The sequence below is a fragment of the Brenneria izbisi genome (assembly GCF_025840185.1).
Lineage (GTDB): Bacteria > Pseudomonadota > Gammaproteobacteria > Enterobacterales > Enterobacteriaceae > Brenneria > Brenneria izbisi.
Genome location: NZ_JAMPJU010000009.1, coordinates 115,344 through 163,290, shown reverse-complemented (window position 1 = coordinate 163,290; position 47,947 = coordinate 115,344). Strand labels below are relative to the sequence as shown.

At 54.4% G+C, this 47,947-nt stretch carries 40 protein-coding genes, 3 pseudogenes and 1 CRISPR repeat array (1 of these 44 running past the window's edge); of the genes and pseudogenes, 17 read left to right on the top strand and 26 right to left on the bottom strand.

The features are described 5' to 3' along the window. Window positions 1-132 (top strand): annotated as a pseudogene (locus NC856_RS12915) (IS630 family transposase); the annotation flags it as partial. Between the two features lie 15 nt (window positions 133-147). Here NC856_RS12915 and NC856_RS12910 read toward each other — a convergent pair. The 3 genes and pseudogenes from NC856_RS12910 to NC856_RS12900 all read right to left on the bottom strand — a co-directional run. Further along, window positions 148-888 (bottom strand): annotated as a pseudogene (locus NC856_RS12910) (VENN motif pre-toxin domain-containing protein); the annotation flags it as partial. Between the two features lie 220 nt (window positions 889-1,108). Continuing rightward, window positions 1,109-2,122, bottom strand: coding sequence for a VENN motif pre-toxin domain-containing protein (locus tag NC856_RS12905; RefSeq protein WP_404802328.1), 1,014 nt, complete (start codon window positions 2,120-2,122; stop codon window positions 1,109-1,111). 105 nt (window positions 2,123-2,227) lie between these two features. Further along, window positions 2,228-3,377: pseudogene (locus tag NC856_RS12900) on the bottom strand (IS3 family transposase). 162 nt (window positions 3,378-3,539) lie between these two features. Between NC856_RS12900 and NC856_RS12895 the strand changes: the two are divergent. Further along, window positions 3,540-3,677: a SymE family type I addiction module toxin gene (locus NC856_RS12895; protein WP_318841733.1), complete on the top strand. Its 138-nt coding sequence runs from the start codon at window positions 3,540-3,542 to the stop codon at window positions 3,675-3,677. A 42-nt stretch (window positions 3,678-3,719) separates the two neighbouring features. On the opposite strand, the gene NC856_RS12890 is transcribed toward NC856_RS12895, so the two are convergent. Both NC856_RS12890 and NC856_RS12885 read right to left on the bottom strand, forming a co-directional pair. After that, complete coding sequence (locus NC856_RS12890; protein WP_264090834.1) at window positions 3,720-3,983, bottom strand: hypothetical protein; 264 nt, start codon at window positions 3,981-3,983, stop codon at window positions 3,720-3,722. Next, entirely contained in the window at window positions 3,967-5,277 is a 1,311-nt protein-coding gene (locus NC856_RS12885) for a VENN motif pre-toxin domain-containing protein (protein WP_264090839.1), read from the bottom strand. The genes NC856_RS12890 and NC856_RS12885 overlap by 17 nt, the downstream gene beginning before the upstream one ends. Before the next feature lie 141 nt (window positions 5,278-5,418). Between NC856_RS12885 and NC856_RS12880 the strand changes: the two genes are divergently transcribed. Next, window positions 5,419-5,568: a SymE family type I addiction module toxin gene (locus tag NC856_RS12880; RefSeq protein ID WP_264090833.1), complete on the top strand. Its 150-nt coding sequence runs from the start codon at window positions 5,419-5,421 to the stop codon at window positions 5,566-5,568. A 51-nt stretch (window positions 5,569-5,619) separates the two neighbouring features. Here the strand turns inward: NC856_RS12880 and NC856_RS12875 are convergent, their stop codons facing one another. From NC856_RS12875 to rraB, 4 genes are all read right to left on the bottom strand, one after another. Next, complete coding sequence (locus tag NC856_RS12875; RefSeq protein WP_264090832.1) at window positions 5,620-5,877, bottom strand: hypothetical protein; 258 nt, start codon at window positions 5,875-5,877, stop codon at window positions 5,620-5,622. Next, entirely contained in the window at window positions 5,864-13,021 is a 7,158-nt protein-coding gene (locus tag NC856_RS12870; RefSeq protein ID WP_264090831.1) for a hemagglutinin repeat-containing protein, read from the bottom strand. Before NC856_RS12870 ends, NC856_RS12875 begins: the two co-directional genes overlap by 14 nt. Window positions 13,022-13,062: 41 nt before the next feature. Further along, a complete protein-coding gene (locus NC856_RS12865; protein ID WP_264090830.1) occupies window positions 13,063-14,841 on the bottom strand; it encodes a ShlB/FhaC/HecB family hemolysin secretion/activation protein in 1,779 nt (592 codons plus the stop codon). A gap of 262 nt (window positions 14,842-15,103) precedes the next feature. After that, the gene (rraB, locus tag NC856_RS12860) at window positions 15,104-15,529 is read right to left on the bottom strand and encodes a ribonuclease E inhibitor RraB (protein ID WP_264090829.1); all 426 of its coding nucleotides are present in this window, start codon (window positions 15,527-15,529) and stop codon (window positions 15,104-15,106) included. A 162-nt stretch (window positions 15,530-15,691) separates the two neighbouring features. Between rraB and argF the strand changes: the two genes are divergently transcribed. After that, window positions 15,692-16,699 (top strand): ornithine carbamoyltransferase, encoded by a 1,008-nt coding sequence (gene argF, locus NC856_RS12855; RefSeq protein ID WP_264090828.1) that lies wholly within the window; start codon window positions 15,692-15,694, stop codon window positions 16,697-16,699. Window positions 16,700-17,054: 355 nt separating this feature from the next. Here argF and NC856_RS12850 read toward each other — a convergent pair whose 3' ends face one another. Further along, window positions 17,055-17,531: a YhcH/YjgK/YiaL family protein gene (locus NC856_RS12850; protein ID WP_264090827.1), complete on the bottom strand. Its 477-nt coding sequence runs from the start codon at window positions 17,529-17,531 to the stop codon at window positions 17,055-17,057. A gap of 483 nt (window positions 17,532-18,014) precedes the next feature. Here NC856_RS12850 and pyrB point away from each other — a divergent pair, with 483 nt between their 5' ends. From pyrB to NC856_RS12805, 9 genes are all read left to right on the top strand, one after another. Beyond that, window positions 18,015-18,950, top strand: coding sequence for an aspartate carbamoyltransferase (gene pyrB, locus NC856_RS12845; protein WP_264090826.1), 936 nt, complete (start codon window positions 18,015-18,017; stop codon window positions 18,948-18,950). Between the two features lie 17 nt (window positions 18,951-18,967). Then, window positions 18,968-19,432, top strand: coding sequence for an aspartate carbamoyltransferase regulatory subunit (gene pyrI, locus NC856_RS12840; protein ID WP_264090825.1), 465 nt, complete (start codon window positions 18,968-18,970; stop codon window positions 19,430-19,432). A 133-nt stretch (window positions 19,433-19,565) separates the two neighbouring features. Beyond that, window positions 19,566-19,952 (top strand): 2-iminobutanoate/2-iminopropanoate deaminase, encoded by a 387-nt coding sequence (ridA, locus tag NC856_RS12835; RefSeq protein ID WP_113865304.1) that lies wholly within the window; start codon window positions 19,566-19,568, stop codon window positions 19,950-19,952. A gap of 117 nt (window positions 19,953-20,069) precedes the next feature. Then, a complete protein-coding gene (locus tag NC856_RS12830; RefSeq protein ID WP_264090824.1) occupies window positions 20,070-20,432 on the top strand; it encodes a hypothetical protein in 363 nt (120 codons plus the stop codon). Then, window positions 20,429-20,680 (top strand): type II toxin-antitoxin system RelE/ParE family toxin, encoded by a 252-nt coding sequence (locus NC856_RS12825; RefSeq protein WP_264090823.1) that lies wholly within the window; start codon window positions 20,429-20,431, stop codon window positions 20,678-20,680. The genes NC856_RS12830 and NC856_RS12825 overlap by 4 nt, the downstream gene beginning before the upstream one ends. Before the next feature lie 310 nt (window positions 20,681-20,990). Next, entirely contained in the window at window positions 20,991-22,424 is a 1,434-nt protein-coding gene (locus NC856_RS12820) for a circularly permuted type 2 ATP-grasp protein (RefSeq protein WP_264090822.1), read from the top strand. Then, window positions 22,424-23,353, top strand: coding sequence for an alpha-E domain-containing protein (locus NC856_RS12815; RefSeq protein ID WP_264090821.1), 930 nt, complete (start codon window positions 22,424-22,426; stop codon window positions 23,351-23,353). The genes NC856_RS12820 and NC856_RS12815 overlap by 1 nt, the downstream gene beginning before the upstream one ends. After that, window positions 23,350-24,186: a transglutaminase family protein gene (locus NC856_RS12810; RefSeq protein ID WP_264090820.1), complete on the top strand. Its 837-nt coding sequence runs from the start codon at window positions 23,350-23,352 to the stop codon at window positions 24,184-24,186. The genes NC856_RS12815 and NC856_RS12810 overlap by 4 nt, the downstream gene beginning before the upstream one ends. Window positions 24,187-24,209: 23 nt before the next feature. Continuing rightward, a complete protein-coding gene (locus NC856_RS12805; RefSeq protein WP_264090819.1) occupies window positions 24,210-24,947 on the top strand; it encodes a proteasome-type protease in 738 nt (245 codons plus the stop codon). A gap of 5 nt (window positions 24,948-24,952) precedes the next feature. Here NC856_RS12805 and NC856_RS12800 read toward each other — a convergent pair whose 3' ends face one another. From NC856_RS12800 to NC856_RS12780, 5 genes are all read right to left on the bottom strand, one after another. After that, a complete protein-coding gene (locus NC856_RS12800) occupies window positions 24,953-26,539 on the bottom strand; it encodes an ABC transporter ATP-binding protein (protein WP_264090818.1) in 1,587 nt (528 codons plus the stop codon). Beyond that, window positions 26,532-27,353, bottom strand: a complete 822-nt coding sequence (locus NC856_RS12795; protein WP_264090817.1) for an ABC transporter permease — start codon at window positions 27,351-27,353, stop codon at window positions 26,532-26,534. The genes NC856_RS12800 and NC856_RS12795 overlap by 8 nt, the downstream gene beginning before the upstream one ends. An 80-nt stretch (window positions 27,354-27,433) precedes the next feature. Continuing rightward, window positions 27,434-28,420 (bottom strand): ABC transporter permease, encoded by a 987-nt coding sequence (locus NC856_RS12790; protein WP_264090816.1) that lies wholly within the window; start codon window positions 28,418-28,420, stop codon window positions 27,434-27,436. A 14-nt stretch (window positions 28,421-28,434) separates the two neighbouring features. Beyond that, on the bottom strand, window positions 28,435-29,967 hold the full coding sequence (locus NC856_RS12785) for an ABC transporter substrate-binding protein (protein ID WP_264090815.1): 1,533 nt from the start codon (window positions 29,965-29,967) through the stop codon (window positions 28,435-28,437). Between the two features lie 88 nt (window positions 29,968-30,055). Beyond that, complete coding sequence (locus NC856_RS12780) at window positions 30,056-30,964, bottom strand: homocysteine S-methyltransferase family protein (RefSeq protein WP_264090814.1); 909 nt, start codon at window positions 30,962-30,964, stop codon at window positions 30,056-30,058. Between the two features lie 361 nt (window positions 30,965-31,325). Here NC856_RS12780 and nrdD point away from each other — a divergent pair, with 361 nt between their 5' ends. Both nrdD and nrdG read left to right on the top strand, forming a co-directional pair. Then, window positions 31,326-33,464, top strand: a complete 2,139-nt coding sequence (gene nrdD, locus NC856_RS12775; RefSeq protein ID WP_264090813.1) for an anaerobic ribonucleoside-triphosphate reductase — start codon at window positions 31,326-31,328, stop codon at window positions 33,462-33,464. Between the two features lie 67 nt (window positions 33,465-33,531). After that, a complete protein-coding gene (gene nrdG / locus NC856_RS12770; protein WP_264090812.1) occupies window positions 33,532-33,996 on the top strand; it encodes an anaerobic ribonucleoside-triphosphate reductase-activating protein in 465 nt (154 codons plus the stop codon). 58 nt (window positions 33,997-34,054) lie between these two features. Here nrdG and NC856_RS12765 read toward each other — a convergent pair whose 3' ends face one another. The 10 genes from NC856_RS12765 to casA form a co-directional block, all read right to left on the bottom strand. Next, window positions 34,055-34,708, bottom strand: coding sequence for an NAD(P)H-binding protein (locus NC856_RS12765; RefSeq protein WP_264090811.1), 654 nt, complete (start codon window positions 34,706-34,708; stop codon window positions 34,055-34,057). Window positions 34,709-34,740: 32 nt separating this feature from the next. Next, on the bottom strand, window positions 34,741-35,187 hold the full coding sequence (locus tag NC856_RS12760) for a YhbP family protein (RefSeq protein ID WP_264090810.1): 447 nt from the start codon (window positions 35,185-35,187) through the stop codon (window positions 34,741-34,743). A gap of 77 nt (window positions 35,188-35,264) precedes the next feature. Then, window positions 35,265-37,496, bottom strand: coding sequence for a YgiQ family radical SAM protein (locus NC856_RS12755; protein WP_264090809.1), 2,232 nt, complete (start codon window positions 37,494-37,496; stop codon window positions 35,265-35,267). Window positions 37,497-37,687: 191 nt separating this feature from the next. Continuing rightward, a CRISPR array of direct repeats spans window positions 37,688-39,608; the repeat unit is 29 nt; unit sequence CGGTTTATCCCCGCGGACGCGGGGAACAC. 84 nt (window positions 39,609-39,692) lie between these two features. After that, window positions 39,693-39,986 carry a type I-E CRISPR-associated endoribonuclease Cas2e gene (gene cas2e / locus NC856_RS12750; RefSeq protein ID WP_264090808.1) on the bottom strand — a complete coding sequence of 98 codons (294 nt, stop codon included), beginning with the start codon at window positions 39,984-39,986 and terminating at the stop codon, window positions 39,693-39,695. After that, entirely contained in the window at window positions 39,987-40,904 is a 918-nt protein-coding gene (gene cas1e, locus NC856_RS12745) for a type I-E CRISPR-associated endonuclease Cas1e (protein ID WP_264090807.1), read from the bottom strand. Between the two features lie 27 nt (window positions 40,905-40,931). Next, window positions 40,932-41,582: a type I-E CRISPR-associated protein Cas6/Cse3/CasE gene (gene cas6e / locus NC856_RS12740; RefSeq protein ID WP_264090806.1), complete on the bottom strand. Its 651-nt coding sequence runs from the start codon at window positions 41,580-41,582 to the stop codon at window positions 40,932-40,934. Beyond that, entirely contained in the window at window positions 41,582-42,316 is a 735-nt protein-coding gene (cas5e, locus tag NC856_RS12735) for a type I-E CRISPR-associated protein Cas5/CasD (RefSeq protein WP_264090805.1), read from the bottom strand. The genes cas6e and cas5e overlap by 1 nt, the downstream gene beginning before the upstream one ends. A gap of 9 nt (window positions 42,317-42,325) precedes the next feature. After that, window positions 42,326-43,387, bottom strand: coding sequence for a type I-E CRISPR-associated protein Cas7/Cse4/CasC (gene cas7e / locus NC856_RS12730; protein ID WP_264090804.1), 1,062 nt, complete (start codon window positions 43,385-43,387; stop codon window positions 42,326-42,328). Between the two features lie 3 nt (window positions 43,388-43,390). Beyond that, the gene (gene casB, locus NC856_RS12725; RefSeq protein WP_264090803.1) at window positions 43,391-44,029 is read right to left on the bottom strand and encodes a type I-E CRISPR-associated protein Cse2/CasB; all 639 of its coding nucleotides are present in this window, start codon (window positions 44,027-44,029) and stop codon (window positions 43,391-43,393) included. Continuing rightward, window positions 44,029-45,567, bottom strand: a complete 1,539-nt coding sequence (gene casA, locus NC856_RS12720; protein ID WP_264090802.1) for a type I-E CRISPR-associated protein Cse1/CasA — start codon at window positions 45,565-45,567, stop codon at window positions 44,029-44,031. The genes casB and casA overlap by 1 nt, the downstream gene beginning before the upstream one ends. A 701-nt stretch (window positions 45,568-46,268) precedes the next feature. Here casA and NC856_RS12715 point away from each other — a divergent pair. Together NC856_RS12715 and NC856_RS12710 are read left to right on the top strand one after the other, a co-directional pair. Beyond that, window positions 46,269-46,541: an AbrB/MazE/SpoVT family DNA-binding domain-containing protein gene (locus NC856_RS12715; protein WP_264090801.1), complete on the top strand. Its 273-nt coding sequence runs from the start codon at window positions 46,269-46,271 to the stop codon at window positions 46,539-46,541. After that, entirely contained in the window at window positions 46,541-46,906 is a 366-nt protein-coding gene (locus NC856_RS12710; protein WP_264090800.1) for a type II toxin-antitoxin system PemK/MazF family toxin, read from the top strand. Before NC856_RS12715 ends, NC856_RS12710 begins: the two co-directional genes overlap by 1 nt. Window positions 46,907-47,006: 100 nt before the next feature. On the opposite strand, the gene cas3 is transcribed toward NC856_RS12710, so the two are convergent. Beyond that, window positions 47,007-47,947, bottom strand: the final stretch of a protein-coding gene (gene cas3 / locus NC856_RS12705) for a CRISPR-associated helicase Cas3' (protein WP_264090799.1). The gene runs 1,783 nt beyond the window's last position; the window shows 941 of its 2,724 coding nt (coding positions 1,784-2,724); its start codon lies off the right edge, out of view; its stop codon occupies window positions 47,007-47,009.

Sequence of the window (47,947 nt, the reverse complement as noted above, 5' to 3'; positions counted from 1 at the left end):
TTACACGAAACCATAACGCGAAATCATCAATGCCGATATATGTGGCAGTTACTGGAACAGGTAAATCAGTTTATGAATGCTGCATCGCCGTTCCCCGGCAATCAACACGGACTGGCTAAAATGGAGCGGTAATATGCGAAGCTATTTATCTGCTGTTCCTTCTTTTACAGAAGATCCCAAAGCTCCAGATATAACCTTACCTGTACCGCCACCAAGCACGGAACCTAATCCAGTTCCAATAACCGAATTGGTCGGATCTTCTCCTTTAATTCCGCTCCCGATTGCAGCTCCGTCCATATTAATTCCGGCTGATGCACCGATACCTTTTCCTGTTGTCGCCGCTGCTGTTATCCCTGCCATAATCGCATCGACATAACTGAACGGATCTTTTCCGCTGAGCTGGGCGGCAGAGTTAACTCCAACACCAATAGCCGCATTAAGCGCCATTCCTTCTTTTATCGTAGTACCAAGCACACTGCTGCCAAATATCAGGGGCGCATCGCCGATGCTGGCATTCGATTTGTGATAGCCCCAGGTGTTCATGATTGTCTGAGCCTTAGACATGGCTTCAGAGTCAGGGTTGCGTTTCGTGTAATCCTGTCCTGAGAGCAAACCTTTAACCAGTTCCTGCGAAACCGCAGAACCATACGCCTTCTCCATCTCAGACGCATAAACACGCAGATAGCCCGCCAGTTCCGCCTGCTCAGCACTACTCATTTGTGAAGGGTCTCTGGTAAATTTATCCACCAGTGCATCACTGCGTTTGTCGGCGTTTTCCAGCTTAATCAGTTCATTAGCGGTTGCTAATGACTTATCACCGTTCTTAATTTTCTCAACCGCCTTGTCGAGTTTGTCTGAAGATGTTGCACCGAGGAAGTTATTCTCAACAGCAAGGATTATTTAAGATTCTTTCTACATTTTAGGTAATATGAAAACCATATTCCTGCACCTATCCATCCCCCCCCCAATACACCGATCTTGCTATAGTGTATAACCTGTTGAAAAGTTATTGGATGTGATAGAACGAGCCATATCGTGATTACCACACCAACAGCACATAAAACTGCATAAGTGATGATTAAAAACAAAAGGAATAAGAGAGGGTGTTTCACTTATTACCTCCTTGAACTTCCTTTTGAGCAGCGTTACTAGCGGCCTCTGACATTAAAGAACCAACACTACCACCAGACATCCCAGGAATTGGGCTCATTGCCCCACCTTTCAATAAATAACCAGGGCCAAAGGAATTCTCGGTATATTTTAAAGCATTCTTGCTTGCCCCCATTCCAAAGTAGTTTTTAATGTGCTGAGTTTCTAATTTATTGGTAATGGCAGAACCGATACCATAACCTACTCCAGTACCTACCATGCTACCCATTACAGCCGCCTGACTATCTTGTCCTGTGATTTGGCTAGTCGCATAAGCACTACCCGCACCAATAAGTTGGTTTGAATAATAAGACTTACCAGTGGTTGCCGCACCAGTTAGCCCAGAAAACCCAAAGCTTACATAATCAAATTTATCTCCGGTATTTCCACTAGAGATTTGTACCAGACCATTCGCGCCATAACTTAAAGCTCCACCAACTAATTTATCACTCATCGTTGTTGACGATGTAAATAATGATCTCCCCCCCGCAATCAATCCCCAGAAATTTTCTGGCTCACCAATAAACGCCAAAGCTCGATCACCATTAGTGGTATGACTATTAATATAATTCAGGTCATAACGGTTATTGGCTGCAACATAATCCCTTACATCCCGGTTATCCAACGAACCGTATAACCAATCAGGCCTGTCAGCGGCAGACAACCCGCCTTCAACATTCCATTTAGTTTCACCACTCAGAACAACCAGTGGATCTTTCGCCAGCGCCTGTTGCAACTCTTCACGATTTTCCCTATTTAACGAGTCGTATTTACGAATAACCGCATCACAGTCGTCACCGGAAGCTTCGCAAGCCGTCATTTCCTTGTCAAAAGCGCGGGCTTCATCAAAGCTCAGAGAGTTATTCTCGGTTGCATTCTGCCCCGCCTGCGCCCCCGCTACCGCGCCCGATGTCGAGTCACCCGCCGAGCATGCCGCCAGTCCGCCCGCCAGCAGAGACAACGTACTCACCATCTGTTTCTCGCTTTCCGTCAGTTCCGCCGCCGCTTTGCCCGGATACAGACGCTCCGTAATAACCCGTGCCGCCAGTGGTCTTACCCACGTAATGTGGACACAGCACTAAACGAGGTTTTCGTTTTCAAATTGTTCCGGGCTGAGACCGCCGCAGGCACTGTGGCGACGCCAGCGATTGTAATCGCACTCTATATAATCAAATACCGCTGAGCGCATCACTTCCCTGCTGGCAAAGTGTTCGCCGTGGATACCTTCTACTTTCAGTGTGTGAAAGACGCTTTCCGCACAGGCGTTATCGTAACAGCAACCTTTGGCGCTCATACTGCCACGCAACGTATGTCGTTTCAGCAACGCCTGATAGTCCGCTGAACAATACTGCCCGCCTCTGTCTTATGAACAATAACATTCTGTGGTCGTTTACGTCTCCAGAGCGCCATCTGTAATGCATCACAGGCCTGTTGTGCCGTCATTCGTGATGACATCGACCAGCCGATAACCGCCCGTGACCACAGGTCAATCACAACAGCCAGATGGAGCCAGCCTTCGTCCGTGCGAAGATAGGTGATGTCGCCTGCCCATTGCTGGTTTGGACCGCTGGCGATGAAGTTTTGCTTCAGCAGGTTTTCCGATACCGGCAGGCCATGTTTACGGTAGCTGACCGGACTGAATTTACGGCTGGCTTTCGCCCGTAACCCCTGACGACGCAGGCTGGCAGCGATGGTTTTGATGTTGTACTCCGGCAACTCATCAGCAAGACGCGGCGCACCATAGCGCTGTTTTGCCTCAGCGAATGCGTTACGGACAGCCTCATCACAAACGAGCCGGCACTGTTGACGTGGGTTTATCTGACAACGACGTCTACGCCAGACATACCAGCCGCTGCGGGCAACCCGAAGCACCCGACACATCGCTTTAATGCTGAACTCAGCCCGATGTTCTTCAATAAAGACATACTTCATTTCAGGCATTTCGCGAAGTATGTCGCGGCCTTTTGGCGAATAGCCAATTCCTCAGCCTGTTCAGCCAACTGCCGCTTCAGACGGGCATTTTCAGCCGCGAGTTCATTTTCACGTTCTGAGGCGGTCATTTGTTGCTGTTGTTTACTGCGCCATGCATAAAGCTGTGACTCGTACAGGCTGAGTTCGCGTGCAGCGGCAGCGACACCAATACGCTCTGCCAGTTTCAGGGCTTCATCGCGGAATTCGGGCGTAGGCTGCTTACGGGGTTTCTTATTGGTTGATGCTGGTTTTGTCATGTGAGCTACCTCTGCTTGAGAGTTTACTCACTTAGTCGCGTGTCCACTAATGATGGGTAGGATCAGGCTGATGCACACCATAAGTCAGAACCCGCCGCATCCCAAGCATTACGACACCTGAAGGCCGGCTATGTCAGCCGCCGCCACGCCGACCGCAATGACATGACGCGCTATTACAGCCGCAGCCCCAGCCTCCACCTCAAGGGCCATTGGCTGGAAGCCGCGGGATTTGGGACGGATACCCCGGTAGTTATCACCGTTGAACAGGGCCAACTGCTGATACGCATTGTGGCTGAATGACGCAAAAAAATCCCGGCCTGTTTTAGGGGCCGGGATTTTTGTTTATTCTGGATCAGAAGGAGGAGATCTTCGAGCTTTACGCTCATCTATTTTAGCCAAAATCCACGATCTAAGAGCCGCCGCTGTTCCTGCAATAACACTGGCGACTAAAACATGTTTAATATCTGCTTGTTCGATACTCACTTTATGACTAATGATGAACTTTACAGTTACCAAAGCCAGAGAAAAAAAGATTAAACAACAGAAAACCATGTATGCAATGCTTAGAAACAGCAAACCTACAGTAGGCTTATTTGTTCTTTTCATTAATTTCATCCTTGACTGTGTTGCTTATAAATTCCCCGCCTATCGCACCGATAATATCACCAACAGGTGCTGAACCAGAACCTAAGACAGGATCAAATAAAGGTGGTGCAATTAAACCAACTGTTGTACCAAACGCCCATCCAGCACTTGTGCCAGTAAGAGCCCCTTTATCCGGCCCATCAGTAAATATGGTTCCCCCTGCGGCGATTGCTAAGTTAGCCCATATTCCACGCCCCGGAGCCAACCCCCCTGTAATTAACGCCGCTGTAGTACTCCAGTAATCATAGGTCTTGTTTTCATTACCCGGTTGACTCAGGTCATACCATTGATACGCGGCATTCGCGCCGCCACTCAGCGCAGAACCGACCGCCACTTTGCCTATTGATGCCGCTGGCCCCAAATACCATGCACCCGCTATTAGTACACCGTTCGTATACCCGTCCACTATCGCTTTGGAGATATCCTGCCCCTCCGGCATCGTCCCCGTCACCAGTTTATGCATCGCATACTGCCGTTCTTCTTCCGTTATCGGATTCAATACGTTGCCGTTTTCATCCACCATGTTGGTATTGGTGTAAAGCGATGTCATCGATGCTCCTACATCCTGCAATCCTTTCGGCGTAATCGCGCTCAGATTGAAGTTGTTATTCTCGGTCGCATTCTGCCCCGCCTGCGCCCCCGCTACCGCGCCCGATGTCGAGTCACCCGCCGTGCCTGCCGCCAGTCCGCCCGCCAGCAGAGACAGCGTACTCACCATCTGTTTTTCGCTTTCCGTCAGTTCCGCCGCCGCTTTGCCCGGATACAGTCGCTCCGTGATAACCCGCGCCGCCAGTTCTCCGCTCGCCGCACCCGCCGCACCCGCCAGGGCGCTGTTGCCCCCCGCTTCCGCCACGATACCCCCCAGCACCGCATGCGCTATCGTATTCGCCGCCACATTCACTGCGCCCTGCGCGTCCGTCGTCGCCTGCTTGATTACCGTCGCCAGATACGGCGCCGCTCCCCCCGTTATCGCCTGAGCGATGTTGCCCCCCGCCAGGCCCTGCACCGCCGCCGATACCGCCATGATGCCCTGACGAACCGCGCCGCCCGTGCCAAAACCGGTGTCCGCCAGCATCGGGTTCAGATTCGGCGTTGCTCCCGTACCCAGCGCCTCACGCGCCCATTGCCGGTCTTCGTCCGACAGATTCGAAGCCCGCGCTTCCGCCCTTTCCTTCGCCGCTTTCGTCGCGATTATCGCCCCTTCCGTACCCGCAATATCCACCGCCTGATTGCTGATTTCCGCTATCAGTTGCATTTGCTGCAATCGACGCTGCTCTTTCTCCTTATCAAATATCGGACTCAGCGTCTAAGGTAGTTAATCGTTGAACGCGATGCTAAGCCAGCTCCCGCGCAACTAAATTACCCCCCCGCAACCCCGTTACTACCATACCTTCAGTTGTCCCCCAACAGCGGTAAAAAACCGCCCAGCCCGCAGCTTAAGCTCAGCGGCAGGTGGCTGGAAGAACTCGGCTTTAACACCGGCCAGCCGGTTATCGTCACCATAGAACGGGATAAACTGGTGATTGAGGCGGAACTGAGGTTTTGACTGGCATATAAAAAACCGGCCTGTTTTAAAGGCCGGGATTGCATTATAGGGTTATTTGGCTGACTCTTTTCGGGCCTTACGCTCTTGTAGCTTGGCTTTTATCCAGAGGCCGAAGCCAAGTATTAAACCGCCCACAATCCCTTTTCTGAAAGCGTCAGTGAAAGCTTCTTTCCAATCAAAATCAAATATATCTATTTTAAAATAGACAATTACTGATGCCAGTAGATAAGCGATTACTACGGCAACAAAGAATATGCTTACACACAAGAAAAGCAGTTTAACCAAGTCTTTAATGTTAATTTTTCCCATTTTTCTCGCCAGCATTATCAAGTTTATCTTTAACTTTATTGCCAGTAGCCTCTCCTACAATTGAACCTGTAGCTGACCCAATGATTTCAGCGCTACCTTCTTTAATAACAGGTTTTAGTTGCTCAGTTGCCACTTTGCCAATACCTCCACCGAATATAGAACCAACCCCTGCTCCAATAGTTGAGTTAGTCGGCTCCTCCCCTTTAATACTACTGCCAATTGCTGCACCGCCCATATTGATAGGTGTTGAGGCTATAATACCTTTCCCCGTCGTTGCTGCTGCTGTTACCCCTGACATAATCGCATCAACGTAACTGAACGGATCTTTTCCGGTAAGCTGAACACCGGTATTAACCCCCACACCAATTGCTGCATTAGCCGCCATACCTTTCACAGTAACACCCAGCACGCTGCCTACGAATATAGTAGGCGCGTCACCAATACTGGCATTCGATTTGTGATAGCCCCAGGTGTTCATGATTGTCTGAGCCTTAGACATGGCTTCAGAGTCAGGGTTGCGTTTCGTGTAATCCTGTCCTGAGAGCAAACCTTTAACCAGTTCCTGCGAAACCGCAGAACCATACGCCTTCTCCATCTCAGACGCATAAACACGCAGATAGCCCGCCAGTTCCGCCTGCTCAGCACTACTCATTTGTGAAGGGTCTCTGGTAAATTTATCCACCAATGCATCACTGCGTTTATCGGCGTTTTCCAGCTTAATCAGTTCATTAGCGGTTGCTAATGACTTATCACCGTTCTTAATTTTCTCAACCGCCTTGTCGAGTTTGTCTGAAGATGTGGCACCGAGGAAGTTATTATCAACTGCATTCTGCCCCGCCTGCGCCCCCGCTACCGCGCCCGATGTCGAGTCACCCGCCGTGCCTGCCGCCAGTCCGCCCGCCAGCAGAGACAGCGTACTCACCATCTGTTTTTCGCTTTCCGTCAGTTCCGCCGCCGCTTTGCCCGGATACAGTCGCTCCGTGATAACCCGCGCCGCCAGTTCTCCGCTCGCCGCACCCGCCGCACCCGCCAGGGCGCTGTTGCCCCCCGCTTCCGCCACGATACCCCCCAGCACCGCATGCGCTATCGTATTCGCCGCCACATTCACTGCGCCCTGCGCGTCCGTCGTCGCCTGCTTGATTACCGTCGCCAGATACGGCGCCGCTCCCCCCGTTATCGCCTGAGCGATGTTGCCCCCCGCCAGGCCCTGCACCGCCGCCGATACCGCCATGATGCCCTGACGTACCGCCCCGCCCGTGCCGAAACCGGTGTCCGCCAGCGTCTGATTATAGGCTTTCTTATACTCCGTCTGGTAAATATAACCCCGGATATCCGCCTGCGTCGGGGTCAGATTCGGGTTTTCGCCTTTACCCAGCGCCTCTTGCGCCCATTGCCGGTCTTCGGCCGACAGATTCGAGGCCCGCGCTTCCGCCCTTTCCTTCGCCGCTTTCGTCGCGATTATCGCCCCTTCCGTAGCCGCAATATCTACCACCTGATTGCTGATTTCCGCTATCAGTTGCATCTGCTGCAATCGGCGCTGCTCTTTCTCTTTGTCAAATATCGGACTCAGCGTCTGATTGGCATGTTCGACATCGTTGCTCAACTGCGAGACGTCCTGCCGCTGACCAGCCTGGTCGCGGAGGGTCAGTTGACCGTCGCTCAGCGCCGCACGCGTCATGCTCCCGGCATTCCCGTCGTTGTTCCCGCTTATCAGTGAGTTGGAAGCCAGATTACTCAACATCTCCATCCCTATCGGCCCGCCGGTGCTGATGCCCACGCCGCTGTGCGAAGTCTCGAACGACGCTTTGTTCTCAATATCACTGAAGCCCAGCGTTCCCGTCTCCAGCCGGTTTTTCGCCGCCGCCGCCGTCGAACCGACAACCGCGCCATCCAGTTGAGTATGATTGCCGACGCGGACATCATAACCCCCTTGTCCGGCAAACAGTCCGGTCTGCTCCTGCACGCTTTGATAGTTGCTGCGCATTTTGTCTTTGCTCAGGCTGAAGCTGGCCGAACCGCTGCCCGCGCCATAAATCGGGATGCTGACGCCCGCGCTCATGCTCTGCTGTTTGCTGTTGTACACATCGCTGTCCTGTTGGCTTTGCAACAGCAAATCACGACCCACCCGCGCCGTTATCTGTTCGCCGCTAACCTGCGCGCCTTGCAGCGTCGTATCGCGTCCGCTGGTCAACTGTACCTGACGCCCCGCGTCCAGCAGCGTTTCCGTGTAACTCAGCCCTTCGCCCAGTTCGCGGCCTTTCGCTTTATTCATGCTGGCGTTCACGCTCAGGCTGGCGCCACCGCCGCCTACCCCAAGGCTGAGGCCGATGCTGCCGCCTTTGCTCTGGTTGCTGCCTTGCGTATGCTGACTGTTCTGTGCTGACAACAGATTGATATCGCGTGCGGCATTCAACGTCACATCCTGAGCGGCATGCAATTCGCCGCCCTGCACCAGAATATCGTCGCCGGTGGCCGTCATCGCCAGATTTCGTCCCGCGTTCAGGCTGCTGCCCTGCGCGATATGCTGCTCGGTCGTCTGTTCTGATTTCGATGACTGGCTACCCAGCGAGAGACTGACGCCCACCACATTATTATTGTTTGCATCCTTATCGTCTTGCGCCGCGGCAAAACGTCCGGCCTGCGCCGCCTGCACGCCGCTCAGCGCCGCTTTCACGCCCTGCAGCGCTTGCAGCCGATCATCTTCGGTGGATTTAGCGGTCTGCGCCGTCTGTACCGCCGTATTCAATGCACTGCCCACTGTGCCGCTCAGCGCCAGCGTAAGGCCGCTTTGCTTCTGTTCATAAGTCTGGCGCTGAGTCTGACGGTTTTGCGCAGCGCTGATCGTCACCTCTTTACCACGCAGCGTGAGATCCTGTCCGGCGACCACATCGCTGCCGCGAACAGTCAACGCGTTACCGGCAATCAGCGTGGCGTCGCCTCTTTCACTGCCTATTGTGCTGGCTTTCTCGCTGTCGCCCTCACTGTCGGTAGTGCGCTTCCGGCTGGCCTGACCGATGCTGAAACCGATACCGCCGCTCCCCATCAGGCCGGATTTCTTCTCTTCACGCAGGTGGGTTTCCTGATGATTTTCGCGTGCGGTGGTCACCGTGATATCTCGCCCGGCTGTCAGCGCCACGTTTTGCGTACCGGCTACCGCGCCGCCAGAAATTCGCAAATCGTTGCCGGCATTGAGCGTCACGCTATCGCCGCTGAACGTGCTGCCTGTCGCCGCTTGATCCTGAATGCTGTCATGCCGTTCGCTGGACTGCGCGGAGAACAGTCCGCGACTGCTCTGCTTGCTGTGTTCCGTCAGCGAGTAAGCAGACTGACCGCTGAGCAGGTTGATATCATTTCCCGCCTGAGCCTGTAGCCCTTGTTGCGCCGTCACCGAGGCTGCCGCGGCATTCAGATCCTGTCCGGCGCGCAGCGTAATTTGTCCGTTGGCGGCAATCTGGCTGCCGATATCTTCGCGGGCTGAATAGCGCCGGTAATTATTGCTGTCCCAATCGCTGTTAAGCGTTTCGGTGGTGGTCAGCGTGGTCAGATTCAGGTTATTGCCTGCGCTGAGGCGCACTGTGCCGTCGGCGCCGGCGTTGATGATCTGACTGGCTGTCAGATTGATATCCCTCCCTGCCGCCAGCGTCAGTTCGCCTTTATCATTCTGAACATATATCCCCGCGACGCGATCGAGGATACGATTGCTCTCACGCCCACTCAGCGTGCTGGCGCTGTTGATATTGCCGCCCGCCAGCGCCGTCAGACTTTCTTCCCCCTGGATCGCTCCGCCGATATTATTCAGATCATCACGGACACGCAGTTCCACCTGTTTACCCAATAGCGAACCGCCCTGATTGTTCAGCGCTGCCGAAGAAATAAACAGCGTATCTCGCGCCGCAATGCGTCCGCTGTTCAACATGCCGCCCGCAAGACCAATGGAAACGTTATTGCCTGCCAGCAGGCTGCCCGCGCCGATTTGCTCATTCGAGCGCACTTTTGAGTAAACCTGCGGCACCAATACCGATTGCGAGGTGCCATCCGGCAATGTGACCGATTTTCTGACCATCCACACCATGTCAGTGGTGAGCAATGCCATCTGCTCTTGACTTAACGCCACCCCCGGCGTCAGCGAAAACTGGCGACCAAACGCGATCCCGGCATCCATCAGCGCCTTATATTGCGCTTCATCGCTGGTGTAACCCGCCAGATAACGCTGCCCGGTCAATTGTATAATCTGCTCGCGCACCTCGCGCTGTTCATAAAAACCGTCGCCCAGCCGCTTATCTTGGCCATCGGTTTGGCCGAAGGCTTTCAGCATGTAGTCCGAACTCAGCCACTGTTTCTGGTTGGTAAAGCGCGGATCGGTTTCCACCAGATAACGACTTTCCGCCGCAGGCTGAAGCGTAAACAGGCTGCTGTTCGGCAGTTTGGCGGTCGGCTGGATGGCATCCTGGCCGACCACGCCCGCGCGCAACGCCGTGACCGCATAACCCGAACCATTGAAGGATGCGTTCTGCCGCCAGTCGCTGGCTTGCAAATCGATGGTTTCGACTTTCACGGCAGGGGCATAGGTATTGCCGCTGATCCCCTGTGAGGTCCTGGTGACGCCCCGCCAGTTCTTTTTCTTTCTGGCATACCAGCGCTCTTGCCAGCCGACATCGGAGGTGATGCGCTCGCCCGGCGTCGCCAGATTGCTCAGTTCCTTAACGCCGTCAATCAGCAAACCCGCGGCAATGACCCGGCTGTCGCGGTTGGTCATTCGCGCCGCCGTCAGCCACAGGTTACCGCCGGACAGAATTTGGCCCGGTTCGCTCTCTTTAACCCGCGTCTCGCTAACAGTGCGGGTATACCTGTAGCGATAAAATCGCTCATCAGCGTAGCCATCCGGCATATGCGCGGTATTGACGCCGTATTTATTGCGGGTGAACCAGATATCGCTCCAGTTATAGCGCGTGGTGTGTCCACTCAGCACCGCCTCGTCGATATAGCGGGTGGTATTGACCGTTTCCGTGACCAGATGGTCGTTGATGTTATTGATCTGACCGGCGGACAGCGCCATGTCCCCTACCGATTCAATCGTGGCGCTGTGGTTATTGATCGTATCAGCCTGACCTGTCGCCTGTCCCGCCGCATCCAGGCTGCCGCCCAGCGCCATCGCGCCGTCGCTGTAAATCAGCGCCTGTTGCCGGTTATTCAATGTGCCGATGCCCAGATTCAATCCCTGCCGCGCCGCGATAGATCCGCTGATGCCGTTTTCATCCAGATTGTTCAGCGTCTGCGACTGCAAGCTAATCCAGTCGCCATAGACGCGGCCACTGCCGATATTGTTCAGCGTTGCGGCGTCGATACGCGTCTGACCGCCATCAATCAAACCACGGTTAGTGAGCGTGTCCGTCAGGGTTAGCTGGGTTTTCAGGCTGCTGATTTCCCCGCCTGACTGATTGTCGAGGCGATCGGCGGTGAGCGTTAGTGCATTCCCGGACTGAATTTTCCGGCGGTTGGTCACCTCGCCTGCCACCGTCAAATCCAGTTTGCCATTAGCGATCACATCGCTGTGATTATCGAAACGCCGTGTGGAAGTCAGCGACATATCGCCAAGCGAGAGCAACTGCCCGTCACCGCTCAGGCTTTCCGCCCTCACCGCCAGCGATTTCCCGGCAATCAGCGTTCCCCCGGCGTTATTGACGGCTTTCGCGGCCGCCACATCGAGTTGGCCGTCCGCGCTGATATGCGCCTGACGGCTGGAAACGGATCCGGTGCTGGCGTTCAGCGTCACATTCGTCGCCTGCGTCTGGCTGCCGTCGGCGTTCACCTCAGCCGCCGCCATGCGCAGCGAACCGCCCGCCAGATGCTGGCCATTGGCCTCAATGCGTTGCGCCGCCGTCAGCGATAAATCGCCGCTGTTCGCCACAGAGCCGTCGCTATTGATGCCGGCCCCCAGCACCGCGCCAGGCTGGTTGCTGATATTGTCCGCGGTTAACGCGGTATGGCGCTGCGCCGCCAGCACGCCACGGTTGGCGGCTTGTTGCCGCGCGTTTACCGTCACATCCTGCTGCGCATAGACTTTACCGTGGTTATCCAGATTGCTTCCCGCCAGTTGGACATTCTGGGTGGCATTGATGCTGCCGCTGTTTTCAATACGTCCGTCCGCCGTGATGGTCACGCTGCCCGCCTGCGCGCCAATCGTTCCGGCGTTGCGCACGCCGACACCTTTTTCCGTGCCGATAAGCTGGATTTTACCGGCGTACATGCCGCCAAGTTGCGCCACATCCACCGCCAGTTTCGGCTGCTCCTGCGTCGTCTGCGAGTCTGACGATGCGTTGTCCGCCCGCCGGTCAACCTGTCGCAGATCGGCGCTGACGCGGTTGCGCCCGGTGGTCACCGTCAAATCATTGGCCCAAATTCCGGCGTTAATCTCCACCGTCTGCGCGATCAGGTCGGTATATCCCTGACGGCTGCTATCCATGCCCTGGCCCTGGATGCGAATATTCCCCTGCTCAACCTGATAGCCTTTCAGTTGGCCGTTTTCCATGAGCGCTTTACCGGTGGTCAGCGTCGCCCGGTCCGCATTGATAAAGCCGCAACCGTCACAACTGATGCCCGCAGGGTTGGCGACCACCACTTGCGCTTTTTTCCCGGCGACTTCGATATAACCGTTAAGCTTGCTGGGATCACGCGAATTGACTTCATTAAGAATGATTTTGGCTTCGCCTTTCGCCAGCCAGGGGTTGCCCGTCACCCAGCCTCCCTGCTGCGTTTGCACCTGCTTTTGCGAATTGTTGAGGATCGCGCCTTTCTGGTTGACATCGAACTGGCTGTAGACATTTCGCGACACGCCGCCCGCGCTGGGCGTTTGAATATTGACCTGCGGCGTACCGTTCGCTGTCTGTAATATCGTCGGTTTCTGGTTACCGGGCGCATTGCGATCCGCCACGATCGTCGCCTGCGCCGACGGCGCCAACATGACCAACCCCATCGCGCCGAGCATCAGGAATGTCAGCGGCGAAAGACGCCCCGTCAGTTGACGTAATGACGTTCCGCGCCCGGCAGAAGCGGAACCGCCAACACAGCCGCGGCAAAGCTCGGAAACCACCATCAAAATGCCACGCGTCCGGTTAAAGACGATGCGATAAAAATGCTTATTCATTCTCGTTATCCCTTAACAAAAAGCATTGCTCAACCAAGACATCAGTACTGCCAGTTCAGATTGAAACCCAGGACCACCGGGCTGGTATCGAATCCGCCAGGTTTGGAAAACGGGACGCCCGCGAACAGGTCATAACCGGTTTTGAACGCGTTGCCGCGCAGACCAATCACCCCGCCCGCCAGATGCCGCCCCGACAATATTTCCGTGCTGTTGTTACTGATCTCGCCGTAATCCACGCCCAGATAGAGTTCCTGATTCTGGAGCGGCGTTCGCCAGGCAAGTTCATTACGCACCAGCCAGCCATCATCGGCGCTGAGCGTCAGTTCGCCGTCAAAGCCGCGCACCGTCCAGCGGTTGCCGATAGAAAACTGATCCTGCGGCGTCAGGCGCGTGCTGGCGATTTGACGCTGGTATTGCACGTTGTAGCGAAAAGCCTCATCAAACAACGCGAAAGGCACATCCAGTGCAGTGGAAAACTGCACGATTTTAGCCAACCCGGTGCCTTCTCCCCGCGCCTCTTCCGGCGCGGGCTGCGCGCCGAACCAGCGAGTGCCTCGCTGGTAGCTGACGGCGGCGTCCAGCGTCGCCTGCGCAATATAGTGGCGATGTTGCAAGCCAAGGCGCCAGGCGGAAGTATTGCGCCGCTGCACCTCGACTTCCGTATCATTGATAAAATTACGTGATTCGCGGGTCAGCACCTCGTAGCTGATTGAGGTTTTCTGGCTGCCGCTGCGGTGCAGAACACGGCTGAGTTGGACGTTGAGACTTTCGCTCTCGCCGCGGTAGGTGTAATTTTCATTCAGACCGGCGATGGTCTGGTTATAGTCATAACCGCTGGCGGTGATGCCCGCCTGCCAGTAACCAAAGGGAACTGAATAATGCGCAACGTAGCTTTTGCTGCTTTTCCCGCCGCGGCCTTGCAGATCGCGCCCACCGTAGAGATAGAACGTATCGCTGAGAGAAAAAGGATTATCGAGGAATAGCGTCAAACCGCCCTGATAGCGACCGGTGCTCCTGGTGCCGGCATCATCCAGCGACGCGCCGATACGCCAGTGACGCGCCTGCTTATAGCTGACCACCACGTCGCTTTCCCCCGGATTTTCTCCCGGAAGCAATTGCATATCCGCCTGTGCGGTGGGAACGCGCTGTAAATTCTCCAACCCTTGCTCAATATCGCGTAGATCAAGCAACCCGCCTGCACGCGCGGGCAAAGCGCTGTAGAGTTGAATATAACGATCGCTGTCCGGCGATAGCGTGATCTTGCTGACTTTACCGGCCATCACCACCAGCTTCAGCGTCCCGCTTTTTAAATCCTGCGCCGGCGCCAGTACGCGGGCGGTGACGTAACCGTGATCCACCAGACGGTTTTGCAGCGCGCTCATCAACAAATTAATTCCCTTCGCGCCCAGGCACTGGTTCACGGCCTGATCAGCCAGTCGCTGCAAAGGCAACCAGCCGGGAAAATCCTGCGTTCCCTGTAATTCGACTCGTCGGATAGGGAAACAAGGCGTCATTTCCACCGGGAAATGCAATCGGGTGAGGAACGCGCCTGGCGGTTGTAAACGGATATCCGGCGTCTGAGGCGCCAGTTGCCGCGCTTGCGCACGCTGCCGCTCCTGCTGATTGATTTGCTGTTGATTAATCTGTCGCTGCTCAATTTGCTGCGCATCGGGTCGCGTTGCCGCATTAACATCAGGCGCAATGAAAGGTAAAAATATCGTTAAGATAGCGAGGCGTAAAAAATGACTTCCGGTTAAAAAATAATTAATTAATTTATTGATTTCAAAATAAGAAAAATCAAACTGAGCAATCCTTGTCATTTTTTCGATACCGAATGTAGTAAATAATTAACTTGGCAAATAATTAGTTACATTTTCGCATCGCCACTCAACCTGTGAGAATGGGAAATTTCTCATTCAGCGTTAACGACAAAATAGGATGACAATCCCGCTGACACTTATTCGAACAGCCAACAGATCGGCTGGGTTCGAACGCATTTCTTATTCCGGCGCTCAGCGGGGAAAACAAAAAGCCGCGCATATTTTCACATGCGCGGCCTTGAACGAGATTGGCAGCAAAGAATTAATGACGTTTACCGTCATCATCCTCGTCATAAAAATTTTCGTCTTCGCCGTCCTCATCCTCTTCGCCATCAGGATCTTCAAAGTACGTGCCCCAGCCATCGTAATTCACGCCATGACGTTCCGTCAGCGTCAATAGTTGCTCCACCTGCGCGTCGATTAATTCGGCGTTCAAGGCCACTTCACTGATCGCATCGCAGCACATCAGCAACACGCCGTCTTCCACTTCCAGTTCTTCCGCATCCGTGACTTCGTAGCCCAGTTTGAACGCTTCCACAGCGACCTTTTCCAGTACTTCAAATTTCTCTGCTGAAAAATGATGCTCAATGGTATACAGCGCATCAGGATCGCTGCCGTCTTCCAGCAGTTCTTCGATGATCAGGCGTGTCTCTTCACGTTGTTCTTCCAGTAATTCGCGGTTTGCCATGCCTCAGTCCTCATTCAATCGACGTATTATTTCGTCATTGTCCCACAGCGCTGCCGCCGTCTCCACCATAAAGTTTGATACCGCCACTTGAAATTGAATAATTACACATATAAAGTGAATTTTAATTCAATCAATATATTGAGCCGTATGGAGATGTTCGTCATGAGATCGTTTTACAAGCGTCATTTTTTAAGGTTAATGGATTTTTCCCCGGTAGAAATCTCCAGGCTTCTAACCCTGTCAATCAAATTGAAAGCCGATAAAAAAAGCGGCAACGAAACCCGCCACCTGCAAGGCAAAAACATCGCACTCATCTTCGAAAAAGATTCGACCCGGACTCGTTGCTCTTTCGAAGTTGCTGCATACGATCAGGGGGCGCAAGTCACCTATCTGGCGCCCAGCGGCAGTCAGATCGGTCACAAAGAATCCATCAAGGATACGGCGCGCGTGCTGGGCAGAATGTACGACGGTATTCAATACCGCGGCTACGGTCAGCAAATTGTTGAAACACTGGCGCAATATGCCGGCGTACCCGTCTGGAACGGGCTGACCGATGAGTTTCATCCGACGCAATTACTGGCCGATCTGATGACCATGCAAGAGCATTTGCCCGGCAAGCCGCTGTCCACCATGAAACTGGCTTATGTGGGCGATGCGCGCAACAACATGGGGAATACCATGCTGGAAGCGGCGGCGTTGACCGGGTTGGATTTACGTCTGGTCGCGCCCAAAGCCTGCTGGCCGGACGCCGGACTGGTCGCCGAATGTCAGGCCGCCGCCAAACAAACCGGCGGCGTCATTACGCTGACGGAAGATATTGCCGCAGGTGTGGCTGACGTCGATTTCATTTACACCGACGTATGGGTTTCCATGGGAGAAGCGAAAGAAGCCTGGCAAGAGCGTATTACACTGCTGAAACCCTATCAGGTGAACATGGCGATGATTGCCGCAACGGGCAACCCGCAGGTGAAATTCCTGCACTGCCTGCCGGCCTTTCACGACGACCAGACCACCCTCGGCAAACAGATGGCGGAACAATACGGTCTGCACGGCGGAATGGAAGTCACGGACGAGGTTTTTGAATCCGCACACAGCATCGTATTTGATCAAGCGGAAAACCGCATGCACACCATTAAAGCGGTTATGGTGGCGACATTAAGTGAGGATTAGTATTCCGCCCTTGCTCAGCCACCTTACCGACACGAGACATGTCAGTTCAGTGGGGTTTCGTGCGCAAGAATAGCGGTATTTCCATGCAACGTCGTAGCACGCGCCCGACAAGGAGCGCTCAATCGCCGCGCGCCTTAATCTGTGGCTTTTGGCGGAACGGGGCCGCTACGCGGGTCCTTCGCCGTGAGGTGACGTCTGACGGACCGCCAGTGACGCGTTCCCGACGCAACACTGGCTTGAACCGCATCCATACGGTTCATCCTGAAGTCATCTCCCGACTCAGCCCCTTTTACGCCAAGAATGAAGCACGCCTGTCGCCTTCGTTTTTTTCCCTGAGTTATGTACGAGAATAGAATCAGGGAAGAAAATCAAATTGTGCCGCATCAATCTTTACCACGGCTTTACGCACGTGCGCAGGTTCACCAACCGCACATAGGGGTTTGTGTACTTCGCCTGGGAAAAAGACCACGAAATCCCCTTCCTGCATCACAAACTGTTTTTCCTGTTCGCCAGAGGGCAAAAACGCGATGTCTTTATCCGCCAGCCAATCGGTATCCGGCTTGCCGGCGGGCAGATTGCTGAACGTCATGCCCTCCACGCCGGACAACACAATCTGGATGTCCAGATATTTGGCGTGATACTCGGCGCGGCGTTTTGCCACTAAATCCGTGCTGTCGTTGGAAATCAGAATAAATTCGTTATCACCGTCAATGTCATGCTTGCCCGGCGGGGTATCCGCCGTGATGTGCCGTTTAACATATTCGATGGCGGCGCGCAATTTGGCTGGCAGGTAAGGAACCAGTTCAAGATGATGGATATTGCCAGTAATCATATATTCCCCGTTTGAAAGTGAAACCTTATTTTATAAAACAATGGTCTGAAAACGTTATACTCGCCAAACCCGGCGCTCGCCAGCGCCTTAGACCGAAAGAGTGAGCTGCATTTCACGCTTCCTTTCGAACTTCCTTCCTATCTTCATTTTTTATGTCAAGGATATTCACTGCGCAACCGATTGCGATGGGTAAAAAATCACGTTTTCCGCTTGAATTAGCGTCCTCGGCGCGTATAATTTCCGACAATTTGCCGGGAGGGGTCATGCGCTGCTGCATCAATAAATCCGCTGCTTATGTTGGTTATCAACCACAACTGCCATCCGGCAGCCAGTCGGCGTTTTCCTTTCCGTTGCTCAATCAATCATTCAAAAAAGCCCCTCCGTTGAGGGGCTTTTTTTTGCCTGTCATTCATGGAAAACCAGACGCCGCCTCTGTTTACTTGTCCTGTGTTTACCGGACCAACCGTTAGGAGAAAAACAAAAATGGTCAATCCGCTTTATCAAAAACACATCATTTCGATTAACGATCTCAGCCGAGAACATCTGGAGTTGGCCTTACAGGTCGCCGCCAGTCTGAAAGTCAGACCCCAGCCGGAACTGTTAAAGCACAAAGTGATTGCCAGTTGTTTTTTTGAGGCATCGACGCGAACACGTTTATCTTTTGAAACGGCGATGCACCGCCTTGGCGCGTCTGTGGTCGGGTTTGCCGACAGCAATAACACGTCGCTGGGCAAAAAAGGCGAGACGCTGGCTGATACCATTTCAGTCATCAGCCAGTACGTTGACGCCATTGTCATGCGCCACCCGCAAGAAGGCGCCTCCCGACTGGCGACGGAATTCTCCGGCGGTATTCCGGTTCTGAATGCCGGTGATGGCGCCAACCAGCACCCGACGCAAACGTTGCTCGACCTGTTCACCATTCAGGAAACGCAGGGCCGTCTTAACAATATCAATATCGCTATGGTCGGCGACCTGAAATATGGCCGTACCGTACATTCGCTGACGCAGGCGCTGGCGAAATTCGAAGGCAACCGCTTTTACTTTATCGCCCCGGACGCGCTAGCGATGCCGGATTACATTCTGACCATGCTGACAGAGAAAAACATTCCTTACAGCCTGCATAACAGTATTGAAGACGTGGTGGACGAATTGGATATTCTGTATATGACCCGCGTACAGAAAGAGCGTCTGGACCCGTCCGAATACATCAACATCAAGTCCCAGTTTATTCTGCGCGCCGCCGATTTACAGACTGCCCGCGCCAACCTGAAGGTTCTGCACCCCTTGCCGCGCGTGGACGAAATCACTACCGATGTGGATTCAACGCCCTACGCCTACTACTTCCAGCAGGCAGGCAACGGGATCTACGCACGTCAGGCATTGCTGGCGTTGGTGCTGAATAGTGAACTGGTTTTGTGAGAACACGAGGAATAGCCATGACTCATGATAATAAATTACAGGTAGAAGCCATTAAATGCGGCACGGTAATCGACCACATTCCCGCCCAGGTGGGTTTCAAGCTGCTGACGCTGTTCAAGCTGACCGCCACCGATCAGCGCATTACCATCGGGCTGAATCTGCCGTCAAACTATTTGGGTCGTAAGGATCTGATTAAAATCGAAAATGTGTTCCTGACCGAACAACAGGCCAATCAACTGGCGATGTATGCGCCGCAAGCCACCGTCAACCAGATTGATAACTATGATGTGGTGCGCAAACTGGCGCCGACGCTGCCGGAACACATCGACGGCGTGCTCACCTGCCCCAACAGCAACTGTATCAGCCGTAGCGAACCGGTGTCGTCCTCGTTCAGCGTTAAACAACGCGCGGGCGAAGTCCACCTGAAGTGCAAATACTGTGAAAAAGAGTTCGAGCGTCAGGCCGTATTGCAGGATCACTAACGCCCACTGCCGGTTTTCTTTCATTGCCCCGCTGATGAGCATTGCCTGAGGCGGGGCTTTTTTGAATAATGGCAATGCTTTTTTGAATAACGGAAATGTTAGCGTCCCTTTTTCATCCTAATCAGGAGATACCATGTCTCGCACTATCAGCACTGAACACGCGCCAGCCGCCATCGGCCCTTACGTACAAGGCGTCGATCTCGGCAGCATGATCATCACCTCCGGTCAGATCCCGGTAAACCCGAAAAGTGGTCTGGTTGCCGACAATATTACCGCCCAGACGCGTCAGTCGCTGGAAAACGTTCAGGCGATTGTGGAAGCCGCAGGCCTGAACGTTTCCGATATCGTTAAAACCACCGTTTTCGTCAAAGATCTGCACGATTTCACCCTCGTCAATACCGCTTACGAAGCCTTCTTCAACGAACACGAAGCGCCGTTCCCGGCTCGCTCTTGCGTTGAAGTCGCACGTTTGCCGAAAGATGTCAAAATCGAAATTGAAGCGATCGCCGTTCGTCGTTAAGCCTTGTTATTGGTCAAAGTCATTCATAACACCATAAAGACGCGCTATTTGGCGTAATGCCGAGCAGTCAAGGATCGGCGGAATGATCCAGTCGTGGTGTAAGAATCCGGGAATCTCATGGTTTCCGGTTTTTTTATGCAAATTGCTCAGGATCTTAACCTTGTCTCCTGCCGCGGCGCCATCCATAACCCATTGATATATGCGACAAGTTTCTTGACCCAAAACCTATCATCCGTTGCCTGGCCGGAAAACAAAACCAAAAATAGCACGTCATTTGGTAATGCTTGGGTATATACCCAGTATCTCTTTTTATGGGGGTATTATGGCGACAAAAGCTGTTTTCACAATGAAGCTCTACGGCGTAAAGTTGAAGTCGCTCGCCAATCTGTACGTACTGGTCTTGGCCGGACTAATGAAGAAGTTGAAGCAACGTTTGCGGCTCGACGCAATCAGGTGATAGCGGGTAAAGGCAGATCGTGATCGTTATCTGGACGCCAGAGGCCGAGCAAGATCGTGCTGACATATGGGATGATATTGCGGCGGATAATCCGGTCGCTGCTGTTGAAATGGATAATCACTTTAGCGAAGCCGCAAGCAGGCTGGGCGAACAACCAGAAATGGGCGTTCCCGGTAAGATCGCGGGGACGCGCGAACTGTGCCCACATCAACACTTCGTATGGTGTATGAAATTATCGAAGATGAGGACGCTATATGGGTGTTGTCCCTGATAAGCACTTTTCATGAATGGCCACCGGTTTAAACCGGTTGACTCACCATCCCGTCATTATTCGCAAAGTAAAAACCACTCTTATGTTTATGTCGATCAGTTAAGGATCGGTTAATCCGCGTCGAAAAAACGGCGTATGCCGATCCAGAACCCGCGCCTGATACGAATTCCCATGGTGCAACCGACTCACAGAACGCCCCAGTAATAAGCAAAATCTTTTGCTAACTAATGACAAAGGCTCACTTTGTCAAAATGGCGCATTTTATGCATTGATCTATTATCGCTATTAAGCGAGATGCCTGGGGATGATGATGATAAGAATGAAACTTCCGACCGCGCCTTACTACGATGAGATGATCTCGCTGGAAGGCAAACAACGTCAGCATTACAACGCCTATTGGCAATGGTTACAACAGACCGATCAACAGGCCATCCGGCAGAAAAAGGAACAGGCCGAACTGCTGTTTCATCGTGTTGGAATTACGTTTAATGTTTATGGTGAAGAGGGGGGTACCGAGCGTTTAATTCCTTTCGACAGTGTGCCGCGCATTATTCCGGCTCATGAATGGCGACAACTCGATCGCGGTATTCGGCAGCGGGTCCAGGCGCTGAACGCGTTTCTGTATGACATCTATCATCAGCAACATATTCTCAAGGCAGGCATTATCCCCAGTGAACAGGTGCTGGCAAACGACCAGTACCAACCTTGCATGCAGGGCGTCAATCTGCACAACAATATCTACGCCCATATCACCGGTATCGATATGGTGCGCAACAGCGACGGCCATTATTACGTTCTGGAAGACAACCTGCGCACGCCTTCCGGCGTCTCTTACATGCTGGAAAACCGCAAAATGATGATGCGGCTCTACCCGGATCTGTTCGCCAGCCAGCATATCGCTCCCGTCGAACGCTACCCCAGCTACCTGTTGCAGACGCTGCGTGAAAGTACGCCGGTTGATGATCCGACCGTGGTGGTGATGACGCCGGGCCGTTTTAACAGCGCGTACTTCGAGCACAGCTTCCTGGCCCAGCAGATGGGAGTCGAACTGGTGGAAAGCGCCGATTTGTTCGTCAAGGAAGGCGCAGTCTATATGCGCACCACGGAAGGCCCTTGTCAGGTGGACGTCATTTATCGCCGTGTGGATGATGCCTTCCTCGATCCGCTGGCGTTCCGCGCTGATTCGATGCTTGGCGTGCCGGGGTTGTTGTCAGTCTACCGCGCTGGCGGCGTGGTGCTGGCCAATGCCATTGGCACCGGGGTAGCGGACGATAAATCCATCTATCCCTATGTGCCGGAGATGATCCGTTTCTATCTGTCCGAAGAGCCGATTCTGGGCAATATTCCCACCTGGCAGTGCCGCGATCCCAAAGCATTGCGCTATGTACTGGATAATCTGGCCAGCATGGTGGTGAAGGAGGTCCACGGCGCGGGCGGCTACGGCATGTTGGTCGGCCCGAAAGCCACACGTCAGGAAATTGATGACTTTCGGCTGCGTTTGCTGACCAATCCGCATAACTACATCGGACAGGAGACATTGGCGCTTTCCACCTGCCCCACGTTTGTCGAACAGGGTCTGGCCCCCCGCCACATTGACCTGCGACCGTTCGCGCTGTTCGGCGAGGAAATCCGTCTGGTGCCCGGCGGACTGACCCGCGTGGCGCTTACGGAAGGGTCGCTGGTGGTCAACTCCTCGCAAGGCGGCGGTACCAAAGATACCTGGGTCATGGAGGAGGATGAATAATGCTAAGCCGCACCGCCAGTGAACTCTATTGGATGGCCCGTTATCTGGAACGGGCGGAAAGTCTCGCCCGCGTGCTGGATGTGACTTACAAACTCTCCATGATGCCGCGTCATAGCCAGCAACAGCACGATTTGGCGTTGCCGTTGAATCTGACTTACACCCACGATCTTTTTCAGCAGCGCTACACCCGTTTCTCCATGAACAACCTGCTGAATTTCTTCGCGCTGGACAGTCAGAATCCAAGTAGTATTTACCACTGCATCGAAATGGCCTGGAACAATGCCCATGCCGTGCGCGGCAGTTTGTCTTCCGAAGTGTGGGAATGCATCAATACAACCCGCATTGATATCCGCAATCTGCGTCATCAGGGCGTTGATAAAATCGGCATCGATGAATTTTTTGATTGGGTGAAAGAGCGTTCCCACCTGTTTCGCGGCGCGATGTTCGGAACGTTGCTGCGTAACGACGCCCAGTGCTTTATTCGCGTGGGGACGTTGATAGAGCGCGCTTACGCCACCGCTCAGTTGCTCAACGTAAAAGATCAGCAATTGAACAGCGATCCCGATCCGGTGCGCGAATATTACCGGCTGGATACCCTGTTGCGGGCGGTCAGCGCGCGTGAGGCTTATCACAGTATCTATCGCCATCCGATAAACCGCGAAACCGTGACCGAACTGCTGGTGCTACGTGAGGACGTGCCGCGCTCGCTGCACGCCTGTGTAGGCGATCTGGTTCAGCAACTGGAAGCCATTGGCAGCCAGCGAGCCAAAGTGCCTCATCGTCTCGCGCACCTGCTGCACGTCGAACTGCGCTTCAGTACGCTGGACGATATTCTGGCAGATGATCTGCACATTTACCTGAGTAATTTCATCAGTAAAATCAATGAACTAGCTGAAAGCATCCGTCATACTTATCTGGAGGCGCTATGAAACTCACTATTAATCACCTGACCCACTATCACTATGATGAGGAAGTGAAGTTCAGCACCCAGTACCTGCGTCTGACGCCACAGGATTCGGCGCATCAGAAGATACGGGAATGGAAGCTGACGTTGCCAGCCACCGCGGTGGAAACCACCGATGCCTACGGCAATGTGCTGCATGTGCTGACGTTGGATCACCCGCATCATGACATCACCATTCATGCTCAAGGCGTGGTCGAAATCGCCGATAACGCCATAACAGAGAGCACAGCAGAAAGCAGCCCCGCCCCGGAAGATACGCTTTCGCCGCTGGTGTTTCTGCGCATCACGCCGCTGACCGAGGCCGATGCCGATATCCGCGAGTTTGCGCAGCGCTATTATCGGCCTGATGCGCCGGAGGAAAGTCTGAATACGCTGATGGCGGAATTAGCTGTGAAAATGCCGTATACTCCCGGCGCTACGCAGGTTCAGGATAGCGCGGCGGTCGCCTTCGCCATGCAGAAAGGCGTTTGTCAGGATCATACCCACGTCTTTCTGGCCTGTTGTCGTAGCCTGCATATCCCGGCCCGTTATGTGAGCGGTTATGTGTATAGTCAGGATAGTCAGCACGTGGCGATGCACGCCTGGGCGGAAGTGTGGTTGAATGGCCGTTGGCAGGGGTTTGACATCACCAACAACACCCGGCTGCTCCATCAACACCTGTGGCTGGCGATAGGCATGGATTATCTGGACGCCTGCCCGGTACGCGGCACAAGACTTGGCGGCGGGTGTGAAGAGATGTTTTCAGAAGCTGAAGTACGTTTGTTTGAACGGCAACAACAGGTACAGCAGCAACAGTAAATTTTTTAACGAGAAGGTTCTTTATGACGTACTGTGTGGCCATGCGTCTGTCCGACGGTTTGGTTTTTGCTTCAGACTCTCGCACCAACGCGGGCGTCGATCACATTGCAACGTTCAAAAAACTGCATGTTTTTCATCAGGCAGGCGAACGGGTGTTAGTGATCCAGTGTGCCGGTAATCTGGCCACCACGCAGAGTATCATCAGCCTGCTCAGCGCCCGTATCGACGCGCAACATACGCCGAACCTGATGCAGGTCACGACCCTGTATGACGCCGCCACGCTGCTGGGAGATACCGTGCGTGAGGTGATCCAGCGCGACAGCAGCGCGCAGCAAAACGGCAGCAATACCAACTTTGGCTGCAATCTGCTGCTCGGCGGTCAAATTGGCGATGAAGTCCCGCGCTTGTTTCATATTTACCCAGAAGGCAACTTCATCGAAACCACCCGCGACACGCCTTATTTCCAAATCGGCGAAAGCAAATACGGCAAACCAATTATCGATCGGGTACTGAGTATGGATACGCCGCTGGAGCATGCCATGTGTTGCGCATTAATTTCCATCGATTCCACCCTGCGCAGCAACCTCTCCGTCGGGCTACCGCTGGATGTGATGATTTATCGCAATAACAGCTTTGATATCAGCGAACAACAGCGCATCACCGAAAATAACCCCTATTTCGCCACTATCCGCAAAGCATGGTCGGAAGGATTACTGAACACATTCCGTCAGCTTCCTCCTTTCCCGGTAGTATCAAAATAGCCGGGTTACGCATCCACTGCGGCCATCGCTTCCTGTAGCCAGCCGCAACGCATTTCCGGTACGGCCTGCAATAGCCGCTGGGTGTAATCATCCAGCGGCGGCGACAACGTCTCGTCCACCGCGCCTTGACGAATAATCCGCCCGTTTCTCAATACCGCCACGCTGTCCGCGATTTCCCGGACAACATGCAGATCATGAGTGATAAACAGATAAGAGACGCCCGTCTCCTGCTGAATCTGTGCCAGTAACGCCAGAACATCACGAGCCACCAGCGGATCCAGCGCCGATGTCGGTTCATCGCAGACAATCACCGCCGGGGACGCCGCCAGCGCACGAGCGATGCAAACGCGCTGCTTCTGACCGCCGGAAAGCGAGGGGGGATAGCGTTCGGCAATCGTCACCGGCAATCCAACCTGATGGAGCAAATCATCAACACGCGCTCGCCGTTGTGCGGCGGGTAAATCCGTCAGGCAGACGATGACGCGTTCAATTTGCATGCCGACCGTCAAACGCGGATTCAACGCCGTATCAGGATGTTGATGAATCATTTGTATGGATTGCAAATGCCGACCGGTGCGTTGCGCCAATCGAGCGGGCAGGCGCTCGCCATTGAGTACAATGTCGCCATCGGTTGGCGAGGTAAGGCCGCACACCGCGCGGCCCAGCGTCGATTTTCCCGAACCGGACTCGCCGATGACCGCCAGGGTGCGGCCACGGCTGAGCCGCAGGGAAATCGACTCCAGTACACGCTGACGGCCATAGTGAGCACTGACTGCGCGGATATCCAGCAAGGCGTCGTCCAACGGGGATTGGCGCGGCTTATGACGGCTCCTTACCTGCAACAATTGCCGCGTGTACGCTTCTCTGGGCTGCGCCAGCAATTGCCGCGTTTCGCCCGCTTCCACCTGACGACCGTGCCGCAACACCATAATACGGTGACTAAGTTGGGCCACCACCGCCAGATCGTGGCTGATATACAGCGCGGCGACACCGGTTAAACGAATAATATCGTCAATCGCGCTCAGTACCCCTAACTGGGTGGTGACATCCAGCGCCGTAGTCGGTTCATCAAAGATAATCAATTCAGGCCCGGCGCACATCGCCATGGCGATCATCGCACGTTGAAGTTGTCCGCCAGATACCTGATGCGGATAGCGTTTGAAAAACACCGCCGGTTCCGGCAGGGAAAGCTGCGCGAACAACGTCAGCGCCCGTTCGGTCGCCTGCTGACGCGATAAAATACGATGACGCACGGCGGCTTCCATCACCTGTTCGCCGATGGTTTGCGCCGGATTGAACGCAGCGCTGGCGGACTGCGCCACATAAGCGATGCGGCTGCCGCGTATTTTGCGCCGTTGCCGCTCTGAGCACACCGCCAGATCAGTGTCCTGAAACCAGATATTGCCGTGCTGAATCCGCATGCCATGACGACAATGACCAAGAATAGCCTGGCCGATAGTCGATTTCCCGGCGCCGGATTCACCAATCAGACCCAGCACTTCGCCTTTTTTCAGGCTAAAGGAAATATCCTGCACCAGCGTCTGGTCGCCTGCGACGACGCACAGTCGCTCAACACGTAGTAAATCAACCATGTCGGCCCCCCCGCCAGCGGCGTTCATTACGGCCCAGCAATCCGTCGGCCACCGCATTCAGCGAAAGCGCCAGCAGCGCAATCGCCGCCCCCGGCACCAGCGCCGCCCAAACGCCGAACAGGATGCCGTCTTTATTGTCGCGCGCCAGCCCGCCCCAATCCGCCGTCGGCGGCTGGATGCCCATGCCGAGAAATGACAACGCGGAAAGAAACAGCAGGATGAAAATAAAACGCATGGCAAACTCGGCCACCAGCGTAGTCAGTGCGTTAGGCAGGATTTCCCGCCACAGGATCCAGCGCATGGATTCACCGCGCATCCGCGCCACTTCAATAAATTCCTGGGCGGCGATGTCCACCGCCAGTGCGCGCGCCACCCGCAAGACCCGCGTGGCTTCAAGCAATCCCAGCACCAGAATGATGATCAGGGTGCTCTTCGGCAACATCGCCAACACCACCAGCGCCAGAATCAGTGTCGGGATCGCCATCAATACATCATTCACGCGGGAGATCAGTTGATCCACCCAACCGCCGCGCACCCCCGCCAGAAACCCCAACAACGTCCCCGACGCAAAGGCCAGCAGCGCCGCCAGCGCGGTAACCGTCAGCGAAGTGCGCGTCCCCCAGATCAAACGGGAGAACAGATCCCTGCCCAGATTGTCCGTTCCCAGCAACGCGTTATCCATTGGCCCCAGCCAGGCGCCGCCGATCACCTGCTCCGCCGGATACGGGGCAAGCCACGGCGCTAGCAACGCCACCAAAACAAAAACGCTCACGCCTGACAGACCGAGCAACGCCGAAGGTTTTATCGCAGGCATTCAGTCGAACCCACTTTTATTAACATAATGTATTTTAAACATATTTTATTTTCACGCAGGGTTTGCCTCTATCACGGCAATCAGCGCGCATGCCGCAAGCGCGGGTTGGCGCAAAGCGCCACCACATCCGCCAGGAGATTGAGCAAGATATAAATCGCCGCCAGCACCAGCGCACACCCCTGGATGACCGGCATATCGCGCTTGCTGATGCCATCGACCATATACTGTCCCAGTCCGGCATAAACGAAGACGTTTTCCACAATCACGACGCCAACCATCAGGTAAGCCAGATTCAGTACGATCACATTGATAATCGGCCCCCAGGCATTCGGCAGCACATGACGCAGCAAAATACCGGAAGGCGAAATGCCTTTCAGCAACGCAGTATCAACATAGGCGGCATTTTGCGCGTTGATGAGCGCCGCGCGGGTCATGTTGCTCATATGCCCCAGCACCGCCAGCACCAGCGTGATGCCCGGCAAGGCTATCGCGGTCAGCCGTGATGACAACGGCATGCCGTCGCTCACATTGCTGTTACTGGGCAACCAGAACAGCGTGATAGAGAAAATAAGGATCAGAAGATAGCCAGAAAAGAACTCCGGCAGCGCCACCGCGGTACGAGTGACCAGACTTAAGAACTGATCGAGCCAACTCCCCTGATAGCGCACGGAAAGAAAACCGATCAGCAAGGCCAGCGGCACCGCGACCAGCGCGGCAACGCCGGCCAGAAACAACGAATTATCAAGGCGGGAGAGCAGAACAGGCGCAATTTCCTGACGGCTGGTGAAGCTCCGCCCGAAATCGCCCTGTAATACCCCGCCCAGCCAATCGAAATAACGGGATAGCGCGCTTTGATCAAGCCCCAATTGCAAGTTCAGCGCCTTCACCGCTTCCGGCGTGGCGGACTGCCCCAGGATCGCCGTCGCCGGATTGCCCGGCAATAACTGAATACCGGCGAAAATCAGCGCCGATACCACGGCAATCATCAGCCCCCCCGCCAACAGACGGCGCAGGATCATGGACAATAGCGGAAAACGATCGCTGAAAAACCAGCCGTTACCTGACATCACCATCCCTATATTCAGCTTGCCAGCCACACTTTCTCAGCCGCGCGATTGCCGCTCAGCGGGAAGCCGGGGATCGCCTTCAGCCCCTTGACGCGGTTGCTGCACGCATCCAGCGCATCGGCATACAACGGAATGATCTCGCTGCCTTTTTCCACCAACATCAGTTGAATATCGTGGTAAATCTGACGGCGTTTATCTTCATTCGCTTCGCCGCGCGCAGACTGCACCAGTTGGTCAAACGCGGGTTCATGCCAGAAAGACTCATTCCACGGCGCTTTGCTGGTAAAGACCAGCGACAGCAGCGCATCGGCGGTCGGACGCATCGACCAGTTGGAAGACACGAAGGTTTTCTTCATCCACACATTATCCCAGAAAGCATCGTCCGGCACGCGCTCCACTGTCAGCGGAATACCGGCGCGTTGCGCGGATGCCTGATAGAGTTGACCGGCATCCACCGCGCCAGGGAAACCGGCATCGGCGACGGACAACACCAGCGGGCCGCTGAATCCGGCTTTCTGCCAGTGATATTTGGCCTTCTCAGGATCGTAAGGACGTTGTGGAATGTCTTTGGCGAAATAGCGGTTCGACGGGAAAATGGGGTTATCGTTGCCTACGCTGGCGTAACCGCCCAACACGGTATCAATAATCTGCTGGCGATCGATGGCATATTTCAACGCCAGACGTCCATCCAGCGAATTAAACGGCGCAACGTTGCCCAGGCCGGGGAAAGTAAAGATCTGGCTGTCACGCGAACGCAGCAGCTGTAGATTCGGCATCTTTTCAATGCGGCCCACAATGCGCGGATTCACCCGGTTGATGATATGCGCGGAACCACTGACCAGCGCGGCCACGCGCGCGGTTGAATCATTCATCGCCAGCGTTTCCACGGAATCGACGTGACCGCGAGCGCTGTTCCAGTGATTAGGGTTGCGTTTTACCAGCGTGCGCACCCCCGGCTGGAAACTGTCCAGAATAAAGGCCCCGGTGCCGATGCCTTTATCAAAGGATTCATCTTCCGGCGTGATGGCGAAATGCACATCGCTCAATAACGCAATAAATTCGACATTCGGCTCGTTAAGACGAATGGTCACTTCATGGGTTCCTGTGGCTTCCAGCAACGTAACCGGGTCCAGATAACCTTTTACCGATGAACTGGACTGTTCGCCCCGATGGTGGTTGAGCGAGTAAACCACATCTTTTGCCGTCAACGAACGACCATCATGGAACTGCACGCCGGAACGGATTTTCAACACCCAGACACGACCACCTTCCGCACTGCTCCAGGATTCGGCCAGCGAGGGGATAAGTTCGCCGTTTTCATCCAGTTCAACCAGATTATTGAACAACTGGGAACCGACAAAATACATATACGTTTCAAACCAGAAGGCAGGGTCAAGGCGGTCAGTGCTTGAGGCGTTGTCCACGCCCACAATCAGATGCCCGCCTTTTTTCGGCGTTTCATCGGCTTGCACGCCCAACGGCCAGCCAGCAGTCGCGGCAGCAACGGAAATCGCGCAGGCGCCTTTAATAAAATGACGGCGATTCATGATGTTATATTTCCTTCGTTATTCCATATTCATAAGGTGGTCTGGTTATTATGTATGATGCGCGAAAATAAGCCGAAAGCGTCTCTCTTTACGCCTGATGACGAAACGATCGCGCCAAATACGCAATATGTTCCGGGCCAATGCCGCAACAACCGCCTACCATTGTCGCGCCCTGCGCCACCCACTCTTCAGCCAGTTTCAGATAACCTGCCGGATGAGTATCGGTTCTCAGGCGGCTCAACCCTTCATTGGCCCCGCGTTGATTATCTTCCGGTTCAAAGGCATTGGCATACACGCCAATACGCATGGTGGATTGCTGCTGTTGGAGAACGGATTTGGCCTGCTTCACCGCGGGCGCCATCACTTCAGGGCGGCTACAGTTGAACAGCAGGCTACTGGCCCCAAGCCGGATCGCGCTTTGCGCGGCGGCGGCGACTGTTTCGCCGGATCGCAAATGCGCCAGCCCCTGTTGATCGGTTTCATCTTGCAGCGTGAAGGATAACCACAGTTCACGTGTGTCGTCAGCCAGCAGCTTACGCACCAGCGCAACTTCAGCCAGCGACCCCTGAGTTTCCGCCAGCCACACATCCACATACGGGCTGAGCGCATCGATCAACACACGCAGGATCGGCGCCGCCGCGTCAGGTTTGAACAAATCGGGACGGTAGGACCCCAGCACTGGCGGCAGCGAACCCGCCACCCGCACCGAGGCGCCTGCGGCGTCCGCAGCTTCACGCGCCAGTTTTCCGGCCAGTTCAGCCAGTTCCCGACCGCGTACAGAGAAAACATCATCGCCAATATGAAAAGGCACTACCGCGTAACTGTTGGTGGTGATGACCTGCGCACCCGCCGCAATAAAGCTGTCATGCACCTGACGGACATGCTGCGGCGACGTCATCAACGCCAATGCCGACCACTCAGGCTGACGAAACGGCGCCCCGACACGCGCCAGTTCACGCCCCATTCCCCCATCCAGAATCAGAACGTTTTCCGCCATCGTCATCACCTTACCGAATCAATAGAAAAGAAAGCACACATTACTGAAAACACATCTGGATGTCTAGATGCCTTGATAGCTAAATAACGATAACCTCATGCCGTGCCGTGCGCACCGGGCCTTCACTGCTAACGCCGCCTGATTGGTTATATTTTATTCAAGCACGAATTCTCTCCTATAAGCTATTTTCTTTGCTCTACATCAACAAAATGGTGATATGCATGCACCGAATTCAATATATAGTGTCTATCCTGTAAACATCACCCATATATAGTGTTTATCCACAATATCATCCACAGCCACCGCAGCCCTTGCGCGTTGCGGTTTTCGCCTGTGGATAACCTTGCAAGAGGAACAAAACGTGAAACCAGTAGTGATTAAACGGGACGGTTGTCAGGTGCCTTTTGATGAAGTTCGCATCAAAGAGGCCGTCGAACGCGCGGCGCAGGCGGCGGGCGTTAATGATGCGGATTACTGCGCAACCGTGGCCTGTGCGGTCGCTCAACAGATGCAGGGTAAAGCGCGCGTCGATATTCACGAAATTCAGAACGCCGTCGAAAACCTGCTGATGTCCGGTAATTATAAGCAGTTGGCGCGTACTTACATCGAGTATCGCCATGACCGTGATGTGGCACGCGAGCGGCAGGGGCGTCTTAATCAGGAAATCCGGGGGCTGGTTGAGCAAAGCAATATGGCGCTGCTCAACGAAAACGCCAACAAAGACAGTAAAGTGATCCCGACGCAACGCGATCTGCTGGCCGGGATTGTCGCCAAACATTACGCCAAACAGTACATTCTGCCGCGTGACGTCGTGCTGGCCCATGAACGCGGCGAAATTCACTACCACGATCTCGATTACTCGCCCTTCTTCCCAATGTTTAACTGCATGCTGATCGATCTGAACGGCATGTTGACTAAGGGATTCAAAATGGGGAATGCGGAAATCGAACCGCCGAAATCGATTTCAACGGCCACCGCGGTGACCGCGCAAATCATCGCGCAGGTCGCCAGCCATATTTATGGCGGCACCACCATCAACCGCATTGACGAAATTCTGGCGCCATTCGTCACCGCCAGTCATGCCAAACATAAAGCCATCGCCGACGAATGGCGGATCCCCGATGCCGACAATTATGCCCGCATCCGCACGGAAAAAGAGTGCTATGACGCCTTCCAGTCGCTGGAATATGAAGTCAATACGCTGCATACCGCCAACGGCCAGACGCCATTCGTCACCTTTGGTTTTGGGCTTGGCATAAGTTGGGAATCGCGTCTGATTCAGCAATCCATTTTGCGTAATCGCATTGCCGGGCTGGGCAAAAACCACAAAACCGCGGTCTTTCCCAAACTGGTGTTTGCCATCCGCGATGGCCTGAACCACAAAGCGGGCGATCCGAATTACGATATCAAACAACTGGCGCTGGACTGCGCCAGTAAACGGATGTACCCCGATATCCTGAACTACGATCAGGTGGTTAAGGTCACCGGTTCGTTTAAAACGCCGATGGGTTGCCGCAGTTTTCTGGGCGTCTATGAAGAAAACGGCGAGCAAATTCACGATGGCCGCAACAATCTGGGCGTTATCAGCCTCAATCTGCCGCGTATCGCGCTGGAAGCCAACGGGGATGAAACGCGCTTCTGGACGCTGCTCGACCAACGTCTGGCGCTATCGAAAAAAGCGCTGATGACGCGTATCGCCAGACTGGAGAGCGTGAAAGCGCGTGTCGCGCCGATTCTGTATATGGAAGGCGCCTGTGGCGTGCGCTTAAAAGCAGACGACAACGTAGCGGAGATCTTTAAGCATGGGCGCGCGTCCATTTCGCTCGGCTACATCGGCCTGCATGAAACCATCAACGCGCTGTTCGGCAATCAGGTTCATGTATTCGACAGTGAAACACTGCGTGAAAAAGCCGTGGCGATCGTCGCGCATTTAAAAGCCGCCACCGACCAGTGGAAAGCGGATACCGGTTATGGCTTCAGCCTGTACAGCACGCCAAGCGAAAACCTGTGCGACCGTTTCTGCCGTCTGGATACCGCCGAATTCGGTGTCATACCGGGCGTCACCGACAAAGGTTACTATACCAATAGTTTCCATCTGGACGTGGAGAAAAAGGTTAATCCTTACCAGAAGATCGATTTTGAAGCGCCCTACCCGCCGCTGGCGAATGGCGGGTTCATTTGCTACGGCGAATACCCTAACCTGCAACACAACCTGAAAGCGCTGGAAGACGTCTGGGATTACAGCTACACCCGCGTACCCTACTACGGCACCAATACGCCGATAGACGAATGCTACGAATGCGGCTTCACCGGCGAATTCGAGTGCACCAGCAAGGGCTTCACCTGCCCGAAATGCGGTAATCATGACTCATCGCGCGTTTCTGTCACCCGTCGCGTTTGCGGTTATCTGGGCAGCCCGGACGCCCGGCCATTCAACGCCGGTAAACAGGAAGAAGTAAAGCGCCGGATCAAGCATCTGGGGAACGGCCAGTTAGGTTGATTATTTCAGGCCGCATGGAACGCGGCCTCTCCTCAATACATGGTTTTATACACATGGCTTTACACACATGAATTATCACCAGTATTACCCGGTTGATGTGGTCAACGGCCCCGGCACGCGCTGCACCCTGTTTGTCGCCGGATGTGTGCACCAATGCGCGGGGTGCTACAACAAAAGCACCTGGCGGATTAACTCCGGTCAGCCCTTTACCCAGGCGATGCAGGATCGGATTATTGCCGATCTACAGGATACGGTGATCCCCCGGCAAGGCATTTCCCTGTCCGGCGGCGATCCGCTCCACCCGCAAAATATTTCTGAGATTCTGCGACTGGTGAAACGGATACGGGCGGAATGTCCGGGTAAGGATATCTGGCTGTGGACGGGCTATGTGCTGGCGGAACTAACCGCGGAACAGCAACAGGTGGTGGATCTGATTAACGTACTGGTTGACGGCAAATTTGTGCAGGATCTGAAAGATCCGTCGCTAATCTGGCGCGGCAGCAGCAATCAGGTCATTCATTACCTGCGCTGATACCGCTTTCTGTCGTCATACCGGATGCCGCAGCACGCGATTGCCAAACATAATGTCACTATTGCAGCGATGTCTGCCTGCCCAGAGTTCTCAATTGGTCAGACTCCAATACCGTGACGCGCGCTTTCGGTTCAGGAGAAAATGCCTGATTCATAAGCGCCTGGGCCACGGTTTTTCCTTCGATGGCACGCCATTTGGCCGGAAACAGTCGAAATAGCGGTGCGGCGAAACGTTCAAACGGGCGATGCACTTCCCTTTCTCCCAGCAGCAACGCGGGTTGCGCTAACGTCAGATGTTGCCAGCCTTGTTGCTGTAAGGATTTCTCCGTTTCGCCTTTCACTCTGGAGTAGAAGAACGGTGAAGACGTATTCGCGCTGAGCGCGCTGACAACCAGCAGATGTTTCGCCCCCAATGCCAGTGCAGCCTTTGCGCTGTCCACCACCAACGTGTAATCCACATCGCGGAAAGCCTGTTTGCTTCCTGCCGTTTTGATGGTGGAACCAAGGCAACAAAACGCGATATCAATGGGAGAAGTTAACTGGGAAAGCGCTACGGAAAGATCGGCGTTATGAGGATTCACCAATTTTTCAGCCGGAGGCAGTGGTTTGCGAGTGGGTGCGTAAATCGTTTCAACCCGATGATTTTCTTTTAAAAGTTGCAGAAGTTCACGTCCTACCAGCCCCGTCGCTCCTAATAGCAATACCCGGCTCATTACATACTCCTCTGGTTATCTCTCTTTTAATATCAGGCGTCATGTTCAGTCCGTTGCCAATGGCGTTTCTTGCCAAAACCCAGGGTGTTATCCGTCATTTTCAGTTCAGTTAATTGTAAGCGCCACACTGGAGCCTGTGCGCCGCGGGCCACCGGGAAGCGGGCGTGATAACGCGCCCTCGCCTGCTGTTCCTCCTCTCCCTGCAACAACTCGGCCCGCGCCCGAAACTGCACGCCTTTAATCAACATGACGCTTTTCGGCTGGCCGCTGACTGTCCCGGCGACCAAAGGCTGCCGGCGCATCAGTTCACCATGACGGGTGTGCAACTCCGTCATCAGGTAAAAAGCCACCCGCTGTTCATCATAAGTATAGAAGCAACTCGCACACCATAAATCCGAATTATCGCCCACGCATACGCTCAGTACGTGCAGCTTTTTCAGATAACGGGAGATAGCATCAAGCGCGTTTTCGTTCTCCATCGGCTCTCCTGGGTAATGGCATAGAAACGGCGGCGCTCGTTAAATGCATCACAGATCATTCAACGCGGCCAACGCCATCAGACCGGTTTTTTATCGCGGTTAACAGAATTAGATCGGCCTGATTTTTTATTCGTTTTGCGGTTTTTCGTCGCCGAAGAACCGCCGGATACGACTTTTTTACCTGCCGGTTGCGGCGTTGTAACCGGCGCGGCAAAACGCGTCAACGCAGGGCGAGTGGATGACCTGCCCCTGACGCCTGAACCCGTGCGTTCCCCCGGTTTTTCCGCCGGAACCAGACAATCAGGCCGGTTGCCAATCAGCCGTTGCATTCCCATTGCGCTCAACGCATCGCGGATCAACGGCCAGTTGGCCGGGTCATGGTAGCGGAGCAGCGCTTTATGTAGCCGGCGCTGACGCTCACCGCGCGGCACCACCACATCCTCGCTCTTGTAGTTCACTTTGCCGAGCGGGTTCTTGCCGCTGTAATACATAGTAGTGGCATTCGCCAATGGAGAAGGATAAAAGTTTTGCACCTGATCCAGCCGGAAACGATTTTCTTTCAACCACAGCGCCAGATTGACCATATCTTCATCACGGGTTCCCGGATGCGCGGAGATAAAATAGGGGATTAGATACTGCTGTTTTCCCGCCTGTTTTGAATAGCTGTCAAAAAGCTGTTTGAAACGATGATAGCTTCCCATACCGGGCTTCATCATTTTTGACAGCGGCCCGGTTTCCGTATGCTCTGGCGCAATCTTCAGATATCCCCCCACATGATGCTCCGCCAGTTCTTTGATATATCGCGGATCTTTCACCGCCAGATCGTAACGGACGCCGGAGGCGATAAGAATTTTCTTGATCCCTTTCAGGCTGCGGGTACGCCGATATAATTTGATGGTCGGCTCATGGTTGGTGTCCATGTGAGAACAGATTTCAGGGTAGACACAGGAGGCCCGGCGGCAGCTTTGCTCGGCACGCGGAGACTGACAACGCAACATATACATATTCGCCGTCGGGCCGCCTAAATCGGAGATAACGCCGGTGAATCCCGGTACATGATCGCGGATCGTCTCGATCTCTTTGACAATCGATGCTTCCGACCGGCTCTGGATGATCCGTCCTTCGTGCTCGGTGATCGAACAAAATGAACAGCCGCCATAGCACCCGCGCATGATGTTGATCGAAAAGCGGATCATATCGTAAGCGGGGATAACCGCATTGCCGTAAGAAGGATGCGGAACCCGCTGAAACGGCAGCGCAAACACCGCATCCATCTCTTCGGTTGAGAGCGGGATCGCCGGAGGATTGATCCAGACGTAACGGTCGCCATGCTTTTGCATCAAGGCTCTGGCGCACCCCGGATTGGTTTCGTGATGCAATATCCGCGACGCATGAGCGTACATCACTTTGTCTCCCTTCACTTTCTCGAAGGAGGGCAACAGCACATAGGTTTTTTCCCACGGCTTAGGCCGAGGCGCCCGCACGGCGATCGGCTGAGCGGCATCCGGCGCAGGCCGTTCCCCGACGACGCAGGGTAAATCTTCGCCGTAAGGATTGATGATAGGTTCAATGCGACCGGGCTTATCCAGCCGGGTCGAATCAACGCCAGTCCAGCCAACCAGCGCCGTTTTACGCATCACCGCGGTGTTGCGCACATCATGGATATCGCTTATGGCTTCACCCGCCGCCAACCGGTGCGCCACTTCCACCAACGGACGTTCGCCGTTTCCATAAACCAACATATCCGCCTTGGCATCCACCAGTACTGAACGCCGCACGGTATCAGACCAATAATCATAATGTGCGATACGCCGCAGACTGGCCTCGATGCCGCCCAGGATCACTGGAACCTCGTGGTAGGCCTCTTTACAACGTTGGCTATACACCAACGTTGCCCGATCGGGCCGCTTTCCGCCCACATTGCCCGGCGTATAAGCATCGTCATGACGTAATTTGCGATCAGCCGTGTAACGGTTGATCATCGAATCCATATTTCCGGCAGTCACGCCAAAAAACAGATTGGGCTGACCAAGCCGCATAAAATCGTTTTTCGACGTCCAGTCAGGCTGAGCGATAATGCCGACGCGAAATCCCTGCGCTTCCAGCATCCGTCCGATAATCGCCATCCCAAAACTCGGATGATCAACATAGGCATCGCCGGTCACCACGATCACATCGCAACTGTCCCAGCCCAGCTGATCCATCTCTTCACGCGACATGGGGAAAAACGGCGCAGTACCGTAACACGCGGCCCAATAACGCGGGTAAGAGAACAATGTTCGTTCTGGCTGAATCAAGCTGATTGGCATAGAAATTCTTCGTTATCAGAAAATAGGTTGCGTATACATCTGGTCAACATTTGATAGTTTATTAATCAGAAAGCAAGGGGCAAAGATTATACGCGGACAACCTTAGCGCTGCTGATAAGAGTGGTTCAGATATGCGGCGGATCAAGATTTTCCGTCAGACATGCCGCTTAGTTGTAGAGAATCCCGCTGCATGGTTTATCCCCGCGGACGCGGGGAACACGCTGATTCATACGGAGATATTGGGTTCGATTACGGTTTATCCCCGCGGACGCGGGGAACACAATGTATTGCCGCCCGTTTACATCTACGGCCACGGTTTATCCCCGCGGACGCGGGGAACACAACGTTAACCACTACTCCGCCATTACTGCCGCCGGTTTATCCCCGCGGACGCGGGGAACACACGGCCACTAGTCCGATATTTCCCCGCTGCCGCGGTTTATCCCCGCGTCCGCGGGGAACACCGCAAAAAGTTAAGCGTTCCGAGTCCGACATTCGGTTTATCCCCGCGGACGCGGGGAACACTCTGGCGCGAATGGTTTTCCTGATCTCGTCGTCGGTTTATCCCCGCGGACGCGGGGAACACACGCGGGTTTCCGGCGACGGCGTAAGCGTGAGCGGTTTATCCCCGCGGACGCGGGGAACACAGTGGACACTACCGGATCGACACTGAAAATGTCGGTTTATCCCCGCGGACGCGGGGAACACGTTAATGTCACCGTTGAGCAGCGAATATTCCTCGGTTTATCCCCGCGGACGCGGGGAACACTTGCTGTTCGAGCAAATCGCCGACGCTAGCCCCGGTTTATCCCCGCGGACGCGGGGAACACGACAGTGCGTTAGCCACGATTTCGCCATGAACCGGTTTATCCCCGCGGACGCGGGGAACACGCAGCGTGTAGTCAATATCTCCGCCGCAAAATCGGTTTATCCCCGCGGACGCGGGGAACACCAGGCGGGAGTGGCATCCAGTGGGTGAAATAACGGTTTATCCCCGCGGACGCGGGGAACACGGTTATCGAGTCAACGCAAGAAAAGCTATAGCCGGTTTATCCCCGCGGACGCGGGGAACACAATCTGATTTACCGGGGAACCAAAAAGTATTTCGGTTTATCCCCGCGGACGCGGGGAACACGCTCATCAACGTTCCCCCATGCTTCCCAAATTCGGTTTATCCCCGCGGACGCGGGGAACACTCTGGCGCGAATGGTTTTCCTGATCTCGTCGTCGGTTTATCCCCGCGGACGCGGGGAACACATAGACAGTTTTACTATTCGACAGAGCTCGTTCGGTTTATCCCCGCGGACGCGGGGAACACCCGGTTAAACTCTTTTGCGTTCATCATCACACCGGTTTATCCCCGCGGACGCGGGGAACACAATGGACTATGCCGAAAATAATCCTGATGACTCGGTTTATCCCCGCGGACGCGGGGAACACGCGTGCGACTACAGGAACATCACGAAGGAACCCGGTTTATCCCCGCGGACGCGGGGAACACATTGATGCCACAGTATGAGGAATATGCCCTAACGGTTTATCCCCGCGGACGCGGGGAACACATCTTGAATTCAGCCATTGCCTGGCGCTGTTCCGGTTTATCCCCGCGGACGCGGGGAACACCGCAGCGCTTTGATTTTGCGGCGGAAAAGATGCGGTTTATCCCCGCGGACGCGGGGAACACCGATCGTGGGGCGTGAGCTACGAGGGGTATCCCGGTTTATCCCCGCGGACGCGGGGAACACGCTGCAAAACGAAATTCACCCCACGCAACACCCGGTTTATCCCCGCGGACGCGGGGAACACAAGAGTATCTGGCTACAGTCGGGGTATCGCTCCCGGTTTATCCCCGCGGACGCGGGGAACACCAATACCTATGGGTTATTTACCTACTGGTAATCGGTTTATCCCCGCGGACGCGGGGAACACCTACGCAGACTATGCGTGGATTTGGGAAGGTGCGGTTTATCCCCGCGGACGCGGGGAACACGTCATCAGTCTGAATCCCCATGCATCCATGACCGGTTTATCCCCGCGGACGCGGGGAACACTCATGCATATTGATCAAGAGGCCTACAAAATCCGGTTTATCCCCGCGGACGCGGGGAACACTCTAAAAATAGACTATTGTTTTATAAAGCGTTTTTCATAGTAATAAAATCTACCAATCTTTCCTGATTATTAAAGAACGTTAACTCATTGATTATCAATGGGTGAAAAGGACACTAACCGCAATCCTTCCAGATCCACCGGCATGCGACGATTTTCTCCCCAGGTTTGAAACTCGAACCCAGATTCAGTATTGGTCGCCCACGCCATCACGACATTACCTTGTTCGGTTAATTCAATAATCTGCTGCCAGATCATCTCTCTCACCCGCTGCGATGTATCACCGACATAAACACCCGCCCGTACCTCCAGCAGCCAAATCGCCAGACGCCCTCGCAAGCGCGGCGGAACATTTTCCGTTACCACCATCAGCATGCTCATTTAGCTATTTCCCCGATGTCCGCTGTCGCCAAACGGTTTTGGCTCCGGGATGGCTGGCGGCTGTGCATCATTCGGCGGCAACGGCGGTGTAATCCCCCCTGCCATGAGGATCTCTTCAATCAAAGGGATTAGTTTGCCAAGCGTTTTCTGGCTGCGAAAAATATCGCGACAGGCGAGACGAACTTCACGATCAGGTTCAGCAGGATTGCGTGCCGCAATCTCAAAAGCTTTGGGAACCACGCCGTCAAACTTGATGATATCGGCAATGTCATACACGAAAGAGAGCGGCTTGCCGCTGTGGACAAATCCGATAGCCGGTGCATAACCCGCCGCCAGTATCGCCGCTTCCGTAATTCCATACAGACACGCAGTGGCTGCGCTAATGCACTGATTAACTTTGTCGCCCCTCGCCCAGTCTTTCGGATCATAGCGCCGTCCATTCCACTTTACGCCGTACTGTTGCGCCAATAACGTGTATGTCTGCCGCACTCTGGCGCCTTCAATGCCTCTGAGTTGATCAACGGAACGTCGACTCGGCGCGGGTTCGCCAAATCGCAGTTCGAACATTTTTCGTACCACCTTCAATCGAAGTTCTTGATCCAGCGCCAGTTTTGCCTGATAGAGCAGTTTATCCGACCGCGCACCGCCAGGTTGTCCGGCTGCATATAGCCGCACGCCCGCCTCTCCGACCCAGACCAGCAACGTCCCCACCGTGGCGGCTAACCGCACCGCTGCGTGAGAAACACGCGTGCCCGGCTCCAGCATGATGCAAGCGACCGAACCAACGGGAATATGGGTGCGCACGCCGGTTTTATCCACCAGCACAAACGCGCCATCAATGACGTCAATCTGTCCATATTGCAGAAAAATCAATGAGACGCGATCTTTCAACGGGATCGGGTTCAAAGGAACATACATAACCCATCCTCCTTGTCATGGCGCGTGTCACGCCCGTTTCAACAACAACAGCCCGCACCCCAGCGCTTTGCTTTTCCCCAGCCCCTGCCGAATGGCCTCGGCAAACCGCTCGGCATCGGTGATGTTCAACACGCCATCATAATCCACGCTGCTGAAGATAATCGAAGAGGACTGACCGGGCTTGTTGAGACAATGGCGCTGATATCCGTCGACCCGACACGGCGATGCCATCGCAAAACCCGACTTTTCTCCTTGTCGCTGCAACCAGTCACGCGCCCGTTGCTGCTGGTGCTGCCAGAGCGCCGCCCCCTGCAATCCCGCCGCTTTTCCCTGCTGTCGGGCGTCCATCAGCACATCATTGCGCTTCCCGTCTCGCGTCACTACCGGGTTAGCCCGCAACGAAAACACCAGCGACATGCCGTTGCGCCACTGGGGTTGATAAGGTTTGGTTTCTATCCGAAACAGATTATGGTCAGATTGCGGCGGTTGCCCGGACAGCAGGTAGAACGCGCTTTCCGCCTCACACGCCTCTTCCCGGTACAGAAACTGGCGCTGTTGTTGCTCAGGAAAAAGTTGCCAAAGCCACTGATGACTGGCATAGCCGCCTGCATGCCGACGCTTCTCCGCCATGACGCGCGGTAAGGAGGAAAGCCGTAGCGTTACTCTGGAAAAATACATTATTCCTCTCCTTTCCAGTCACCGGCGTATTGCATACGGTAAGCGAATTGCCAGCGCCGACGGTCGGCTGGCTGATCATTGCGTGATATTCGCTGCGACGGCGTCAGCCCTGTGTCGATCGTCTGCTCCCAATAGCACAATCCATCAACATGATTAATGGCCAATAATGCCGGATCGTTGAGCGCCGGTTCACGGCTGGCCTGTCGCCAGACCTCGGCCAGCGAGCCAGAAAACAGATGGGGCGCAAGCGGCAGCGCGGGCGGACAACTTTTACGACCGAAATAGAGCGTAAATACCGGTGACAACAACGCCTCACGTAACGCGCTCAACGAGTAAGGCGCGCCGGGCGTGGCGCTGATAGCAATATGGTAATAGGCGTCACAGCGATACTCGCGCGAGGTCAGCATGGTTTCCAGCGATTGTCCCGCCTCCGGGCGCACTTCGTCGCGCCGGGTATGGCGCGGCATTTTGCGGTTTTCCTTCGGCATCTGTACTGTATGGTAATCATTCAGCCAGGTTTCACGCCCCGACAAGGGTCGCACCGCCATGTGGTAATGTTGGTTGAACGCGTGCAACGCGGTATGATCGTCACGCCGGATACCCAGCGCCGCCGCCAGCAGGCCCAGTAACGCCGACCGGCTGGGCACTGTGGCCGAATGACGCACCTCTCCGACCGCCGCTTCTCCCCATGACACCAGTGGGGCGTAGATCTGAAAGACCAGATAGTGATCCATATAGCTCTCCTACCGGCTGATAAAATCCAGTAATCCTTTCAGCGACCCGTTTTCCGTTTCTACATCCAGTTCATAAGACTGGCCGCTATTTTCCAGCGCATAAACATGATCGAATTTGGCCTTTTGCTTACGCAACAGATCAACAGCATCCTTTACCTGATCGTCGCTACGGACGGGTTTAAAGAACGCGACGGACAAAGTACGCGGCTGCCGGGTGCCTTTTTCCACTAATGCATAAGAAGCATACGCACGACTGGCGAAACTGTTTTGTTTACCGCCCGGCGAGACGGTCAGCGCCGTTTCCGCCAGTGCGCGCAGTGTAAGTTCCACCAACGCCTCATTGTTATTCAGGTTTTCCATCAGCAGATCGCGATTAATGCAAAGGTATTGATAAAATAGCGATGAGCCAAAGCTTTGTTCGCCCATATGCGCCGAACCGCTGTCTTCCGCCATATTCAGGTCATCCACCGCGGTAAAGAAGTCATCTTCGATCGTTACCGCGCTGACGCCCAGCGCATGCGCCACCTGACAGGCCGCTTCGACATTAAAAGCAGGTTGAGACGCCAGCATCCTGCCAAACAGCGCAATATCAACGCTGGTGACGTCTTTGCGCAGCAGCGCCAACTCTTCGCTGGTGGGTTCACGCGATTCTGCCGCCAGACGAACAATCAACTGGTCGATCTGCACCCTTTCCTGCACGCTGAGGTGCGCCAACTGCTCAATCTCATACTTCTCCAGCGGGTCCTTACTCTCCTTTTCTTCTTTTTTAAGTTTGCCGAACTGCGCGGCAATGCTCTGCGCCGCTTTATCCGCCAGCTTTTCGCTCAGCCCTGCCGCCGTGAGTTTGCCGTAGACTTCCCGTCCCAGACGACGGCTGCGGGTGCCGATGTATCCGCCGAGCGCATCCTCAAATACGTCGGAAGTGCGCCAGGCGCGTTTCAGGCTTTGTGAGGAGACGCGCAGACGCTCAACGCCGCCGATAATCGCGGTTTTCGGGCGCCCCGCATCATCACGGTTCAGATTGGAGGAAGGATAGGCGGTTAAGAAGTGAAGCTGAATAAAAGTCGTCATCGGTTATTCCTTGTCTGATGGTGCTACTGTGTGCGTTTGATCTTCTATTGCTGGATCCTGCGAGACCTGGGCATACTCACACGCCCAGCGCACCGCGTTACGGCGCAGCGGATGGATAGGCGCACGATTTTCCTGACGCGCCTGCCATTCATCAGCCCACAGAAAAATGCCGTCCGCCAGCGACGGTAAATTCACGCCGTCTTCGCCACGTATTTTCACGGCGCGCAATAGCTGGCGGTATAACGCTTCCGGCGTCGCCGCCCGTTGCAGCCGCTCAAAACGCAGCGGGGAAAGATAAGGACGATCGCTGCCTTTCGTTTTCATGCCAAGTTGCGCGGCAAAACTCCTTTTATCGCCGGGAGGCGACGCGGTATTTTTTGCCGCATGCGCCGCGACGGAAACAAAAATGGACAGCGCCAGAATGCGGGTTTCATTGGTCAATTGCCGGCTCAGCCGTGCCGCCAGATCGTGATATCCCTCATAGATCAATACGCCATAGGGTCCGTTGGCGCGACGCAGTTGCGCCCGTCGCGCACGACCGTTATACGCTGGGTTATGACGGTTTTGTAACTCCGCGAACCAGCGGTTAATCCGGTTTGCCTCATCGTTGTCGATCACCAGAAGATCAGCCGTATTCGCCATTAAAGTGCCTCCTGCGTTCCGCTCTGCATTTGAGTAATGTTCTGTGCCGCTTTTTGCTTATAGAAAAACGAGGTCAATTTTTTACGTATCTTTGCCGCCGCCACCAGATCGCGATGTTCATCCGGGTTGGTGAATACGCGGGCGTCGTAATTCGTCAACAGATAGCGATAAAGCGACTGCTGCCATCGCTTCAACGCCGCTGCGGACGTCTCGTTTTGCGCCAACGCCTGACAAAACCGTATGAAGGCAGGCTGCGTTTCCTGCCAGAAAGCGACGTCAATGGCGCTGAAATCGCCCTTTGCATCTTTTGGTCGTGAAAACCAGGCTTCCTTGATTGACTGGCGCAACAGCCCTACGCTGTCGCGCGCCAGTTCCACCGCCAGTTGCAATTCCTCCTGATGTCCACGCAGCGCATCATGCAATAGCGGAACGCGATGTTCATACCAACAACGGGCTTTCATGTTGTCCATGTCATAACCGAAGCACCACAAACCCGTTTTGCGCAACGCCTCCCGCCTTGCATTCTGTTGCACCACCGTCGCCGGGAACATTCGGTTAAGTTTATCCTCGCTCTTGATAATCAGACCAAGCCAGTCACGATACGCCAACCCGCCCGGCTGACCTTTGACCGACAAGAACGGCGCGGCGTCATCTTTCAGCGCTCGTCGATACGGCGTCAAAGGATGCCGCCAACTGTCATACTGGATGCCGTAATTTTTGGTGCGATAGTGAGTAAGCAGAGACATTGATTCATCGCCACACAGGTCGCACTCACCATGCTGTAAGGCGGTGAAATCCAGTTCAATGCGGCGCGGCATTCCCCAGTAAGCCTGTAACGGGTGAGCGTTTTCCGGCGTTGTCGACGGATGCGAACCGTCACTGGTCGGCGTGGCGGCCAGCCAGGGAAAAACGGATGCGTCAACGATACCCGGCGGAATGACTTCCTGCGTAACGACATTCATCCAGAGTTTTTTCCACAATGGCAGACCGCTATCCTCCGGCATTAACAGCGTGGTGATCGGTCCGCCGCCGCGCATCCCGGTGCGGTGCCCTTGTCCGCCGGACGGCGCATTGGTTTGCAGCGTAAACAACGCCATCGCCGCACAGTGCGGACACACCGCATTGACCGTGCCGCGTTTGATAAAGTGATCTTTATTCAGCTTGAGCGTATTGCCGCCGGGTGCATCAATCAATAAGCCGGCGATCGGCGCCGCGTCGCTGACAAGCGTATCGAAGTCTTGCATAAAAGCGGGCTTGCGCGGGCCACACCGCATCGCGGGCGCCAGTGAAATCAGCGCTCGCGGCCAGTCATCGCCGAGACCATCTTCCCAGATATCCTCCCACGCCTCGTCATCGGCAGGCGCATAGGCAGTTTGTAATAAACCGATAAGAAGCTGATAGGCCGCTCCCTGAAAATCGGCGCGCGGCCAGGCAAGATCGATAATGTCGTTGTCGGTCAATTGCTGTGGGGAAATCCTGTCAATCCGGCCATTCGCACGTACAGCAGGCAGCCATTGGCTTTCAATCAATGAAAACATCATTCCTCCTGAGTGTGCCGCCTCCGTGCGGCGATTTTTTCATTATACGTGACTACTACCCAATATTTTTTAGCTTATTCAACAAGCTATGCCAGAGAGACCGATCACGTTTCTGATTGATGGCCGACTCCAGCGGGGCAAGACACGACGGAGTTGGCACCGCATTGGATTGATAAATAGTGGTATTGATAACCTTGATAGACACAAACGACAGCATATAGGTGTTCCCTTCAGGGTGGTTTGATTTATACGAAACACGCTATTAAGATGAAAGGTGTCAACCGGTCCATTAAGCGCGTGTTCCGTGCCTATTGCCTGAACACTGCTTTTTGGACTGCCTTATCAGCTATGTGTTGGCAACAGCTTAATAATTTAAAAGACGTTTAAAAAACGTAAAGAGTATAATGTTGAATGCACCATATGAATTTTCTAATATGATAAACTTTATCTGGTAGTGTTCCCCGCGGACGCGGGGATAAACCGAGTATTCTGTTTAATGCTCCATACTTCCCCACGTCAGTGGGGATAAGCCGCACGGATGCGGCATCACTCGCAAAATCCGCCACAGTAAAAACTCTCTCCTTGCCTCGCTGCTATCTATAAGCCTGTAATAACGCCATGCTGAACGACTCACAGGCTAATTGACAGATAACTACAAAGTGCTACTTTGTTCCATAACGCAGCACGACAACGAGGTTAATATGTCAACAGTAAAAATTCGCCAGCAAGGTGGGGCGCTAATCGTCACTATTCCGCGTGATTATGGCAATGAACTGGGATGGGAAGTTGGAACAGAGATTACCATTGAACGCAATGGCGAAGGGATAAACCTGCAACCGGCTAAAAGAAAACCGCGTGGCAAATTCACGGTGGAAGAACTACTGACGCAAATTGATAGTGAAGAGATCGCAGCCCTTAACAAAGACATTAAGGCATTTACCGATGCTACACCGGTTGGCAAGGAATACTGGTAATGGTTGGAACGCGTATCCCCAAAAAAGGCGACATTTGGCATTTTAGTCCCGATCCCGTTTTAGGCCGGGAATTAAAAGGAGATCATTATTGCATCGTCATCACTGAAGAGGCATTGAATGTGGCGTTAGGTGTTGCCATTTGCTGCCCTATCTCAACCAAAGCTGAAGCTGCTCGTTCCGCTGGAGTGACAGTCGCGGTTACCCCAATGGATACGGATCGCGGTGATTTACGCGGTGTTGTCCTATGCCATCAGGCTCAGGCGGTCGATCTCATCGCCAGAGGCGCCACATTTGAAACGGTGGCGGAAGATGTGCTCACACAAGATGTTATTTTGAAATTGATCAACCTGATTGACCCACAATAAGCGCCTGTTACGAATAACATCACAGCATAGAGAACCTGATCTCATGTGTAATATCTTCAAAGCTAGTAACTGTCGGCTGTTCTCTTCCCTGTCAGGTATATCACCTAACCTGAATATTCAGCCCTACCGTTTTGCTGTAAAAGTCATCACTTCCCGTTTCACCCAGCAACAGCACCTCGGCGTAAGGCCGATGCAGTTGCTGGCGGAACCGTTCCAGCGCATCCCCTTCCAATACCGGCAGGGCTTTTTTATGTTTCAGCCACCAGCTTTCCCGTACTTTTAAGCGACTTTTTTCCCAGGCAAATTCTTCTGGCGGCGCGTAAGGCAAAGGCAAGCCGCTTCCTGTTTCCGGCATCCGGGCCAGATAAAGATCCCGTGGGGTTTCCCCTAATCGGGTGGAAATGTCCACCGCATCACTCCAGCCGGAAGCGCTGGATTTGCCACAATAGCCAGGCGCTAATGCCAGTGATGACTGTCCGGCAATCGATCGCTGGCCATATTGTTCCCCCAGCACCTTGTTGGCGATAGCCTCCAGCGCGACGGGTGCGGCGATCTGCTCTTCATACACACTGTTGATCAATGTCCTGGCATCTTCCGGCATTCTGATCACGCCACATTGACGCAGGATAGCCTGTGTGCGCCACAGCGACGCATGATCAGGATAAACATAACCGCTGTTGCGTAGTTCGCTGCCCAGCCAGTCGGCATCAGCCTGCGGTTGCCATTCCGGGGCGAAAATATGCAGTCTGGCGGCAGGACGCTCATCGATCAGCGGCAGGTTATCCGTTGCCGTTTTCCGGCGCCCGTCACGGCAGCGAATGTGCCGCTGCAACCGTCCGGCCCGCTGGATCAGCAAATCAATTGGCGCCAGATCGCTTATCATGTTATCCACATCAATATCCAGCGATTGTTCGACCACCTGCGTGGCAATCAATACCTTGCCTGCACGCTGCTTCGGCGTACTGTCTTTACCAAACCAGCTTAATGCCTGTTCTTCCACTGCCATGCGATCGCAGAAAGCAAAGCGGCTATGGAACAACA

Coding starts and splice junctions, on each gene's coding strand:
- NC856_RS12905 (WP_404802328.1), bottom strand. CDS start 2,122: ATGGTGAGTACGTTGTCTCTGCTGGCGGGCGGACTGGCGGCATGCTCG.
- NC856_RS12895 (WP_318841733.1), top strand. CDS start 3,540: ATGACGCGCTATTACAGCCGCAGCCCCAGCCTCCACCTCAAGGGCCAT.
- NC856_RS12890 (WP_264090834.1), bottom strand. CDS start 3,983: ATGAAAAGAACAAATAAGCCTACTGTAGGTTTGCTGTTTCTAAGCATT.
- NC856_RS12885 (WP_264090839.1), bottom strand. CDS start 5,277: ATGCAACTGATAGCGGAAATCAGCAATCAGGCGGTGGATATTGCGGGT.
- NC856_RS12875 (WP_264090832.1), bottom strand. CDS start 5,877: ATGGGAAAAATTAACATTAAAGACTTGGTTAAACTGCTTTTCTTGTGT.
- NC856_RS12870 (WP_264090831.1), bottom strand. CDS start 13,021: ATGAATAAGCATTTTTATCGCATCGTCTTTAACCGGACGCGTGGCATT.
- NC856_RS12865 (WP_264090830.1), bottom strand. CDS start 14,841: ATGACAAGGATTGCTCAGTTTGATTTTTCTTATTTTGAAATCAATAAA.
- rraB (WP_264090829.1), bottom strand. CDS start 15,529: ATGGCAAACCGCGAATTACTGGAAGAACAACGTGAAGAGACACGCCTG.
- argF (WP_264090828.1), top strand. CDS start 15,692: ATGAGATCGTTTTACAAGCGTCATTTTTTAAGGTTAATGGATTTTTCC.
- NC856_RS12850 (WP_264090827.1), bottom strand. CDS start 17,531: ATGATTACTGGCAATATCCATCATCTTGAACTGGTTCCTTACCTGCCA.
- pyrB (WP_264090826.1), top strand. CDS start 18,015: ATGGTCAATCCGCTTTATCAAAAACACATCATTTCGATTAACGATCTC.
- pyrI (WP_264090825.1), top strand. CDS start 18,968: ATGACTCATGATAATAAATTACAGGTAGAAGCCATTAAATGCGGCACG.
- ridA (WP_113865304.1), top strand. CDS start 19,566: ATGTCTCGCACTATCAGCACTGAACACGCGCCAGCCGCCATCGGCCCT.
- NC856_RS12830 (WP_264090824.1), top strand. CDS start 20,070: ATGGTTTCCGGTTTTTTTATGCAAATTGCTCAGGATCTTAACCTTGTC.
- NC856_RS12820 (WP_264090822.1), top strand. CDS start 20,991: ATGATAAGAATGAAACTTCCGACCGCGCCTTACTACGATGAGATGATC.
- NC856_RS12815 (WP_264090821.1), top strand. CDS start 22,424: ATGCTAAGCCGCACCGCCAGTGAACTCTATTGGATGGCCCGTTATCTG.
- NC856_RS12810 (WP_264090820.1), top strand. CDS start 23,350: ATGAAACTCACTATTAATCACCTGACCCACTATCACTATGATGAGGAA.
- NC856_RS12805 (WP_264090819.1), top strand. CDS start 24,210: ATGACGTACTGTGTGGCCATGCGTCTGTCCGACGGTTTGGTTTTTGCT.
- NC856_RS12800 (WP_264090818.1), bottom strand. CDS start 26,539: ATGGTTGATTTACTACGTGTTGAGCGACTGTGCGTCGTCGCAGGCGAC.
- NC856_RS12795 (WP_264090817.1), bottom strand. CDS start 27,353: ATGCCTGCGATAAAACCTTCGGCGTTGCTCGGTCTGTCAGGCGTGAGC.
- NC856_RS12790 (WP_264090816.1), bottom strand. CDS start 28,420: ATGTCAGGTAACGGCTGGTTTTTCAGCGATCGTTTTCCGCTATTGTCC.
- NC856_RS12785 (WP_264090815.1), bottom strand. CDS start 29,967: ATGAATCGCCGTCATTTTATTAAAGGCGCCTGCGCGATTTCCGTTGCT.
- NC856_RS12780 (WP_264090814.1), bottom strand. CDS start 30,964: ATGGCGGAAAACGTTCTGATTCTGGATGGGGGAATGGGGCGTGAACTG.
- nrdG (WP_264090812.1), top strand. CDS start 33,532: ATGAATTATCACCAGTATTACCCGGTTGATGTGGTCAACGGCCCCGGC.
- NC856_RS12765 (WP_264090811.1), bottom strand. CDS start 34,708: ATGAGCCGGGTATTGCTATTAGGAGCGACGGGGCTGGTAGGACGTGAA.
- NC856_RS12760 (WP_264090810.1), bottom strand. CDS start 35,187: ATGGAGAACGAAAACGCGCTTGATGCTATCTCCCGTTATCTGAAAAAG.
- NC856_RS12755 (WP_264090809.1), bottom strand. CDS start 37,496: ATGCCAATCAGCTTGATTCAGCCAGAACGAACATTGTTCTCTTACCCG.
- cas2e (WP_264090808.1), bottom strand. CDS start 39,986: ATGAGCATGCTGATGGTGGTAACGGAAAATGTTCCGCCGCGCTTGCGA.
- cas1e (WP_264090807.1), bottom strand. CDS start 40,904: ATGTATGTTCCTTTGAACCCGATCCCGTTGAAAGATCGCGTCTCATTG.
- cas6e (WP_264090806.1), bottom strand. CDS start 41,582: ATGTATTTTTCCAGAGTAACGCTACGGCTTTCCTCCTTACCGCGCGTC.
- cas5e (WP_264090805.1), bottom strand. CDS start 42,316: ATGGATCACTATCTGGTCTTTCAGATCTACGCCCCACTGGTGTCATGG.
- cas7e (WP_264090804.1), bottom strand. CDS start 43,387: ATGACGACTTTTATTCAGCTTCACTTCTTAACCGCCTATCCTTCCTCC.
- casB (WP_264090803.1), bottom strand. CDS start 44,029: ATGGCGAATACGGCTGATCTTCTGGTGATCGACAACGATGAGGCAAAC.
- casA (WP_264090802.1), bottom strand. CDS start 45,567: ATGTTTTCATTGATTGAAAGCCAATGGCTGCCTGCTGTACGTGCGAAT.
- NC856_RS12715 (WP_264090801.1), top strand. CDS start 46,269: ATGTCAACAGTAAAAATTCGCCAGCAAGGTGGGGCGCTAATCGTCACT.
- NC856_RS12710 (WP_264090800.1), top strand. CDS start 46,541: ATGGTTGGAACGCGTATCCCCAAAAAAGGCGACATTTGGCATTTTAGT.